This window comes from Nocardia vaccinii NBRC 15922 (genome assembly GCF_001613305.1).
Classification (GTDB): domain Bacteria; phylum Actinomycetota; class Actinomycetes; order Mycobacteriales; family Mycobacteriaceae; genus Nocardia; species Nocardia vaccinii.
Genome location: NZ_BDCC01000061.1, coordinates 57,079 through 114,567, shown reverse-complemented (window position 1 = coordinate 114,567; position 57,489 = coordinate 57,079). Strand labels below are relative to the sequence as shown.

General features: G+C 66.6%; 54 protein-coding genes and 1 pseudogene (1 of these 55 only partly in view). 30 read left to right on the top strand and 25 right to left on the bottom strand.

The window, feature by feature from the left end:
* Positions 1 to 1,211 precede the first annotated feature (1,211 nt).
* From NV1_RS32705 to NV1_RS46080, 3 genes are all read left to right on the top strand, one after another.
* Positions 1,212 to 1,772: a DUF4303 domain-containing protein gene (locus NV1_RS32705; RefSeq protein ID WP_169813463.1), complete on the top strand. Its 561-nt coding sequence runs from the start codon at positions 1,212 to 1,214 to the stop codon at positions 1,770 to 1,772.
* A gap of 151 nt (positions 1,773 to 1,923) precedes the next feature.
* Positions 1,924 to 2,562, top strand: coding sequence for a hypothetical protein (locus NV1_RS32700; protein WP_218027272.1), 639 nt, complete (start codon positions 1,924 to 1,926; stop codon positions 2,560 to 2,562).
* A gap of 99 nt (positions 2,563 to 2,661) precedes the next feature.
* Entirely contained in the window at positions 2,662 to 2,964 is a 303-nt protein-coding gene (locus NV1_RS46080; protein ID WP_245714042.1) for a transposase, read from the top strand.
* Positions 2,965 to 3,049: 85 nt separating this feature from the next.
* On the opposite strand, the gene NV1_RS32690 is transcribed toward NV1_RS46080, so the two are convergent.
* Together NV1_RS32690 and NV1_RS32685 are read right to left on the bottom strand one after the other, a co-directional pair.
* Positions 3,050 to 3,583 carry a dihydrofolate reductase family protein gene (locus tag NV1_RS32690; protein ID WP_067900309.1) on the bottom strand — a complete coding sequence of 178 codons (534 nt, stop codon included), beginning with the start codon at positions 3,581 to 3,583 and terminating at the stop codon, positions 3,050 to 3,052.
* Between the two features lies 1 nt (position 3,584).
* Positions 3,585 to 4,508 carry a helix-turn-helix domain-containing protein gene (locus NV1_RS32685; protein WP_067900306.1) on the bottom strand — a complete coding sequence of 308 codons (924 nt, stop codon included), beginning with the start codon at positions 4,506 to 4,508 and terminating at the stop codon, positions 3,585 to 3,587.
* Between the two features lie 244 nt (positions 4,509 to 4,752).
* Here NV1_RS32685 and NV1_RS32680 point away from each other — a divergent pair, with 244 nt between their 5' ends.
* The 4 genes from NV1_RS32680 to NV1_RS32665 all read left to right on the top strand — a co-directional run bounded on the left by NV1_RS32680 (position 4,753) and on the right by NV1_RS32665 (position 7,891).
* On the top strand, positions 4,753 to 4,968 hold the full coding sequence (locus NV1_RS32680; RefSeq protein WP_067900302.1) for a hypothetical protein: 216 nt from the start codon (positions 4,753 to 4,755) through the stop codon (positions 4,966 to 4,968).
* Positions 4,965 to 5,243, top strand: coding sequence for a hypothetical protein (locus tag NV1_RS32675; RefSeq protein ID WP_067900299.1), 279 nt, complete (start codon positions 4,965 to 4,967; stop codon positions 5,241 to 5,243). The genes NV1_RS32680 and NV1_RS32675 overlap by 4 nt, the downstream gene beginning before the upstream one ends.
* A gap of 905 nt (positions 5,244 to 6,148) precedes the next feature.
* The gene (locus NV1_RS32670) at positions 6,149 to 6,559 is read left to right on the top strand and encodes a nuclear transport factor 2 family protein (protein WP_218027271.1); all 411 of its coding nucleotides are present in this window, start codon (positions 6,149 to 6,151) and stop codon (positions 6,557 to 6,559) included.
* Between the two features lie 618 nt (positions 6,560 to 7,177).
* Positions 7,178 to 7,891: a hypothetical protein gene (locus NV1_RS32665; protein WP_067900297.1), complete on the top strand. Its 714-nt coding sequence runs from the start codon at positions 7,178 to 7,180 to the stop codon at positions 7,889 to 7,891.
* On the opposite strand, the gene NV1_RS44040 is transcribed toward NV1_RS32665, so the two are convergent.
* From NV1_RS44040 to NV1_RS32625, 8 genes are all read right to left on the bottom strand, one after another.
* Positions 7,875 to 8,039: a hypothetical protein gene (locus NV1_RS44040; protein WP_157117514.1), complete on the bottom strand. Its 165-nt coding sequence runs from the start codon at positions 8,037 to 8,039 to the stop codon at positions 7,875 to 7,877. The two genes, NV1_RS32665 and NV1_RS44040, sit on opposite strands and share 17 nt — an antisense overlap.
* 118 nt (positions 8,040 to 8,157) lie before the next feature.
* Positions 8,158 to 10,539: a molybdopterin oxidoreductase family protein gene (locus NV1_RS32660; RefSeq protein WP_373864679.1), complete on the bottom strand. Its 2,382-nt coding sequence runs from the start codon at positions 10,537 to 10,539 to the stop codon at positions 8,158 to 8,160.
* Entirely contained in the window at positions 10,536 to 10,883 is a 348-nt protein-coding gene (locus tag NV1_RS32655; RefSeq protein ID WP_067900294.1) for a hypothetical protein, read from the bottom strand. The genes NV1_RS32660 and NV1_RS32655 overlap by 4 nt, the downstream gene beginning before the upstream one ends.
* 32 nt (positions 10,884 to 10,915) lie before the next feature.
* Positions 10,916 to 11,467, bottom strand: a complete 552-nt coding sequence (locus NV1_RS32650) for an SDR family oxidoreductase (protein ID WP_067900402.1) — start codon at positions 11,465 to 11,467, stop codon at positions 10,916 to 10,918.
* A gap of 380 nt (positions 11,468 to 11,847) precedes the next feature.
* Entirely contained in the window at positions 11,848 to 12,639 is a 792-nt protein-coding gene (locus NV1_RS32645) for an SAM-dependent methyltransferase (RefSeq protein WP_067900291.1), read from the bottom strand.
* Positions 12,640 to 13,052: 413 nt separating this feature from the next.
* The gene (locus NV1_RS32640) at positions 13,053 to 14,801 is read right to left on the bottom strand and encodes an acyl-CoA dehydrogenase family protein (RefSeq protein WP_169813461.1); all 1,749 of its coding nucleotides are present in this window, start codon (positions 14,799 to 14,801) and stop codon (positions 13,053 to 13,055) included.
* Positions 14,802 to 15,133: 332 nt separating this feature from the next.
* Positions 15,134 to 16,438 carry a cytochrome P450 family protein gene (locus NV1_RS32635; RefSeq protein WP_245714041.1) on the bottom strand — a complete coding sequence of 435 codons (1,305 nt, stop codon included), beginning with the start codon at positions 16,436 to 16,438 and terminating at the stop codon, positions 15,134 to 15,136.
* A 1,130-nt stretch (positions 16,439 to 17,568) separates the two neighbouring features.
* On the bottom strand, positions 17,569 to 18,171 hold the full coding sequence (locus tag NV1_RS32625) for a TetR/AcrR family transcriptional regulator (RefSeq protein WP_067900282.1): 603 nt from the start codon (positions 18,169 to 18,171) through the stop codon (positions 17,569 to 17,571).
* A 74-nt stretch (positions 18,172 to 18,245) separates the two neighbouring features.
* On the opposite strand from NV1_RS32625, the gene NV1_RS32620 reads away from it, so the two are divergent.
* A complete protein-coding gene (locus tag NV1_RS32620) occupies positions 18,246 to 19,067 on the top strand; it encodes an SDR family oxidoreductase (protein WP_067900280.1) in 822 nt (273 codons plus the stop codon).
* A gap of 151 nt (positions 19,068 to 19,218) precedes the next feature.
* Here the strand turns inward: NV1_RS32620 and NV1_RS32615 are convergent, their stop codons facing one another.
* The 5 genes from NV1_RS32615 to NV1_RS32595 all read right to left on the bottom strand — a co-directional run bounded on the left by NV1_RS32615 (position 19,219) and on the right by NV1_RS32595 (position 24,407).
* Complete coding sequence (locus NV1_RS32615; RefSeq protein WP_067900277.1) at positions 19,219 to 20,040, bottom strand: mycofactocin-coupled SDR family oxidoreductase; 822 nt, start codon at positions 20,038 to 20,040, stop codon at positions 19,219 to 19,221.
* A gap of 264 nt (positions 20,041 to 20,304) precedes the next feature.
* Complete coding sequence (locus NV1_RS32610) at positions 20,305 to 21,114, bottom strand: LLM class flavin-dependent oxidoreductase (protein ID WP_067900274.1); 810 nt, start codon at positions 21,112 to 21,114, stop codon at positions 20,305 to 20,307.
* A gap of 211 nt (positions 21,115 to 21,325) precedes the next feature.
* Positions 21,326 to 22,168: a carbohydrate ABC transporter permease gene (locus tag NV1_RS32605; RefSeq protein WP_067900270.1), complete on the bottom strand. Its 843-nt coding sequence runs from the start codon at positions 22,166 to 22,168 to the stop codon at positions 21,326 to 21,328.
* Complete coding sequence (locus NV1_RS32600; protein WP_218027270.1) at positions 22,165 to 22,950, bottom strand: carbohydrate ABC transporter permease; 786 nt, start codon at positions 22,948 to 22,950, stop codon at positions 22,165 to 22,167. The genes NV1_RS32605 and NV1_RS32600 overlap by 4 nt, the downstream gene beginning before the upstream one ends.
* Before the next feature lie 125 nt (positions 22,951 to 23,075).
* Positions 23,076 to 24,407 (bottom strand): ABC transporter substrate-binding protein, encoded by a 1,332-nt coding sequence (locus NV1_RS32595; RefSeq protein ID WP_067900264.1) that lies wholly within the window; start codon positions 24,405 to 24,407, stop codon positions 23,076 to 23,078.
* Positions 24,408 to 25,055: 648 nt separating this feature from the next.
* Here NV1_RS32595 and NV1_RS46070 point away from each other — a divergent pair.
* Entirely contained in the window at positions 25,056 to 25,631 is a 576-nt protein-coding gene (locus tag NV1_RS46070; RefSeq protein ID WP_067900393.1) for a sigma-70 family RNA polymerase sigma factor, read from the top strand.
* Positions 25,632 to 25,652: 21 nt separating this feature from the next.
* Here the strand turns inward: NV1_RS46070 and NV1_RS32585 are convergent, their stop codons facing one another.
* Positions 25,653 to 27,326: a CocE/NonD family hydrolase gene (locus NV1_RS32585; RefSeq protein ID WP_084526093.1), complete on the bottom strand. Its 1,674-nt coding sequence runs from the start codon at positions 27,324 to 27,326 to the stop codon at positions 25,653 to 25,655.
* Between the two features lie 201 nt (positions 27,327 to 27,527).
* On the opposite strand from NV1_RS32585, the gene NV1_RS32580 reads away from it, so the two are divergent.
* The gene (locus NV1_RS32580) at positions 27,528 to 28,574 is read left to right on the top strand and encodes an LLM class flavin-dependent oxidoreductase (protein ID WP_067900261.1); all 1,047 of its coding nucleotides are present in this window, start codon (positions 27,528 to 27,530) and stop codon (positions 28,572 to 28,574) included.
* Positions 28,575 to 28,639: 65 nt separating this feature from the next.
* Positions 28,640 to 29,701, top strand: coding sequence for an NAD(P)H-dependent amine dehydrogenase family protein (locus tag NV1_RS32575; RefSeq protein WP_067900387.1), 1,062 nt, complete (start codon positions 28,640 to 28,642; stop codon positions 29,699 to 29,701).
* 43 nt (positions 29,702 to 29,744) lie between these two features.
* On the opposite strand, the gene dinB is transcribed toward NV1_RS32575, so the two are convergent.
* The 3 genes and pseudogenes from dinB to NV1_RS32565 all read right to left on the bottom strand — a co-directional run bounded on the left by dinB (position 29,745) and on the right by NV1_RS32565 (position 32,257).
* Positions 29,745 to 30,986 (bottom strand): DNA polymerase IV, encoded by a 1,242-nt coding sequence (gene dinB / locus NV1_RS32570; RefSeq protein WP_084526110.1) that lies wholly within the window; start codon positions 30,984 to 30,986, stop codon positions 29,745 to 29,747.
* Positions 30,987 to 31,131: 145 nt separating this feature from the next.
* Positions 31,132 to 31,263, bottom strand: a pseudogene (locus NV1_RS47015) (IS110 family transposase); the annotation flags it as partial.
* 85 nt (positions 31,264 to 31,348) lie between these two features.
* Positions 31,349 to 32,257, bottom strand: coding sequence for a LysR family transcriptional regulator (locus NV1_RS32565; RefSeq protein ID WP_067900258.1), 909 nt, complete (start codon positions 32,255 to 32,257; stop codon positions 31,349 to 31,351).
* Between the two features lie 71 nt (positions 32,258 to 32,328).
* On the opposite strand from NV1_RS32565, the gene NV1_RS32560 reads away from it, so the two are divergent.
* The 3 genes from NV1_RS32560 (at position 32,329) to NV1_RS32550 (ending at position 35,820) form a co-directional block, all read left to right on the top strand.
* On the top strand, positions 32,329 to 32,805 hold the full coding sequence (locus NV1_RS32560; RefSeq protein ID WP_067900255.1) for a nuclear transport factor 2 family protein: 477 nt from the start codon (positions 32,329 to 32,331) through the stop codon (positions 32,803 to 32,805).
* Positions 32,806 to 32,940: 135 nt separating this feature from the next.
* On the top strand, positions 32,941 to 34,230 hold the full coding sequence (locus NV1_RS32555; RefSeq protein WP_084526087.1) for an FAD-dependent monooxygenase: 1,290 nt from the start codon (positions 32,941 to 32,943) through the stop codon (positions 34,228 to 34,230).
* Between the two features lie 84 nt (positions 34,231 to 34,314).
* Complete coding sequence (locus NV1_RS32550; RefSeq protein ID WP_084526108.1) at positions 34,315 to 35,820, top strand: DUF1214 domain-containing protein; 1,506 nt, start codon at positions 34,315 to 34,317, stop codon at positions 35,818 to 35,820.
* A 72-nt stretch (positions 35,821 to 35,892) separates the two neighbouring features.
* Here the strand turns inward: NV1_RS32550 and NV1_RS32545 are convergent, their stop codons facing one another.
* Positions 35,893 to 36,753, bottom strand: coding sequence for an AraC family transcriptional regulator (locus NV1_RS32545; RefSeq protein WP_067900250.1), 861 nt, complete (start codon positions 36,751 to 36,753; stop codon positions 35,893 to 35,895).
* 103 nt (positions 36,754 to 36,856) lie between these two features.
* Here NV1_RS32545 and NV1_RS32540 point away from each other — a divergent pair, with 103 nt between their 5' ends.
* Entirely contained in the window at positions 36,857 to 37,627 is a 771-nt protein-coding gene (locus NV1_RS32540) for an alpha/beta fold hydrolase (RefSeq protein ID WP_067900247.1), read from the top strand.
* A gap of 320 nt (positions 37,628 to 37,947) precedes the next feature.
* The gene (locus tag NV1_RS32535) at positions 37,948 to 38,442 is read left to right on the top strand and encodes a peptidylprolyl isomerase (protein ID WP_067900244.1); all 495 of its coding nucleotides are present in this window, start codon (positions 37,948 to 37,950) and stop codon (positions 38,440 to 38,442) included.
* Positions 38,443 to 38,659: 217 nt separating this feature from the next.
* On the opposite strand, the gene NV1_RS32530 is transcribed toward NV1_RS32535, so the two are convergent.
* On the bottom strand, positions 38,660 to 39,544 hold the full coding sequence (locus tag NV1_RS32530) for an SDR family oxidoreductase (RefSeq protein WP_067900380.1): 885 nt from the start codon (positions 39,542 to 39,544) through the stop codon (positions 38,660 to 38,662).
* 84 nt (positions 39,545 to 39,628) lie between these two features.
* Between NV1_RS32530 and NV1_RS32525 the strand changes: the two genes are divergently transcribed.
* Positions 39,629 to 40,369: a TetR/AcrR family transcriptional regulator gene (locus tag NV1_RS32525; protein ID WP_067900241.1), complete on the top strand. Its 741-nt coding sequence runs from the start codon at positions 39,629 to 39,631 to the stop codon at positions 40,367 to 40,369.
* Between the two features lie 55 nt (positions 40,370 to 40,424).
* Positions 40,425 to 40,754 (top strand): hypothetical protein, encoded by a 330-nt coding sequence (locus tag NV1_RS32520; RefSeq protein WP_157117512.1) that lies wholly within the window; start codon positions 40,425 to 40,427, stop codon positions 40,752 to 40,754.
* Between the two features lie 20 nt (positions 40,755 to 40,774).
* Here the strand turns inward: NV1_RS32520 and NV1_RS32515 are convergent, their stop codons facing one another.
* Positions 40,775 to 41,230 carry a MarR family winged helix-turn-helix transcriptional regulator gene (locus tag NV1_RS32515; protein ID WP_067900235.1) on the bottom strand — a complete coding sequence of 152 codons (456 nt, stop codon included), beginning with the start codon at positions 41,228 to 41,230 and terminating at the stop codon, positions 40,775 to 40,777.
* A 187-nt stretch (positions 41,231 to 41,417) separates the two neighbouring features.
* Here NV1_RS32515 and NV1_RS32510 point away from each other — a divergent pair, with 187 nt between their 5' ends.
* The 7 genes from NV1_RS32510 (at position 41,418) to NV1_RS32480 (ending at position 49,489) form a co-directional block, all read left to right on the top strand.
* Complete coding sequence (locus NV1_RS32510; RefSeq protein ID WP_067900233.1) at positions 41,418 to 41,795, top strand: DUF5313 family protein; 378 nt, start codon at positions 41,418 to 41,420, stop codon at positions 41,793 to 41,795.
* Between the two features lie 36 nt (positions 41,796 to 41,831).
* Positions 41,832 to 42,119, top strand: a complete 288-nt coding sequence (locus NV1_RS32505; RefSeq protein ID WP_067900230.1) for a hypothetical protein — start codon at positions 41,832 to 41,834, stop codon at positions 42,117 to 42,119.
* 81 nt (positions 42,120 to 42,200) lie between these two features.
* Positions 42,201 to 43,517: a glycosyltransferase 87 family protein gene (locus tag NV1_RS32500; RefSeq protein ID WP_067900229.1), complete on the top strand. Its 1,317-nt coding sequence runs from the start codon at positions 42,201 to 42,203 to the stop codon at positions 43,515 to 43,517.
* Between the two features lie 112 nt (positions 43,518 to 43,629).
* On the top strand, positions 43,630 to 44,628 hold the full coding sequence (locus NV1_RS32495; protein ID WP_067900225.1) for an LLM class flavin-dependent oxidoreductase: 999 nt from the start codon (positions 43,630 to 43,632) through the stop codon (positions 44,626 to 44,628).
* A 357-nt stretch (positions 44,629 to 44,985) separates the two neighbouring features.
* Positions 44,986 to 48,252, top strand: a complete 3,267-nt coding sequence (locus tag NV1_RS32490) for a tetratricopeptide repeat protein (RefSeq protein ID WP_157117511.1) — start codon at positions 44,986 to 44,988, stop codon at positions 48,250 to 48,252.
* A 223-nt stretch (positions 48,253 to 48,475) separates the two neighbouring features.
* Complete coding sequence (locus NV1_RS32485; protein WP_157117510.1) at positions 48,476 to 48,676, top strand: hypothetical protein; 201 nt, start codon at positions 48,476 to 48,478, stop codon at positions 48,674 to 48,676.
* A 90-nt stretch (positions 48,677 to 48,766) separates the two neighbouring features.
* A complete protein-coding gene (locus NV1_RS32480; protein ID WP_067900214.1) occupies positions 48,767 to 49,489 on the top strand; it encodes a response regulator transcription factor in 723 nt (240 codons plus the stop codon).
* Here NV1_RS32480 and NV1_RS32475 read toward each other — a convergent pair.
* Positions 49,403 to 50,812: a sensor histidine kinase gene (locus tag NV1_RS32475; RefSeq protein ID WP_067900376.1), complete on the bottom strand. Its 1,410-nt coding sequence runs from the start codon at positions 50,810 to 50,812 to the stop codon at positions 49,403 to 49,405. The genes NV1_RS32480 and NV1_RS32475 overlap by 87 nt on opposite strands.
* A 198-nt stretch (positions 50,813 to 51,010) precedes the next feature.
* Between NV1_RS32475 and NV1_RS32470 the strand changes: the two genes are divergently transcribed.
* From NV1_RS32470 to NV1_RS32455, 4 genes are all read left to right on the top strand, one after another.
* On the top strand, positions 51,011 to 55,081 hold the full coding sequence (locus tag NV1_RS32470) for a WXG100-like domain-containing protein (RefSeq protein ID WP_067900212.1): 4,071 nt from the start codon (positions 51,011 to 51,013) through the stop codon (positions 55,079 to 55,081).
* 70 nt (positions 55,082 to 55,151) lie between these two features.
* Entirely contained in the window at positions 55,152 to 55,652 is a 501-nt protein-coding gene (locus tag NV1_RS32465; protein ID WP_169813459.1) for a YbaB/EbfC family nucleoid-associated protein, read from the top strand.
* 10 nt (positions 55,653 to 55,662) lie between these two features.
* Positions 55,663 to 55,968 (top strand): WXG100 family type VII secretion target, encoded by a 306-nt coding sequence (locus tag NV1_RS32460; protein WP_067900206.1) that lies wholly within the window; start codon positions 55,663 to 55,665, stop codon positions 55,966 to 55,968.
* Between the two features lie 34 nt (positions 55,969 to 56,002).
* Positions 56,003 to 56,185 (top strand): hypothetical protein, encoded by a 183-nt coding sequence (locus NV1_RS32455; protein WP_067900203.1) that lies wholly within the window; start codon positions 56,003 to 56,005, stop codon positions 56,183 to 56,185.
* Here NV1_RS32455 and crcB (NV1_RS32450) read toward each other — a convergent pair.
* On the bottom strand, positions 56,147 to 56,509 hold the full coding sequence (crcB, locus tag NV1_RS32450; RefSeq protein ID WP_067900200.1) for a fluoride efflux transporter CrcB: 363 nt from the start codon (positions 56,507 to 56,509) through the stop codon (positions 56,147 to 56,149). The two genes, NV1_RS32455 and crcB (NV1_RS32450), sit on opposite strands and share 39 nt — an antisense overlap.
* A 4-nt stretch (positions 56,510 to 56,513) precedes the next feature.
* Positions 56,514 to 57,005: a fluoride efflux transporter CrcB gene (crcB, locus tag NV1_RS32445; RefSeq protein WP_084526083.1), complete on the bottom strand. Its 492-nt coding sequence runs from the start codon at positions 57,003 to 57,005 to the stop codon at positions 56,514 to 56,516.
* Between the two features lie 304 nt (positions 57,006 to 57,309).
* On the opposite strand from crcB (NV1_RS32445), the gene NV1_RS32440 reads away from it, so the two are divergent.
* Positions 57,310 to 57,489, top strand: partial view of a hypothetical protein gene (locus tag NV1_RS32440; RefSeq protein WP_067900197.1) — the 5' portion only. Its footprint extends 171 nt past the window's final position; 180 of the gene's 351 nt are visible here — the first part of the coding sequence; its start codon is at positions 57,310 to 57,312; the stop codon falls past the right edge of the window.

Below are 57,489 nucleotides of genomic sequence, written 5' to 3'. Positions count from 1 at the left end.
TTAGCTCCACAAAACACCCAGATCAGGACCGATATTACATCGGTCCTGACTTATTTTATTTGTCCCAGCCCCGCGGAAACCCCACGTTTTAAATTTCGTAGGTCGTTCGGTCCGGGTGTGGATACCGGCTGACGTAGGGCCTGGGGCCTGATCCTGGGATTTTGGTGGATTGGCAAGAGTGTTCAGGGCGCCTTCATACCATGCGTGCACGGCCAGCCAGATATACGGATCCGATCGCGCCGGATGGCCCGTCGTGGGGAGCCATGTGACCATTCACCGGCGAGTAACTGAGCGGTGCGGATGGACTCCGTGCCTGAGGCCAAAGTCGCCAGTCGGGCGGCATGGGCCGCTGCATGCGTCTGTATGACGAGGTAGCGCATCACGCTGTCGGTGGTTCGGAGGGGCGGGTTGACCTCAGTCCATCTTCGTGGCGCAGTTTCGAACTGGTCCATGTCAACCCTCGCGTTCGCCATGGGCACTAGGTCGTTATGGGCTTCTTTGTACGCCAAGTAGCTGACGGTGCCTGGTTCGTTCGGCTCAGGTACACCCGCCAATGACCAACTGAATGATCCTGAAGCGCAACGCAAAGTCGAGTCTCTCGCGTCGGTAAGAAGGCTATCCACACCGGACTCGCCGACGCGATCCTCGACTACGTCGCGGGTCCTTGGAAATGCGCGCTGACGACAATCAGCTCGCTCGGCTGGCTACGTTACCCGGCCGCAGGTCGGTGGCGGGCCGGCTGAAGGCGGGAGTGCTCGATCGCGGCAGGTAGTAGCCGTATCCGCAGCCCGCGCAGGCGCCCAGGCCCCTGCAGCAGCGACGGATCCTTGCTGTTGCGCGAGGCGAACCGTTTGTTCTCGGCCAGCCGCTGCGCGACCCGTTCGAAGGTTTCGTCGGTGACGATCGCCGGGACCGGGATCTCGGTCCACTCCGCGCGTCGTCAGCGATATCCGTCGTCCCGCACGGCGGTCTGGGACCGGATTGGGTTCGGGCGCCGCGCATCTCGGACCAGGCTTTCCACTGGCTGTGGATCGGCATCGCGGCCCTCGTGACCGTCGGACACTGACCAGGGCGTGAGTTCTGCGATCGTGGTGTTCCGTTGGCGGATCGGCTTACGGGAACACTGCAGCGCCAGCAGCGGCCGTTCGTACTTTGCACTTGATGACGGCTTCAGGAGTCGGGCCCGTGGCGGGGCGCGGTAGCGTGTGCCGGTGGATTGGAATGCCTTCGAGGCGGCATGGTGCGACAGCGGATGCCACAGCCTGGCTGACCTGGCCGCAGCACATCCGGGCGAGCGGTTGTACGCGGCAGCCTTTCACCTCTTCTACAGCGATGGCAGCCAGATCCTTCCGCCGGCTCTTGCGGCCAACACGGAGGCGGCGGTGCACCAGAACAACGGATATTCGACGCGGTTCGTCCCTCCGGAGTGGCGATGGGACGTTCTCGATGCCGCGGTCGACCCGATGCGGCTGTGGTATCAACGCCTCAGCGAGGAGTTCCTCACGGTCAGCACTGATGCCGCCCGGTACGCAGCGGGGGAAGCGCTCGAGGCGGCACACGACCGCGCCATGACAAGGGTCTGTAAGGCGATGACCGCGACCGCTCGCCGGGGCGGTATCCACGACTCGCTGCCGGCTAATTTCGTTGTCGTCATGCTCGAGGGACAGCGGGGTGAGGAGGAAGCCGGTCTGATCCGCGCAAGTGTCGACCCACGGGTGCTTGCGACCGTCCCCGAACTGGTCGAGCACTTGGGGGATTTCAAGGGGGCGTGACCTCCAGCCAACTCAACGGCTTCCATCTTCAGGAACCGGCGATGGGGAGACGACTATTCATGTTCAGCTTGATGGAGGCGACCACATACTGAATTGAGGGGTATACGCGCGGGAGGTGCAGGACACTTCGTGGGTGATCACAATGCAGCCCGTGCTGGAGATCTATGCGTTTGACGACTTTGCCCTCTGGCCAGTTGCCGAGGTCGAGACATACGGTTTCCTTGCGCTCAGCGGCGAGCTCACACCAACAGAAGTCGGGACCGCAGTGATGCGCATCGCCGGTTGCAACGACATCGATCCCGAGCCCGACGGGCGCCCGCCCCGGCCTGCTGACCCGCTGAGATCCTTCCTGCACGGCCTGCTCACCTTCGACACTCTCTTTGCGGCCGGCGGCCTGCGGGTCACCGACAGCGTCACAGGCATCGTGTTCTTGCCTGGCTGCTGCAACGGCCTGGAGGATTGGCGCGATTGGTATGAGGTTCTCGACGGAAGCGGCCAGGCATCTTTCGGTCACGATCCCGACCCGTGCGCCGAACGCCGTGGTGACATGGTCCGGCTGACCGTCGATGCCGAGCAGAGCGACAGCTCGGTGATCGAACTGTCCGCCGCGCATCTCCGACAGCTACTCGTCGGAGCCGAGCGGGACCTTGTCGACTTCCTTGCCCTGGCGGCCGATTGGGCCTCTCAACACTTGTCCGACCACGCTGCCCCAGTCACCGCCGCCCTAGCGCGCGCCCTGAACTTGCCTTCGCCGACCGAGAACCTCGACGCTCGGGCTGATGCCTCTTGACATGGCGCAGCGGAGCCTTCAGTTACCCACGATAATGAGCTGATATCTGATCACCGTAGTCGCGAGCGGCAATGGTTGACGAGCCTGCGTAAGGGAGATGTGTTCGTGCCGAAGCGCTATCCTGAGGAGTTCCGCCGTAAGGTGCTCGACCTCGTTGCCGCTGGTCGTCCGGTCGCGCAGGTCGCCCAGGATCTCGGTATCAGCGATCAGACGATCTACAACTGGCGTCTGGCTACATCGGTGGATCGCGACGGCGTCGATCGGCGAATCCTGACGGCGCCCCAGACGATTGAGATGTCGCATCGGTGGAATCTGACGTCAGGGTCGCGCTTGACATCCAGCTGGGGTGGTTCGATTCGCCCGCGCAGCGGCATTTCCGGACGTTCGGCCATCGCGTGTTGATTGTTCGTCTCCGGAAGGCGTGCCTGGCACGCAGCCGGTGTGGTCCCATGGTTGGGTCACATTCGCCTCGTTATGGGAGGGGGCGTCAGCGTACGACCGAGTAACGTACGCAGGCGAATTCGCCGTTATGGGCGACTTCCTTGGTCTTCAGTTCGAGACGGCGGGGGAGCAGGGGTGCGCCCGCGCCCAGCGTGACGGGGGCGATGGAGACGATGATTTCGTCCAGCAGGCCCTGATCGGCGAATTGGCCGACCAGCTCGCCGCCGCCCATCAGCCAGAGGTCTTTGCCGTCGGCGGCCGCGGCCATCTCCTTGTGTACGACCTCCACCGGCTTCGAGGTCGATCGGAAGTCGCGGCCGTCGTCGAAGGCCGGGAACTCGCGATGGGTGAACACCCAGGTCGGCATGTTGTAAGGCCAGGGCTCGGTGGAATTCTCATTGATCCATTGATAGGTGCTCGAGCCCATGGCGATCGCGCCTGCGCCAGCCGCGAACCGGTTCAATCCCAGCGGGCCGTCCCAGTCGACCTGCCGAGACAGCAGCCAATCCAGGTTGTGGTCGGGGGTCGCCAGGAAGCCGTCCAGGCTGGTAGCGGTGTGGTAGACGGTCTTGAAGGTCACGTCATCCTCTCTGGTGTAGCCATTCGATGGGATCGCCGTCGTCGATTTCGGTTCCGGCGATGGCTAACTCGGTTCGCAGCCAATGCCGTACGAGATACCTGCGGTGGGTGGAGTAGCTGAGGATGTGGGCGATCACGCTGCCGATGACGAAGCTCTGCGGCGGCTCGCACAGCGCGTCGATCAGGGTGTCGTCCCACCCGCCACGCCGGGTGAGATCGCGGATGGTATCCAGCCACCGAACCGCTACGCGCTCATGGCGTTTCACCAATTTCGGGAGAGCGTCGTCGGCGGCCGTCGGGATGTCCTCGCCGTCGATCGCGGCCAGCCACACCTCCTTCGACTCGATGAGATGGGCGAGCACGATGGCAATGGATTCCTCGGGCCCCCGGAAAGACTCCACCAGCAGGCCCGGAAATCGCACCCGCTGGTACTGCGATTCGTCGAGTTGCGCTGCCATACTGAGGAGTTCGCGGGTGTCGTCGATATCGTGATGGATCAGCAGGGTCGTGGGATCCAGCACGGCCTGTTCTTTCGGCGCACTCGTCACCCACAGCGACATGGGCGGGTGAAAGTGGATGCCATTGCTCGTGGGCAACCACCGTCGGCGCTCGTCCGCGGGAGTCAGGCTCGGCGGATGCCCGAAGGCAGCGCTGAACGCGCGGCTGAAACCCTCGACCGAGTCGTACCCGGCCGCGAACGCGACGTCGGTCACCGACTTACCCGTCGACAGCTCCCACGCCGCCCGCTCCAGCAGCACCCGCCGTTTCAGCGCCACCGGGGGCTCGCCGGTACCGCGCGAGAACTGCCGGGTGAAATGGAACGGCGAAACGAAGGCATCAGCCGCCATCGCACCGAGCGTGATGTTGTTCTCGTCCAGCACCGCGTCGAGCAGTTCGCGTAGTCGATCTCGTCCGGTCTTGGCCACACGACGAGTCTGCCAACGCGGCCCCGAAGCCCGCTTGACCGATCTTGCTCAGCCTCCGACTCCACCTCGGCGTACGGGTTCAGGCCGTACTCACACTGCAAAATGATGCGTTCCGCCAGCGACGGATCAGCAGGGCCAGTTGACCTTCGCCGGCCTCTCACTGGCCGGTTCGGTCAGCGCGGTCAGCGGCAATAGCGGATGTTCCAGGCGAGGCTCGCTATCACTGGCGCGATAGGGTTCTGCAGTGCGACACGCCATCATCGCATTGGTCTTGCCCGACCCCATCAGCGCGGAAGCGGCGGACCGCTGGGATCTGGTGCCGGTGCCGCTGCTATGCGATCTCACGCTGTTGTACGTGACCCACTACTACACCGCATATTGGCAAGCGCAACTAGGGATTTCGAGCTACCTCGAACTCCTTCCGAGGCGCCGGGACTGTTCCCGCGCGAAGGCGTCGTGACGACGATTGCGACCGAGCTGGCGACTCGGCCCGACTCGACATTCGCTGTGGTGCTCACAGACTATTTCGGCGGTATCGGCGAACAGTGGGCAGCGGTGTCGGTCGACGGTGGACCAGTGCGGTCGGTGAACGCCATCAACACGGCGCTGCGTGCGCTGGGCATCAGAGCCACGGCAGGATCGGATGAGTTCGACACGGTCGGCCTGGCGGCCCATCGGTCGACACCCGACTACCTCAACCGATACATCGATCTGTGCGACGAATTCGGTGCTTGACTCTGTACCGTCCGATTCTTGATGCGCGGCAAGCCTGTGCGCGTTGCCCGCCCTGGATCGGCACGGTTGGCCGGTTCGGACAACGCACCATGCGGCTACCGCGCGTTCGAGGTAACTCGTGGTGTGAGGTTGCGTTCGTTTGGTGATGGTTCGCGGGGTGTGGGCGCAGACTCGAGTCTGGCCCCACGGTTTCCCCGCGCTTTCGTCGTCGATGTGGTGTCGGCGTCGGGTGCCTTACCGGGGGTAGGGCTGTTCGCGGAGCCGAAAGACATCGTCGGTCGCATGGCCTTTTCCCTGCTCAGATGTCTGCTCGGGTGTCGCGCACCGTCTTTGGGAGCTGTGGGCTGGGTGGCTGCGCTGCAGTTGGTCGACTTGACGTTCTGACGAGCGGGTCATTGAGGGTCGAGTATTCGTTGTGGTGGTGCGTTCCGGGGTAGTCCGGTGAGGAGACCGTGTAATTCGGTCCTGACGGAAATTCCTCGCTGTGCGGGGCATTTCCGTTGTGGTCGAACGTAATTCGTTGCCCTGTAAACAGGCTGATGTGGCCACTTCCATTGTCGTCGCGGGGGCGATCGTTGGTGTCGCTGCCGAACATTGATGCCTCGCCGGACTGACGAGTCTCATGAACCTCTCTGTGGGGGTCAGGGGTTCGAGCCCCCTCAGCTCCACAAAATAGCAAAGCCGCAGGTCAATAGCCCTGCGGCTTTGTTACATATGAGTAGTTATCCGAACCATTTCCAGTTGGCGGCCAGTCCGGCCGTACCTGTTCACTACTCGCGCCGGCTGCAGCCCGACGGGTGAGCGCTCATGCCGATGAGCGTGCATCCGAGTGTCGACGCCGGTCTCGAATCGCAACGTCGGAATGCCGCCAGCGTGGAGAACCGGCCGCTGTGAGGATCGGAAGAATGACAGTCGATGTGATGACCACTCTGCGGGCCTTCTATGCGGCCGAGGCCGCGTGCCTCACCGAGGGCGCCGAGTTCGAGCGGATGGCCGCGCACTTGGCCCCGGACGTCGTCATGCACCAGGCGTCCAGCCTGCCCTACGGCGGCGAATGGCGTGGGCACGAGGGCTTCCGGAAGTTCATCGCCGCCATGGGCGAGAACTGGGACGGACTGTGGTTCGACGAGCAACAGTTCCTCAGCGACCACGATCGGGTCGTGGTCTGCAGTCGCGGCCGCCTGCGCGCACGACGCACCGGGCGAACGTTGAAAACTTCGCTGCTGCAATGGATCAGCTTTCGAGACGGCTTGATCACCGAGTTTCGCCCGTACTATCACGACACTTCTGCCGTGCTGGCCACACTGACCGAGTGATCGAATCCTAGGTCTGGTCCCGCGACGTCCGCGACGGAGAACTGATTCATCACTCCGACCGCGGATCGACCTACACCGCTATCAGGTTCGCGAATCGGCTGGCCGACAAAGAGATTGCGCAATCCATGGGCTCGGTCGGTGACAGCTACGACAGCGCATTGATGGAGAATTTCTTCTCCACCCTGAAGACCGAGCTGGTCTACCGGCACGCTATTACTCGACCGGCCGGTACATCCGTTCGCCTGGAGCGTGAAGCAGCGCGGCGGGGCGGGGTGCCCATACCAACGGGTACCACGCGTTGTTGGCGGCAGCCTGGGGGCAGCCGGGTCACCGGTCCGTTGGTTCGTCGGGCATTGCCAGGCGGTGGGGCGTTCCCAACGATAAGCTACTTCAAATACGTTACGACGGAACCGCACCAGTGCTGATGACGATCAACAGTCATGTCGATAGGCGCCGGATTCCGGAGCGGGGTACGTGCCCCGATACCGCTCGTCATCTGGAGGTTCGGCACATATGGGTTGGTTCAAGCGCAAGCCCCGATCCGACTCCGCCACGCCGCAGGACCCCCAACTACGTCGCGGTGGTGTCGTCGTCAGTAGCGAACATTCTCCTCGCCGCGTGGTGAGTGTGGAGAAAATACTGATAGTGCACTACGGCAACATCCCCGATCAGGACGAGTTGCAGCGCCTTCTCCAGGCTGTCGGCCTACGAGCTGGTTTCGACCCCACCGACGTACCCGCTGCCGCCGTCGAGGCGGTGGGTGGCCATCGTGCAACCGTCGTGAATGCGTACGCTGCAGCGCTCAGTCTCGAGAACCGTGGGCAGTTGCGGCGCAACGCATTGAAACGAACGGGCGCTTACATAATCGACGCGGGGGTGGAGCAACGGGTCGGAGCCGTGGTCTGGGACTCGGTCGCCTGGAACGAAACCAACGCCTGGGTCCGGGAACTCATCCCGATCCACCTGGAAAGAGCAGAACGCGAGGATCCCGAACTGGCACGGCAACGCAGCTGGATCATGCTGGAGGACGAACCTGCAATGGCGTTCGTCGCCCGTGCCCGTGACGGCGAAGGGCTGCGGTTCGACGACGTGTACATCGCGGTAAGCCAGGTAACCGAGACAGCCCCGCAGCGGATCCGGAAGTTGATGCCCGGCGGGTTCCTGGAGTGGTCATCCGGCGTTCTGAACGGCCTCGGTGCGCCGGTCGGGGAGCTGGACATCGCGCACTGGGTCGTGGCTACCGACCACAGTGGAAACAAAGTCCTCCATCTTGCCTACTTCGCGCGAGGCAGGCATGCCCTGTTACCGACCGACCTCATAGATCTCCCGTAGCAACAGTCATCAGGTAGTCGGATTGGTCGGCGGTTCCTGGTACGTAGGTGATCGCGAAGGACATCCATTCGACGGTGCCGTCGGCGCGTACCAGCAGGCGTTCGAGTCCGATCGTGCCGGATCGGGCGGGGACGAATTCCTCGAACACCAGGTGGTGGATCTTGTTGTTGTCGTCGCGGTGGCGAAATCGTAGACCGATCGTCCGCGCAGGACCTGGGCCGGGACACCGATCATGTCCGAATTGGGCGCGGATACGGGAAGACTCGTCACCGAACTTCGTGCCCTGACCGAGCCTGGCTCACTCGGTGTATGCGTGCGGCCGCGGTTTTGAACAGTGGCTGTTTGGAGGCGGGGTCGATCTCGGTGCGGGTGAGTTCGTTCGCGGCGCGGGTGCGTGCTGCCCCGGGGATGTCGGCGTCGGGCATGTCCCAGTAGCCGTAGTGGAACGGGATGAACACCACGCCGGGCCGGATGTCGGTGAGGCGGGCGCGGGCGCGCAGGGCTCCGCGGGCGGTGCTGACCTCGACCAAGTCGTTGTCGGCGATGCCCGCCGCTTCAGCGTCGGCCGGTGATATCTCTGCCCACACGTCCGGGGCGGCGGCCTGCAGTTGAGGGGTGCGGCCGGTCTTGGTGCGGGTGTGGAAGTGGTAGATCGTGCGGCCGGTGATCAACGCCAGCGGGAATTCGGGGGAGGGGGGCTCTGGTGAGGGCAGGTAGGGTGCGGTCTTGATCATCGCGCGCCCGCCCGGGTTGGTGTCGCGGTAGCGTTGCTGGTCCCACGGCTCGCCGGTGACCAGGTCCTTTCCGTAGCTTTCGCAGTCGTCGGGATGCGCGAAGAACACGCCGTTCGCGTACAGCCGACCTTCGCCGTCGCTGATGCTCGCGCTGGGGCCCGGCCATTGCACTCCGCCGCGGCGCAGCAGGTCGTAGGACAATCCGGTGTAGTCGCAAGGCCGACCGGCGCCGCATTGTTGCCATGCCGCGTAAGCCCCGCGTTCGTCGTCCCAGCTCGGCAACGGATTGCCGTCCCGGTCACGTAGGTCCATGCGGCGGGCGAAGTCGATGAATATCGACAGATCCGATCTGGCCTGGCCGGGCGGGTCGACGGCTTGTTCGGACAGGTGTACGGTGCGGTCGGCGTTGGTGAATGTTCCGGTCTTCTCGCCCCAGGCTGCGGCGGGGAGAACGATATCGGCCAATGCCGCTGTCTCGGTGAGGAAAATGTCCTGCACGACCAGAAAGAGGTTGGGGCCGCTGAGGATTCGTCGGATGCGCGCCAATTCCGGCAGTGACACCGCTGGATTGGTGGCCGAGACCCACAGCATCCCGAGGTCACCGGTTTCCGCCAGTCGAATGATCTGCATGGCGTGTGTGGGTGGCTTTCCATGTGCGAGGAATGCGGGTTCGACGTTCCACAGCCGGGCGAGTTGTTCGATGTGGGTGGGGTTGGCCCAGTTGCGGAATCCGGGCAGATCGCCGTCGGCTCCGCATTCGCGAGTGTTCTGCGCGGTCGGCTGTCCATTCATCTGCAACACACCGCAGCCCGGTTTGCCGAGCATGCCCCGCACGAGGTGAATGTTGTTGACCTGCACCGCGGCGGCGGTGGCTTGGTGGGACTGGTAGAACCCTTGCAACACGGTCGATACCAACCGTCGTGTGGTGCCCAGCAGGCGTGCGGCGCGGTGGATGTCGGCGACCTCGATGTCGCAGATCTGTGCGGCTCGTTCGGCGGGCCATTCGGCGACGGTGGCGGCGAGGTCGTCGAATCCGACAGTGTGCGCGGCAATGTAGTCGCGATCGATCCAGCCGTGCTCGAGCAGTTCGTGCAGCAGCGCGTTCATCAATGCCATGTTCGTGCCCGGGCGCGGCGCCAAGTGCACTGTCGCGCGTTCGGCGACAGCAGTGCGCCGCGGGTCGATGCACAGCAGCGCGGGCGGGTGCGGGCCCGCGAGGCGGTCCAGGATCCGGGCCCACAGCACACTCTGGGTTGCGGCGACGTTGTGTCCGTAGAGGGCGATGACGTCGGCATCGTCGAAGTCGTCGTACGACCCGGGTTGTCCGTCGCAGCCGAACGATTCCTTCAGGCTTTCCGCGGCGGTGGCCGTGCACAGGCGGGTGTTGCCGTCGATGTGGTTGGTGCCGATGCCGCCCCGCGCGAGCGCGGCGAGGGTGTAGTACTCCTCGAGGAACAGTTGTCCGCTGGTGTAGAAGCCGATCGACTCGGGTCCGTGCGTGTCGAGTAATTCCTTGGTGCGCTGCACGATTCGTCTCATGGCGGTGTTCCAGTCGCAGGGCACCAGTTGCCCGTCGACGCGGTGCAGCGGGGTGGTGAGCCGGTCCGGCGATGCGGTGGCCTGCCACCCGAACAGGTCTTTGGGGTCGAGGCGGCCGCGGTTGATCCGGTCGCGGGCGCGTCCGCGGACGCCGACGATGCGGCCCTGTTTCACCGCGATGTCGAACGCGTCGCCGTTGGAGTGCAGGACCGAGGCCGAGGGCACCCACCGTTCCACTTCGTGTGGTGTGATGCCTTGTGCCAGTTGCATATCGACGCGGGCAGGCCATACGTCTCCGCGTCCGTAGGGGGTGCGCGGGCCCCACGGATCGGTGATCCGGGACCGATCGGACTCGGTGATCATCGACGGTTTCATCGGCGCGACCTCCAGGCGTAGGGCGGGTACGCGGCGGTGCGCAGCAGCCGTGCCGGGTGAGCGGCGTTGCGTGCGAGCGCCTGGGTGGTGGACCGGACGGCGTCGGGCGTCTTGTCCAGGTCCTGGTAGTCCGTGGACCCCATGGCCTCTCCGGTCCAGCCCTGATCATCGGACTCGCCGCCTTCGGCATCGAGCCGTTCGAGCGTTCGCTCCGAGAGTGCTGCCAGCACCTGCTCTGCCGGCAATTGGCTGCTCGACGGGGTCGGCGACCGCTTCAGCGTGCACACCGGCGCGAGCGCCTTCACGGGCGCGGAATCAGTTGTGGTGCCGGGATTCTGGGGCATAGGGGATTCCTTCCGGGTCACCGGATTTTGGATCACAGGATCGGCCGGCCGCCGGTGACCGCCACCCGGGCACCGGAGATGTAGCTGCCGTCGTCCGCGGCCAAAAGGACATAGGTGGGGGCGAGTTCGGCGGGCTGACCGGCTCGGCCCAGCGGGGTGTCCGCACCGAAGTGCGCGACCTTCTCCGGCGGCATAGTCGAGGGGATCAGCGGCGTCCAGATCGGCCCCGGCGCGACGCTGTTCACTCGAATTCCCTTGGGCCCCAGCATCTGTGCCAGGCTCGCGGACAGATTCGCGATCGCGGCCTTGGTCGCCGCGTACGGTGCCAGCGTCGGTGAGGGCATATCGGAGTTGACCGAGGAACTGCCGATGATCGACGATCCTGGCGGCATATGTGGCACCGCGCCCTCACGGGCGAAAGCGATCGCCACCGCCCGCCCGATACCACTGTCAGCACCGGTGATCACCGCGGCCTTACCGGCTAGCTTGCCGCTGCCACGGTAACTGTCCTCCCCGCAATCCGGGCGCGGATTCATCCGAGCCTGCACACCGGGCACGCGCTGCTGCTGTTCGGGAAAACCCATCTGTTCGCGCTCCTGTCCACGAGAGGCCGCCACGTCGAACGGCTGATTCACGACCCGAACTACCCAGCGCGACAGCTACCAATCAGGCACCCGCCGATCACCGCTGGAACACCTGTCTCGGGCCCGGCCCGGTGGGGGTGCTGATTGATGATCGATGTGAGCGATGAGACCGATGCCGAGGGCGTGGAGCCTTTTGGCGGAGTCGCGTCCCTGGTCACCACCTCGGTTTCCCGGGATTGTTGTTGTCGCGCATGGGTCGGTGCCGGTGCTCGAGGGTGTCCGGATCGCCGGCGCGGTCGACCGCACCCTCGAACGTCATCACCTCTCGTGCATTGCGCGCCGCGACGCTCGGTGCAGCTTCGAACCCCGCTTGCGGCGGTTCATATTTTGCGGGCGACTCCCGCGTAGAACTGGACCTGGTTGTCCATTCTGTCGGGCGGTGTGATGGCGGGGCGCCATTTGTGGGGGGTGGTGAGGGCGGGTTCTACCCATTCCAGGCCGGTGAAGAAGCGGGCGAATTCTGCTCGGGTGCGGATCTGGCCGGGCATTCCCGATTCGTGGTAGATGCGTTCGACCTCTGCCATTTCCGGGCCGAAATCGGGTGTGGCGTGGGTCATTGCCAGGTATGAGCCGGGGGCGAGGGCCGAGAGGAGATGGTCGACGATCTCGTATGGGGAATGTTCGTCCTCGACGAAATGCATCACGGCGATCAGCGACAGTGCGGTGGGTTGGGTCGGGTCGAGAGTCTCGAGCAGTTCGGGTGCGGTCAGGATCGAATCCGGCTCTCGGACGTCGGCGTGGACGTAGGTGGTGCGGCACTGGGCGGTGCTCGTCATCAGCGCGCGGGCATGGGCGAGGACCAGCGGGTCGTTGTCCACGTAGACCACGCGCGAGGCGGGATCGACCTTCTGCACGGCCTGATGCAGATTCGGTTCGGTGGGAATGCCCGTCCCGATATCAAGGAACTGCCGAATGCCCCGGCCTGCGCAGAATTCCGCGGCCCGCAGCATGAAGCTGCGATTCTGTCGCGCGGTCACCCGCACATGCGGATGCACCTGTTCGGAACGGGCGCCGGCGCGCCGGTCCGCCGCGTAGTTGTCGTGGCCCCCGAGCCAGTAGTCGTAGACCCGCGCGGGATGCGCGAGCTGAGGATTGAGATCCGCAGACTCCACAGTTGGCAACTGTAGCTCGAAAGTCCTTCGTGCACAGCGGAATTTCTGACACGTCGCCATTTCACCAGGGGAAGATCTCGATACGCAGTTCGCGACGGACTTCGCATCAACGTTGTGTCGCAACGGTATTCGGATACATTCTGGGCACATCGCCGTTCGGCCGAGCTGATCGGAATGTTCCGTCTTCCTGCCGAACAAATACCGGCGGTGGTTTGCTTCGCTCCGGTATGGGAATACGAAACGTATCCTCGCCCGCCATCGATGTCGGAAATGGCGAGCCGCGCAGCGCAAAGGTGCCCCGGGCTGTCGGCGGTTCGACCTTCGGCAGATCGAATCCCTCTGGCTCGGGGCACCTTTCGCGGTCACTGTGCGCGCGCCGAAACAACCCGCACGGGGTGTGGATGGTGGCGACGTCAGGCCGCTGCCGAATCCTCCCAGCCGGTGAACTTCCGGTACGCGTCGATGTAGTTCTCCGAGAAGATGGGGGCGAAGGACAGGTCGGGCAGGTCGAACGCATCAATCATGGTGGCGAGGTGGTCCAGTAGTACGGTGCGATGCGTACGGAGTTCCTCCGCGACCCGAGGCATGTGCTCATGATCGATGAACCACGCCGCGTTCGCGTGAATACATTCCAGTGCGTACGCGGCCGCCGCGGACTCCGCCAGGCCACGAGCAGTCGGGTCCGCACCGGCGACGGCCTCGAGATACAGGGCCGTTGCGGCGAGTCGTTGACTTGTCGCGGTAGCCATTTCGACGGCGGCCGATTCAGGGCCGATCGCGCTGCTGGCCGCATCGTACGAGTCGTTCCGCAGGTTTACCGCGATCCGGTGTTCGCGGTGGATCAACATCGCGATGTACCACGGCAGGTCCTCGGGTGTATCCGGAAGTATCAGATGCTCGATGGTCGGGTGCGTTCCGGCCTTGACCTGAAGTATCCGGTTCTCTCCCTCAGCGGTGATGATCGCCTTGACGTTGCCGATCCAGTCGGCGATCAGGTTGCTGCGCAAAGCCCCCTGGGCGCCGGCCCGTTGTTCACAACTGGTCAGTACCTGTAACGCGGTATAGCTGAGCAGGGGTTTGGCGAGCATAGACCACAGCGCGTGGTTGTGTCCTTCTGTATCGGGGGCGGCGCGAAGGTCGCGGATCCGGCGGCCCAGCACGCTTGTCGCATACACAGCGGCCAATGCGGAGACCTGGTCCAGCTGGATGTTGTCACGGTCGGCCATCACCACCCCGTCACCAGGGCGGCGTTGCAGCGAGTAGTTCACTAATCCGGCCAGACCCGCGCGCGCGGACGCGATCGCCGCGTTGGCCAGATCCAGCCGTCCATCGCCGAGGACACTGATCGCACGGTGAAACCGTTGGCGCAGTGGCACTTCGCATTCGAATCGTCCGTCCGGAGTCATTCGTGCCCAGTCGCCGCCGAGCAGCCCGTCGCGTGGCACCCACAATCGTGTCAAGCGGTAGATGCCGTGGTCCATGGGCGCGGAGGACTTGTCCGGGAGAGCTGCGGTATCGACGCCCCTGGCCAGCCCCGCCGATGCACGCAGCTTGCGCAAAGCCCCGGATTTGGGTGCAACCCCCTTCAACAGTTTCACCAGCGCACGTCTGCCGAGACTCGGCCGGGTTCGCAATCGCACCAGGAATGGCAGGACGCCCTGATCGGCTCCGTCGATGAGCAGACGCGCGGTGACAACCGCGGTCTTGGGGACCATCGACGCTGCGTTCGGCATGAACTTCCATGCCGAGGCGGTCGGGGTGGAGAGCCAGAAACCGCCGGTCGCGGGGTCCCACTCCGCGATAGTTTGATGGTCGGCTCCATTGGTACCGCCGAGTTCGGTCAAGCACAGCAGGCCGATCGTCTTGCCAGTGTCCAATTCGGTCAGGCAGTCCTGCTGATACCGAGATCCGTTGCCCAATCGATTGATCGCGCTGGTGGACAGGGAGAAGTTTCCGGTCAGGATGAGCAGCAGACGGGGTGCGGCGACCTGCGCGTTGTCACAGAGTGCCCCGCGCAATTGGTGGTCGGCGGCGATTTCCCTGGTGGTACGGCCGAGCCGGGATATCGCCCTCGGCAGCAGTTCGGGTGCGAGGAGAGCCTCGTCGGAGTGCGTGAGATCGTAGCGGGGAATATCGCCGAGTTCGGCGAGGATATTTTTCACCCTGTGATGAAGCGGCCATTGTTCGCCGAAGATCATATATCGTAGCGCAGCCACTGTCGGTGGCGTGTCGGAGCCGAGACGCGGCTCATGATCGGGAGAGGGTTCATCCGCCGGACTGGCAGGACGTGATATATCTGTAGTTGTCATAAAGTACCCACTCTGGTAAATGGCGATACTCCGAGCCCCGGCCAGTGAGTTATGACACGGCACTTCCTCCGGCGCGAAGTGTCCAACAACCGGGCCCGCATTTCGTGCGAATCCGGTATTCCTGAGATCAAATATTCATCGTCATCTCATGCATTCTCCCGGGTTGTCAAGAGCAGTCTCACTTCTCAACTGGTGTATTGAGAAGCGGTGGGGCGGCTCGTCGGCGTCTGCGGAGGAGTTCTCGGGAATACGACCGGCAATGCTACGAGGCCACGCGCGAATGGACCCGGTCGCCAGACCAGCGATTCGGCCGGCACTGCCAGTTGTATGTCGGGCAGGATATCGAAAAGCCAATCGACGAGCCCCTGCACGATCTGGAGGGATATGTTCTTGGCATCATTGGGGCATTCGTGCGGACCGAATCCGAAACCGGCGTGCCAGCCATCGCTGTGGTAGTCGCCGTTGTTGATCGACGGATCGCTGCTGCACGCGACCAGGCTGACGATCACCGGCTCGTTCGCGGGCAGCCACACGCCATCGATCGCGATGGGTTGACGCGGATAGGTGAGCTGGTAATTGGCGAGCGGCGGGTCGGTGGCGAGTACCTGGTTCAGTGCTGTCTTGGTCAGCGGGCGTTCGTCGATGGGTGTGGTCAGCAGCAGTTTCAGCGTGGTAGCCGCGAGGTCGGCGGGGATCTGAGTGCCAGCCGACAGGCAAGTCACCAGCTGCTGCACGATCTCCATATCGGACAGGCCGCTCTCGTGTGCGATCAGGCGAGAGGTGATGTCGTTGCCGAGATCGGCTCGCCGCAGCGAGATCAGGTCGAGCAGCGCCGATTCCAATTGCACATTTGTCTCGACGGTATCCTGGCCTTCGAAGAGATCTGCGCTGGCCTTGGCAATTCGCGCCATGATTTCCGGTGGCGAGCCGACCATGTGGTTCAGCATTTTGAATGTCAGCGGGGCGACGTAGTGCTGGATCAGGTCGAGCGGCTGCTCCCATGAGGCGCCGTCAGCGCAGAACGAGTTGATGAGTTCGTGGGCCTCGACCTCCAAGCGGTCGAGCATATCGAATTGATTGACCCGCGACAGTGCGTACTGGGTCGCCTCGCGGTATCGTTTGTGTTCCGGGCTGTCGCCATTGCTGCGTAGCGCATTCGACCGCCACTCCACCATCGGCAGAAAGTCCAGCCGTCGATCGGTAGGGAGTTTCAACTGCCACGGACGCGGATCGGCCGCGAAATGCGCGGGGTCGTGTAGGATTCGCCTTGCCGTCTCGTATTTGATCACCAGCGTCGCTGGAATGCCCTCGTCTATCCAGACGGGTATCAGCGGTAGGTCGCCATAGTATTCACGCATGAACCGGTAGTAGCCGTGCGGATTCTGCGCGAATTCTTGGGTGTGCATCGGAACGCGTTCTTCGACAGCGCCAATATCTACCGCCGAGGACGTATCCGGCCGCTGAAATTTGGTAGGCTGTGCGGAATTCACGGTGAAGATGCTCCTTGTATGACCTGACAATGGACGGCGATGGGAACTCCGGTGCGATGCGGGCGAAACACCCCGGACCGGTCGGTTCGATTCGTTGCGGAGTCATGTGCACGCGGTCAGCCCCGGCCGATCTGCGCGACATATCCTGCAACTCCCCTGTTCGACCAACCTTTCGCACGCGAAAGTCGTTCGGCCGCAACGTATCTGGATGCGATCAAACGATCCCATCATAGCCGTCGGCAACACTGCCCGCAGCACGAGTGGGTGGCAACTTCGTGGGGACTGCGAGTGGTGGTTGCCTCCTGCTGATTTCCTGTCCGGCGGTGGATCGTCACCGTTGGGCTACCGGGGTATGCGCTGCCGAGCTTCGGCGCACCGTGGATCACCGCATATTTGCGCAGACGATGCGGGCGATCGGTGGCGCAAGCCTGGACGATCACATGTCGGAAAGCTCGATGCATCACTCACCTTCGCGTGCGCTCCGTGCCCTACCCGGCCGTCGGGTTCGGAGCGGCGAATGTGCGTCCCCCTCGGCTCTCCGGCAATCGCATGGTCACCGGGGTGAGCTCTCGGAACCGCGGTTGCTCGATATGTTCCCGCAGACGGGGCGAGTGGTCTTTTCCGCTCGCCGGTCCGACAACGCACAGGTGATGGCGTGCCGATGTGTCGATCTCGCAGGTGTGCGGCATTGCTGTTGCCGCAGAGTAGCTTTCGATCGATCGAGTCACGAATTGTATTGTGCCACAAATTTTCTTACGACTCACGGCGAACAGTCACATGCGTTCGCCATCGTGCGAATCACCTCGGCCGCCGTCGTTCGCGCGCAGGTCACCGCATGTGCTCGGGCGATTTGCCGGATTCCACCGGACCGGGTATCGGGTGAGCGTGGTTGCGGCGGAGCCGGTTTCCGTGGCGAGCGTTGCCTCGTCGGCCGTCGTCCGGCGGCGGTTCGTCGACGAGTCGCGATTCGACCGATGTCGATCTGCTACCGATCTCCGTCGTAGTGCTCGTGGGGCATATCGAAAGCGGCTGGAATTGCGCTCTGAACCGAGGCGGAAAGTGTGACGACGAACTCGTCGGCCATTCGTGGCGAGCCGGATGTGAATTCCTCGGGCTCCGTGGGCATCTGCTCAGCGGGGGTCCCCGAGATCGTCCGGTGATCTGCGCAGGCCGTTGAGGACGACGTCCAGCAGGCCGTCGAGATGGTCGGGTTCGACCGGCCGGCGGGAGAGGGTGAGGAAGATCAGCGCGCCGATCAGTGCGTCGGCGGCGGCGAGGTGATTCGCATCGGGGCGCAGCTCGGCGTCCGAGGCGAGGCGCTCGCACAGATGTTCCCGCAGCGGTCCGGTGAAATGGGTGTACAGACGAGTCGCGGCGGTGTCGTCCACCGCCGCCGCGCCGGTCAGGGCTCGGGAGAGGGTGTGGCCGACAGGAGAGGCGATCTGCTCGCGGAATGCCAGAAGCCAATCACGCAGCGCCTCGGCGATATCGGACCCGCTGGGCTCGGGCAGGGGCGGGGTCGGGATGAAGCCGTCCAGCACCGCGTCGACCACGACCGCTGCCTTCGACGACCACCAGCGGTAGATCGTCTGTTTGCCGACGCCGGCGCGCCGGGCGATGCCGTCCAGCGACAACCGGTCGTAGCTTTCGGATCGCAGGATGTCGCGGGTCGCCTCGAGAATTGCCCGGCGAGACGCCTCGTTGCGCTTGGGGCCGCGGCGGGGCTGAGTCATGGCCGTCAGCGTACGAGGCGTGTAGTCTGCGCTGAAAGCGAGACGATTCGTATTGTATTTGTTCGAGGAGTGGCATGAGCGAGGTTCTGGCAGTGATCGGGGCCGGCGGTATGGGTGAGGCCATCGCGCGTCGTCTGGGATCGGGGCGGCAGGTGCTGCTGGCCGATGTCGACGCGGCACTTCTCGACCGGGTCGCCGCCACGCTGGACGGCGACGGGTATCAGGTTCGGACCCGGACAGTCGATGTGTCCCAGCGTGATTCGGTCGCATCGTTGGCGGAGCACGCCGCCGGACTCGGCTCGGTGACCGCGCTGGCGCATACGGCCGGGCTGTCTCCGGCGCAGGCGTCGACCGCGGCCATTCTGGCGGTGGACCTGGTCGGTGTGGCGTTGGTGCTCGAGGAGTTCGGGAAGGTCGTCGCGCCGGGCGGGGCGGGAGTGGTGATCGCGAGTATGGCCGGGACATTCTCGGCCGGGCAGTTGCCCGCCGAAGTCGAGGCCGCGTTCGCGACGACTCCCGCGGAGGAACTGCTCGACCTGCCGTTCCTCGCCGGTCCGGGCATGTCGCAACCGGGCATCGCCTACAGCGTCGCGAAACGTGGGAATCAGGTGCGGGTACAGGCCGCGAGCCTGGCCTGGGGGCGGCGAGGGGCGCGGGTCAACAGCATCAGCCCCGGTGTCATCAGCACCGTGATGGGACGTCAGGAGCTCGCGGGTGAATCCGGCGCCGGGATGCGCGCGATGGTCGAGGCGTCGGGAACCGGGCGGTTGGGCACCGCCGGGGATATCGCGGCAGCCGCGGCGTTCCTGCTCGGTCCCGACGCCTCCTTCATCACCGGAATCGACCTCCTCGTCGACGGCGGTGTCGTGGCCGCTACCCGCCACGGTGGCTCGTGATTTGCCGAATCCGTTGTCCGCGTTGCTGAGTCCGTCTCGGTGACAGCGGATCACCTGGTCATCCGGATCGAGTGATCGAATGCGGCGCGGTATGTCGGAATGCTCAACACCTGCCGGCCGGCGAGCGGGAAGTCGACGTGCGGTCTCCCGGTCAGTACTGGGTGGAGCCGAGGTCGACCGCGATCTGCGCGCCGGTGATCAGGCGTGCATCATCGCTGATGAGCCAGGATACCGTCGCGGCGATATCCTCCGGTTCGGCGAAACCCTCCGGCAGGAAAGCTGAATTCATCTGCGTCAGTCGCGGATTCGTCGCGAATACCCGGCGCAGCCCGTTCACCATATCGCCGCCGCCCATCGGTGTGTTGACCGCGCCGGGATGCACGCTGTTGACGCGGACGGAGTGCTTGCCGAATTCGGCGGCCAAAGCGCGCGCCATACCGGTCACCGCATGTTTGCTGGTCGTGTAGTGAACCATGAAGGGCTGCGGCTTGATTCCGGCCGCGGAGCTGATCAGCACGATCGACCCGCCGCGACCGCCGTCGATGATCTGCTGCGCGCCCGCGACGACCGTATTCCACGTGCCGGTGACGTTGATGTCCATGACATCTCGGAAGGACTCCGGGGTGATCTCGTCCCAGGTCTGGGGAATGCAGATGCCCGCATTGGCCACGATGGCGTCGAGCCGGCCGAAGGTTTCCACGCCCTCGTTCACCGCCTTGCGCAGACCGTCCAGATCGCGCGTGTCGGTCTGCGCGGTGACGATGCGTCGGCCGGTCTGTTCGACCAGGCGGGCGGTTTCGGCGAGGTCGTCCGGGGTGGCGGACTCGTACTGCACCCGCGGTGGGAGGGGGCCGGCCAGGTCGACGGCGATGATGTCGGCTCCCTCACTCGCCAGTCGCACCGCGTGCGCACGTCCCTGTCCTCGTGCGGCTCCGGTGATGAAAGCCACCTTACCGTTCAGTCGGCCGGTCACATGTCCTCCTGCCGTTCTCGGATCGCGACCCGAATCGGACCCGCGTGGACCGGACCGCGACCGCGGAATTGCGGATCGGATGGTCCGGACCGGAATGTGGACGGCTATATCGTAAGCGCGACGGTAACGTTCGACAGGTCATCCGGGAGTTCTGGTTGCCCGGGTGAAATCAGTTGGCAGGCTTGCCGAACCAGCGGGAGAGGTGGTCGTTCAGGTCCCGCGGGCGCTCTGCACACCGAAATCGGCTCCGGCGATGGCACGTGGCTAACGTCCGGCGAGTTCGGCGACGACCGGTGCGAACCTGTCGGCGCAGTCGGCGCCGAAGATGAAATAGGAGAAGCCGATCTCCTCCCGTCGCCGCTGGATTTCCTCGGCGGCGGCCGCCGGGTCGTCCGCAAGCGTGGCCAGCGAGTCGACCGCCCGAAGCGCGGCGGGGTCGGTGTCGGGCGGCGCCATGAAGGGGGCGACAGTGTCACCTACGACCGGCACGCCGAGCGCGAGTTCGACGGCGTCGGCGACGCCGCGGAAGTCCAGCGCCAGCCGCGTGACCTCGGCCCGAGGCTCATTCGGCAACTGCGCGAAGGTGACCGTGTCCGCGACCTCGGCCGCCAGCGCCCGGGCTTTCGGGCCGCGCACGGCCATCGCCACCGGCGTGTGACGGTCGGGGCCGTCGAGAACTCTCAGCCTCTCGACGGTCTCACGCACCTGTGCCAGCCGCTCGTTCGGCGGGGCGGCGGGCAGTCCCTTATCGCGCAATTCGTCCTCGATTCCCGGCCTGCCGGTGCCGATGCCCATCTCGAAGCGACCATCGGTGAGCTGCGACAGCGAGTGCGCTTCCCATGCCGTCAACCAGGCGGGGCGAAACGGGGAGGCATAAACCCAGGTGCCCACGCGCAGATCGGTCACGGCCGCGGCGGTGGCCAGCGCCGGACCGGGCGCCGGTTGCAGCTGCGGGAAGTCGGGCATCAGCAGCGTCGAGTAACCGCTGTCGGCGATGCGGCGCACGCGGTCCAGCCACGTGGGCAGGTCGGTTCTGATCGGTGCGACGACCCCGAATCTGAACGATCTCGTCATGCCTGAATTCCTCTCTGGCCGGCGCGACCTGTCACCCCACCGGGGGAGGCCCATGATCATCGCCATCGGTACATCCAGCGATACCGACGACGGACCCACCCGAAATTCATCGGTGCCCGTCAGCGAGACCGAGGCCGGTCAGCTCTGACCCATCGAGCGATCGGACGATCACGGTGTTATCCACCGCAGACGGGACAGCCCGTGGTGGACGTCAGTCCGTCGTTGCCGCCGCAGTCAGTCCCGCGACGATGCGACGTTGCCCGATCAATACCAGAACCACGAGCGGCACGGTCGTGACAACAGATGCGGCGGCGATATCGCCCCACGGAATCGCGTAGATGCCAGTGAAGTTCGCGATCGCGACGGGCACCGTCTGCCGGTCCGGATCGGAGTTCAGCGACAGGGCCAGCAGGAGTTCGTTCCAGGAGGCGATGAATCCGAGCAAGGCGGCGGGCACGATGCCGGGCAACGCGAGCGGGACGATCACCGACCACAGGGTGCGGATCGGGCCCGCGCCGTCGAGCCGCGCGGCCTCGTGAATTTCGCGGGTGATGCCACGCAAGTGGCTCGACAGCACGACGAAAGTCAGCGGCAGCGACAGGCCCGCGTAGACGATGCCCAATCCGAGATAGGAATTGAGCAGGTGCAGTCGCAGCAATTCCTGGTATGCCGGGGTCACGATCGCGACCTGCGGCAACATCGACACCGCGAGCACCAGCGCGACTATCCACCCGCGGCCGCGCAACCACAGCAGAGACACCGCGTACGCCGCTGCGGTCGCCAGTACCACCGCGACCACGGTGGCGAAGGCGTCGACGATCGCGCTGTTGCACACGTACTGGGTGAAGTCCTTGGCGCCGAATACATTTCGGTAGTGCTGCAACGTGGCGCCGGGAAATGGCAGCCAGTGTGGGGTGAACTCGGCGAGATAGCGATCGGGTTCGAGCGAGGTGATCACCTGCCAGGCGAACGGGGCCAGCGACCACAGGACGATCACACCCACCAGCACGACCAATCCGGTTCGGCGGCCGAGAGCGATAGCCGCGCGCCTCATGACCGCCCGTCCCGCCGGACACTCAGAATGACGAAAATGCCGAAGGCGCAGCCGATCCCGATCTCCGCGACGAACGTCGCGGTGGCGACGGCCGAACCGCTGCCGAGGTCGAGACCGGCGAAGAGCAGGTTGTAGGAATAGGTCGACAGCGTCTCGGTGCTGCTGGCTGGTCCGCCGCCCGTTACCGCGTAGGGCAGATCGAATACCCGCACCGCGTCCAGCATCCGCAGCAGCGCCGCTACCAGCAGGCTCGGCAACAACAACGGCAGCACGACGCACCGAAAGCGACCCCACGCCGAAATCCCGTCCAGCCGCGCGACTTCAGTCAGATGCGGCGGGATCGTCTGCAGCCCCGCCAGCAGCAACAGGGCCATGAATGGGGTCGTCTTCCAGATATCGGCGATCATCAGGGTCCGCAGGGCCCAGGTAGTGGAGCCCAGGAATTCCACGGGCCGGGTGGCCAGGTGTGATCGAACCAGCAGGTAATTGATCGCACCGCCCTGATCGAAGAGCCAATTGAACATTCGCCCGGTGACGACCGAGGGTATGGCCCACGGCACCAGTACCATCGCTCGCGCCGCACCACGCCCGGGAAATCGGGCGTTGAGCGTCAGCGCGATACCGAGGCCGGCCAGTGTCTCGACACACGTTGTCACGGTGGCGAATTCGATTGTCTGCCACCAGGACTGCCAAAAGAGGCGATCATGCCACAGCTTGTGGTAGTTGGCCGCTCCGACGAAGTGGTCGGTATTCGACGTCAAAGCGCTATCGCGAAACGACATCCACACGGTGCGGAGAACCGGAAAGAGAGATACGACGAGCACCGTGGCGAGCATCGGAATCACCAGGGCGAACGAACGGAACCAGGATGGCAGCCTTTTCGGAACAACTTGGTATCCGATAATTTTCATCCGATGATCGCCGCTATTCGATCTCGTGCCGCTCGTAGACCGGGCGCGACGTCGCCGCTGGCGAGTGCGGCGGAGACTCCCGCCTGCACCGCCAGGCTGATCTGGGCGTATTTCGGCATCCGAGGCCGGGGCGCACCGGTCATGAAGACTTCGCGCAGCGACACCATGAACGGATTCGCCCGAGCGAGGTCCGGCTCGGCGTAGACCGCGGGTCGGCTGGGTGCGAGGCCGAGTTGCGTCGCACACGTCAATTGCGTTGCCGGGCTGGACATCCAGGTCAGAAAGTCCAGTGCCGCGCTCTTCTTGCTGCTCGCGGCGTTCATGCCGAGCTGGTACCCGCCCAGGCACGCCGTGCTCGATCCGCCGGGGAACGACGGCAGCTTCGTGGCCGCCACCTTCCCGACGACCGCGGATGCGGACGGGTTCTGCACGTCGTTCCAGACGAAGGACCAGTTCCGCAGGAATGCGGTTCGACCGCCGAGGAACGGCAGTTCGCTGGGGACCTCATCCCAGGACAGCACGTCTCGTGAGGTGATCTTGCGGGTAGCGAAGGTATCCACCATGAACTGCACGGCCGTGACCGCGGCGGGATCGTCGATGGTGACTGTCCGGCCATCCGTCCCGAGGATCGAACCGCCGTTGGAACCGATGAACTCCACCAGGTTGCACACCAGCACTTCTTGCTGGCGGCCCTGCCAGTTGAATCCGTTGGTGACTGCCCCGGAGTCCATCAGTCGCCGTGCGGCGGTGGCGAGTTCATCCCAATGCGCCGGGACCGCGAGACCGGCGGCCTCCAGCAGATCCTTGCGGTAATACAACATGCCCGCGTCGAGAAACCAAGGCAGTGCGTGTAGTTCGTTCCGATACGTACACGCGTCGATCGCGCCCGAGAAGTACTGCGCACGTGTGGCGGGAGGGATGGCGTCATCGAGCCGCGCCGACCAGCCGGCGGCGGCGAATTCGGCGATCCACACGATATCCGCGGTGTAGACATCGATATCGCCGTCGCGTTGGGACAGCGAACGCACCAACTGCTGATGTACCTGCGTGCTCTGGTTCGGCGTGGGCAGCTCGCGCAGTTTCACGAACACCCGGGACTGCGCGGCGTTGTATTCGTCGACGATCGCACCGATCGTCTTCTGGGCGAAGAACTTCGCACACGCGAACGTGATCTCGGTTCGTCCGCCCGGTGTTGCCCCGGCGCCGCAGCCCGCCAGCGTGGGGACGGCCGCGGCGGCCATGGCGGCCGCGGTCTTGCCGAATATACGCCTGGACATCTGCGAAGTACCGGCACCGTCCGCCGTATCCATCCCGTACTCCTCGGTCATCCGGTTCAGCTCCGCCTGCGCGACTCGCTCAGGTTAATTACGTGAATCGGATCTGCCCGCCTGCCGTAACCAAGTATGGGAAGCTCGATGCCCTGGGCACCGAACCGGGATCGCCGCGGTTCAGTTGTGTGATACCCGAACTGCGGCAGTTGATCGACCGAGTGCACCTCGCGCATCTGCATGTGGCCGGACGAGGAGAGGCCGAAAGTCCTTTCTCCGAGGGCCGAAGAGCCTCAGCTGGGCGGTAGGTGCTGTCGAGGTGGGTAAATCGTGGGCATACTTGATCGCGGTGGGCGTGTCAACGCTGTGTGAAACATGTTCTGCCGTTCGATCTTCAGCTTCGCCAGGGCTGGTTTCCGGCTTCGGGCCGGGCGCGCCTCGCGGTTCGAGGCGCTGGAAACGTGGGGTTCTGTTGTGGCATACGCGTTGTGCGAACTGCGTGACGGCGGCGATACGGTGACTTCTTCCGCGGTGGGTCCGCCGGCGCTGCCACAGGGAGCCGATGGGCTGTCGGAGGTAGCCGACGTTGCGCCGGAACGGGTTCGGCGGCTCGAGCGGGCGGTGGGATCGCTGCCGGAGGCGGCGGGGGAGCAGTTCGATATCGCGCGAGAGGGGGTTCGACGGTCCGAGGACGCGGGGCAGCCGCAATTGTCGCCCGCCGGGACAGAGTTGGACGTGCTCGTCGGCGTTGCGGCGCAGGGGGATCGGTCGGCTCTGGCTCGGGTGCTGGAGATCGTGCGCCCGCCGGTCGTCCGATATTGCCGGGCGCGGATCGGGTATTCGGAGCGCGGGCAGATTTCCGCGGACGATGTCGCGCAGGAGGTTTGCCTGGCCGTGGTGACGGCCCTGCCGCGTTATCAGGATCAGGGGCGGCCGTTCATGGCCTTCGTCTACGGGATCGCCGCGCACAAGGTGGCCGACGCGCGACGCGGTGCGGCCCGGGACAAGTCGTATGCGACCGACGAGGTTCCCGAGGTCGCCTGTACGGATCAGGGGCCCGAACAGCGAGCTGTCGAGTCCGACGAGACCCGTCGCGTGAACGCGCTGCTCGCAACGCTTCCGGAGAGAACTCGCGAAATTCTGGTGCTGCGTCTGGTGGTCGGCCTCTCGGCGGAGGAAACCGCGGCCGCGGTGGGCAGTACCTCGGGCGCGGTGCGGGTCGCACAGCACCGCGGGCTGGCCAAGCTCAGGGCGCTCGTGCAGGCCGAGGAGACGGCCTGCTGAGCCGTCGCCGTCCACTGACCGTCATCGCGTCCACACCGGCAGCGAGATTCCCGACCCGTCCGGGCCGGAATGTGAGATCTCCTGGTGCGCAACGAGAGTCGAGGAGGCGTCGAATGCGGGCTCGCCGGTGCCCGGATTGCGGGCGTAGCGCGGATGTGCCCCGGAGCTGACCTGGATCCCGACGCGATGTCCGGACCCGAAGCTGTGGAATGCCGGCCACAGCCGAACCTCGACCTCCCGGAAGCCGTCGGAGTCCGGTGCGGGATCGGTGGCGGCGGTGCCGATCGAGCCGATCCGGCGGATGCCGTCGCAGACGGTGATCGCGCGCCCGTCGGGATGCACATCGGTGATACGTACGAAGACATCGTAACTCGGTGCGCTGGAACGGATTCGGATATGCGCGACCGGCTCGCCGGCGATCTCGAGCGGGGTCTCGAGAGGTTCGGAGCGGAAGGCCACGACATCCGCGCGACGCTCGTGCTCGACGTTGTCCCCGGGCCGATTGTCGGACGCGAGGCTCGGCCCGCCCAATGCCGGAGTCGGCCGTTGCGGATCGTAGGTGTAGCACGTCGCGCCGCCCGACGCGGGCTCGGTGGACAGCCCGCCGCCCGCATGCAGCAGCCAGTCCTGCGCGGCGGTGCCCTCCGGCGGCCACACCTCGAACTCGTGCCAGGTCCGCGCACCGGTTTCGAACGCGCGCACCGGGGCGCGCCCGGACTCCTCGCCGGTGAATACCTCGCGGAGAAATCCGACCGTATCCCGGTGTGCCGGAGCGGCTTTGCCGCGCGAGAGATGCCCCCACGGACCGACGGTGAGACGCGGCGGATTCCCCGCCTCGACCAGTTGCCGGTAGTTGCGCAGCTGCCACGGCAGAAAGATGTCGTACCATCCCGTCACCATCAGTACCGGCGCGGTGACATCGGGCACCGACGCGGTGTGCGACTGGGACGTCCAGTATTCGTCGGTGAGCCGCTCGTACCGGACCCAGTCCTGATACCAGTGGATCGGGTGCCCGGTGGCGGCGCTGTCGCCCCGGCTCAGGGGCAGCGCGTCGAATGCCTTGTCCAGCTTGCGATCCGGCAGGGCGATTCCCAGCAGCGCCAGCCCGCCGCGATCCATCAGATCCATCATGCGACTCCAGCCCAGCGCGTTGCGCAGAGCGAAAGCGCCGTTGTCCCAGGTGATTTCGCCGAAATCCGGCATGGTGATCTGCAGCACCAGGGCTTCCGGCGCGTTGTCCGGGTCCTCGCGTCGCATCCGGCCCGCGACCGCCCACTGCGTATAGCCCATATAGCTCTCGCCGAACGTCGCCAGATGTCCGGTGAACCAGGGCTGCCTGCGCACCCATCGGTGCGTGGCCATGCCGTCGCGCTGCTCGTCGGCCTGCGGCGTGAACCGGCCCTGCGAACCCCAAGTGCCACGGCAACTCTGGAAGAACACGGTGAATCCGTCGTAGGCGAGGGCGCGGGCCGCGCCGCCGATGACGCCGCGCCGGCCGTACGGTCCGCGGATGACGATCGTCGGCAGGGACCGGTCCGGATCGGTGGGCCGATACAGGTCGCCGAGCAGCTCCACACCGTCCGCCATCGGCACCCGCAGATCGCGGGTGATATCGATGTCGTGGGCCCCGAGTTCGACGCCTCCGCGCGCCCGCGCATCCACGGCGCGGGTGAGCCGCTGTCGCAGCGTTGTCATTCCTCGCCTCCGCCGCGGTGTGGGGAACGGGTCAGGATGGACATCCTTCGTCGCCTTCGAACCTGAGCTCTCATGCCGCCTCCTCGCGGACCCTGGGCGCGGGCGGGAAATCCCGGGCCGGTCCTCGCGCCTCGAACATCCCCACGAGGCTATCGTCCGAGTCGGTCAACGGGCGATATGAGAGACGACGAAAGGTGTGCCATGGAGATCGCGGTCGGCTTGGATCGAGGCCTCGGATTGTCCTGGGATCAGTATCGTGAGCTGGGCAGACATGCTGCCCGACAGGGATATCGGAGTGTGTGGACCAATGCCTCGATCGGTCGCGAGGCGACGCATATCTGCGCGCAGTGGTCGGCCGCGACCGCGGATCTGGTGCCCGGCGGCATCGGTACCGGCATCTCGGTCGTGCCGATCGGCTACTGGTCGGTGCCCGCGCTGGCCTCCTGCGCGGCGACGGTCGGCGAGATCAGCGGCGGCAGATTCGTGCTCGGGATCGGCTCCGGCGCACTGCACTCGCCGCAATTCCGGCGCTCGGTGGGGTTGCCGGACGATCTGCGGCCGCTCGGCACGATGCGCGAATGGCTGGTGACACTGCGCGCGCTCTTGGCCGGCGAGACGGTCGAGCACGAGGGACGGGCGGTGCAGCTGCACGGTGTCGCGCTCGGGTCGACGCCGCCGAAAGTGCCTGTTGCACTGGGTGCCCTGGGGCCGAAGATGCTCGCGCTGGCCGGTGCGGCCGCCGACGCGGCGGCGCTGAACTGGTGCACCGCGGACCAGGTCGCCGCCAGCCGGGAGATCGTCGCGCAAGGTGCGCGGGCGGCCGGTCGCGATCCGGGCGAGGTATCCATGATCGAGTACATCCGAATCTGCGTGGACGAGGACGAGGATCTCGCCCGCCGCGGCCTGATTCGGGCCCTGATGGGATACGCGCTGGCAGCTCCCAGGGCGAACAAATCGCTCGGCTATCGCGGGCACTTCGGCCGGATGGGCTTCGACGAGGCGCTGACCGAGGTGGAGGAACGTCGCGATCGCGGTGCCTCGCTGGACGAGCTGATCGAGGCCTTCCCGGTGGAACTCGCGCGACAGGTCGGTTATTTCGGGCCTGCCTCGGGCGCGGCCACCGGATTCGCCCGTCTCGCAAAAGGTTTGGATACCGCGATCGTCCGCGTGGTGACCGCTCGGCCGGGTGAGGAAGCCATCACCGCCGTCATGGACGCGTGTCGCCCGTCGGAGATCCCCGCACCCTGAGATTATGATTCTCTAATTCGAGAATAGGCATACCGAATACGGTAATCGCTCTCTAGACTGTGGGCGTGGCTGAGAATGCGCGGTATCGGGTCGTCCAGTGGACGACCGGCAATGTCGGGAAGGCTTCGGTCCGGGCGATCGCCGCGAATCCGACGCTCGAACTGGTCGGCTGCTATGCGTGGTCGCCGGACAAGGCCGGACGCGACGTCGGCGAGTTGTGCGGAATCGACGCGCTCGGCGTCACCGCGACCAACGACGTCGACGCACTGCTGGCGCTGAAACCGGACTGCGTGATCTACAACCCGATGTGGATCGACGTGGACGAACTGGTTCGCATCCTGTCCGCCGGGGTGAACGTCGTCGCGACCGCGTCGTTCATCACCGGCCACAATCAAGGCGGTGGCCGGGACCGGATTCTGGAGGCGTGTCGCCGCGGCGGTGCGACGATGTTCGGTTCCGGCATCAGCCCCGGTTTCGTGAATCTGCTGGCGATCGTCTCGGCGGGCATCTGCGATCGGGTGGACAAGGTGACCGTCAGCGAGGCCGCCGACACCACTTTCTACGATTCGCCCGCCACCGAGCGTCCGGTCGGATTCGGCCAGCCGATCGACAACCCGGATCTGCCCGCGATGACCGCGCAGGGCACCGGGGTCTTCGGCGAGGCGGTGCGAATGATCGCCGACGCACTGGGCGTAGAACTCGACGAGGTGCGTTGCGATCCCGAATATGCCCAGACCACAGCGGATCTCGTGATGGACTCCTGGACGATTCCGGCCGGTTGCGTCGCCGGGGTGTTCGCCAGTTGGAAGGGCATCGCCGGCGGGCGGACGTTGATCGATGTGAACGTCCGATGGCGCAAAGGCCAGACGCTGGAACCGAATTGGACCATCGACGACTTCGGCTGGGTGTTGCAGGTGGACGGTCGCCCGACGGTGAAGAACGTCGTGACTTTCCTGCCGCCGTCCGATTTCCAGGGTGAAACGCTCGCCGATTTCATGGAATTGGGCCACATCATGACCGCCATGCCCGTCATCAACGCGGTCCCCGCCGTCGTCGCTGCCGACCCGGGCATCGTCACGTACAACGATCTGCCGCTCATCCGGGCACAGGGCGTCGTCCCCGCCTGACAGGTTGTGCGGCGCTGCCGGAGTGTCACGACCGTGCGAGGTCTCAGTCTGGCAGCAGCGGTACCGAGAGTCCTTCGCCGCGGTGCAGCAGCGCCGCGCGGGTGACCGTTCCCGCGCCGAAGCGGTCGCGGAGTTGGTCGAGGGTGGTGTCCAGAGTGTTGTCGGGGCGGGGGTCGAAGGGGAGGGTGAGTTGCATGGCGTGGGCGTCGTCGAGGTTGGTCAGGGACAGGCCGATCAGGGTGAGTCCGCGTTCGCGGATCATCGGCATGGCCGCGGTGAGCAGGGTGTGCGCCGCCTGATCGATGACGCGGCCGTGGTCGGTGGCGGCGGGCAGCGAGTGGGACCGGGTCGCCCGGGTGAAATCGTCGAACCGTAAGCGCAGCACCACTGTTCGGCATACCCGATCGGCCGCGCGCAGGCGGTGGCCGAGTCGATCGGCCAGGCCGGACAGGTAGGCCTCGATCTCCTCGGGCGTGCGAGTGCGTCGGCCCAGGGCTCGTTGTGCGCCGATGGAACGGCGCCGGCGGCCGGTGTCGACGCGACGGGGGTCGCGGGCCCACGACAGGGCGTGCAGGTGGCGGCCCGCCGCGGGGCCGAGCAGACCCGACAGGCCCTTCTCGCCGAGTTCGGCGAGCTGTCCGATCCGGGTGATCCCGTGCTCGTGCAGCGTGCGCGCGGTGACTTCGCCTACGCCCCACAGTCTTTCGACCGGCAGCGGATGCAGGAATTCCAGCTCGCCGCCGGGCGGCACCTCCAGCAGGCCATCCGGTTTGCAGACCGCGCTGGCGACCTTGGCGAGGAATTTGGTGCGCGCCACGCCCACCGAGATCGGCAGCCCGACCTCCGAGCGGACGCGCTCGCGCAGAGTGCGGGCGATCTCGACCGGACTCCCGGCAATTCGCAGCAGCCCGCCGACGTCCAGGAACGCCTCATCGATCGAGATCCCCTCCACCTCGGGCGTGGTGTCCCGGAAGATCTCGAACACCGCCCGGCTCGCCCGCGCATACGCCGACATCCGCGGCTGCACCACGATCGCGTGCGGACACAATCGCAACGCCTGGCGCCCGTTCATCGGTGTGCGTATCCCGTGCGCCTTCGCCTCGTAACTGGCCGCCAACACCACCCCGCCGCCCACGATCACAGGCTTCCCGCGCAACCGCGGATCATCCCGCTGCTCGACCGAGGCATAGAACGAATCCAGATCCGCATGCAGGATCGATGCCCGCGCAGCGCCCGGGGACGGCACCCCCGAACGCTCCGAAACATCCGACTGCGACACGAACATATGTTCGCATAGAAGGTTCTCCAACGCGTGGAACTTCCCGGCACGGTTGCTCGGTTTACGCTCCGGGCACATCGAGCCAGACCTCCGATGACTCGAGAAGTCGAGCGGCGGCTTCCTCGGACGGCGGTGTGGTTGGGTTGCCGAGGGCTTTGAGAGGATCGAATGGCTCGCGGGATTGGAGGCAGTGATGGAGCTGCCCGAGCATCCTGTTGAACAGGTGCCGCAGTGCCGCCGCGTGCCGGTCTCCGTGTGCTCGACGGCGTTGGTAGTGCTCGCGAGGCCCGAGCGCGCAGTCCGAGAGGCCACATGTCCATCGCTCGGGTCGTGCGCGCGAATTCGCCTCCCGTGGCTGTGTAAGTCGGTTATCGCAGTCGCCGGCGAACCTGGGTGGCCAGGTCGGCGGCGGCATCGCGCAGTGCCTCGATGAACGGGTCTCTCGGGGTGGCCGGGTCACCGCGGCGATGGATGACGCAGGTCGGGCGGATCGCGGCGGGATGGTCGATACGGACCAGCGCGATGTCCGGCGGCAGCACCGGTACCGCGATTCCGGGCACCACGGTGCTGCCCATACCCGCCATGACCAGCCCGAGTTTGGCGAACCAGTCGCGGGCGACGAAGGCGATCTCCGGTTCCCAGGTGGCGTCGTACCAGGCGCCGAGCAGAGTGCTGTTCAGCTCGGTGCTGCCCGCGATCCAGCGCTCCCGGCGCAGTTGCGCGGTAGTGACGCTGGCCTGTCCCGCGAGGATGTGATCCGGTCCGACCGCGACGAGCAACGGGTCGTCCAGGAGTGAGTCGATCTCGATGTCCGGGGGTGGATTCCGCATCCCGGTCACCACCGCCAGATCCAGCCGTCCCCGCGCGACGGCGGCGGCCAACCGCGGACTGGTGCCCTCGCGCAGCGGTACGCGCGCGAGTCGTGGCGCGGTGGCGGCGATCGCCCTCGGCACCAGTGCGGCCATGGCGGTAGAGAAGGCCCCGACCCGGAGCGTGGCGGGCGGATGCGCGGTCAGTTCGTCGAGCTCCTGCCGCGCGGAACCGAGCCCGCCGAGCACCGTTTCGGCATGGCGCAGCAAGATCCGTCCGGCCTCGGTGGCCTGCACGCCGCGTGCGTGCCGCTCGAACAGTGCCCGGCCCGCCGCCTGCTCCATGAGTGCGATCTGCCGGGATACCGCCGACTGTGTGTAGCCGAGATTCTCGGCGGCGGTGGAGAACGACCCGGACCGAGCTGCCTCCCGGACCACCCGCAACCCGACGACTGTGAACTCACCCATGCGATCTAGTCATATCAGGTATGCAACACTCTCGCTTGTCGCATATCTTCGGTCTCCCTAGCGTCGAAGGTATGAGCGCAGCAGCGAACAGGAAGCTGATCGAGGACATCTTCGAGCAGATGTCTCGAGGTAACACCCGGGCGATGAGCGATGCCATGGCCGACGATTTCCGCTGGATCTTTCCCGGCAACTGGTCATGGTCGGGCATCTGGGAGCCGAAATCGGTGGTGCTGAACGAACTTCTGCGGCCGTTGATGACCCAGTTCGCCGAGTACCGAAGCGCGGCCGACTTCGTTATCGCCGACGACGACCGCGTCGTCGCCCAGGTCCGTGCACACGCCCGCACGATCCGAGGCGAGCCGTACGAGCAGACCTACTGCTTCGTCTTCCGGATCGAGGACGGCCGGCTGACCGAGGTGATCGAGCATTGCGATACCGCGTTGGTCGAGCGGGTGCTCCAACCGCTCCAGCGGGCCGGCGGCTGGATTCCGTGCGGGGACATGCCCGAAACGCACTCCCGTGGGCCGAATTCGGGGGCGATCGGCTGACCGGCACTGGACGATGACGCACGACCGCACCGATGAATTTCGGCCGGACCCGCCGTCGATACCGCTGAACCCACCCGGCAGCGGGGACCTGCGCCGAGACCCTTTCAGCGCGGGAGGAGACACAGGGAGGCAATCATGACCGTCGACGACCCCGCACCGGAGCAGAGGATCCGGCCAGGACAGGAAAGGGGTGCTCCGAGCGGTCCCAGGGTGTTGGTGGCGGGGGCGAGCATCGCGGGACCCGCGCTGGCTCACTGGCTGCGCCGGCGCGGCGCCGAGGTGACCGTGGTGGAGCGGGCGCCCGAGCTGCGTCCGGGTGGGCAGGCGGTGGACGCGCGCGGGGTGACCAAGGAGGTCGTCCGCCGGATGGGACTGGACGCGGCGGTGCGTGCGGCCTGCACCGAGACCGCCGGCGCACACACGGTGGACGTGGACGGGAACGTGCTGGAAACCTTCCGCGCCGACGACGACGGCGGCGACGGGTACATCTCGGAGATCGAGATCCTGCGCGGGGACCTGTCCCGGGTGCTCTACGACGACACCCGCGACGGTGTCGAGTACATCTTCGGTGACCGGATCGCGGAGCTCGTCCAGGACGCCGACGGGGTCGACGTGGTCTTCGCGGGCGGCGATCGGCGGCGTTTCGATCTGGTGGTCGGGGCGGACGGGTTGCATTCGGCGTTGCGAGCCATGGTCTTCGGGCCGCGTGAGCGGTTCGTGCACCATCTCGGGCGCGTGCTGGCCTTCTACAGTGTGCCCAACGAGTTCGGGCTGGATCGCTGGCTGATCGATTACCAGGAGCCGGGGTCCGGGCGTTCCGCCGGTCTGCGGCCGATCCAGGACGCCACCAGGGCGATGGCCATGTTCTCTTTCCCCGCAGGGGATTTCGACGTCGACTACCGCGACGTCGCGGCTCACAAGCGCCTGCTGCGCGAGCGGATGGCCGGCCTGGGCTGGTTGACGCCGGACATCCTGGCGCATCTGGACGACGCCCCCGACTTCTACCTCGACCAGGTCGCCCAGGTGAAGATGGACCGCTGGTCGAGTGGACGGGTGGGGCTGCTCGGGGACGCGGCGTTCAGTTCGTCGCCGTTGTCCGGACAAGGCACCGGGCTGGCGCTGGTCGGGGCGTATCTGCTGGCCGGAGAGCTGGCCGCCGCCGAGTGGGATCCGGAGGCCGGGTTCGCGGCCTACGAGGGGCGGATGCGGTCGTTCGTCGAGGCCAACCAGGAGATCGGCCGGTTGCACGCTCGTAGCCTGGCCGTTCCCGGGCCGGACGCCGAGCCGGGCCCCGATTTCACCGGCGAGTGGTTCGCCGAGCTGATCGAGCGCGCGATCCACGGCGTCGAGCTGCCCGATTACGCCGGAGTGCCGGACTCCGGAGCCTCGGCCGGGCCGCTGATCACCGCGTCGTCCAGCTCGTAGGCGCCGGGACTCGCCGGGGTCCGCTGCCCCGACTCACCGTTTCCGATGGTGATCGCCGGTACATCGCCCGGCTACCGTCGAGGCATGGAAATCCCACGCGAGCAAGGTGGTTCGGCGAGCGGGCAGGCCCGGAGGGTTACTCGCCGGGCCGCGTTGCTCGGTGCGGCGGCGACCGCGGTGCTGGGCGCGGCTGTCGGCGGCGGAGTGGTTGCGGTGTCCCAGCAGGCCGACCGGGCCGAGAGCCCGGCCGGGGCGGGGCAGGGCGCGGGTGAGCGCGCGCTGATGTCCGCGCGGGCAGTGCAGGCGGTCATCTGGGGCATGCCGGCGGTCAACTACGACCGGATGCTGCAGGCGGCGATCCGCGTCGGGGGCGGTGCGAACCGGATCGTGTACTGGTCACGGCTATTGGACTGGCACAACCAATCCCTGACCCCCGACCCGAACGCGGTGTATCTGATGCCGTTCTACGACACCACCGACGGCCCGATGGTGCTCGATATTCCACCCGCCGCCGCTGATTCGTCCATCACCGGGTCCATCGACACGGTCTGGCAGACCCCGCTCGCCGATGTGGGTCCGGCTGGAATCGATAAGGGGCGAGGCGGCCGCTACCTGCTGCTGCCGCCCGGCTACAACCGGCCCGTGCCGGACGGATTCATCGCGTTGCGCTCGGAAACCTACGCCGGATTCGCGTTGTTGCGGTCGAACCCGAAAACCGGCAGCGACACCGACGTCGCGGCCGCGGCCGCGTACGGCAAGCGAGTCGGCCTCTATCCGCTCGCCGCGGCCGCAAAGCCGCCCGCCACACCGTACGACGATGCTTCCGGCCAGGATTTCGACGCCACCATCCCCTACAACCGTGAGTTCTTCACAGCCTTGGACCGGCAGGTGCAGGGCGGGCCGTGGTTGGCACGCGATATGGCGATGGTCGATCAACTCGCCGCCATCGGCATCCGCAGAGGGATCGACTATCAATCCGATTCGCAGACTCTCACACTGCTGGACAACGCGGCCGAGCAGGCGCGGACCTGGATCGAGGACCGGTACGTCAAGTCGTTCACCCCGTCGTACTACGACAACTCACGCTGGGCGGCGCCGGCGGATCCGGACCTGCTCACCGCCATGCAGAACGGATACCCGGACCCCGGCGGCTATCCGGTCGAGGCGCGCGGAGTGATGTACTCGTTCGGCTGTTTCGCCGCCAAAACCCCTGGCAGCGGCCAGTTCTACCTGATGACCATCCACGACGTGGACGGCCGCGACCTCGATGGCGGCAGCAACTACCGTCTCACCGTGCCCGCCGCCGCTCCGGTCGGCCTCTCCTGGTCCGTCACCGCCTACGACCGGGCCACCCACGCCCTCATCCGCGAGGTCGACCGGGCCGGTCGCGCATCCAACACCCCTGGCTTGCGCCCCGATCCCGACGGCTCGGTGGACCTCCACTTCGGGCCCATCTCGCCCGAGGGCCGGAGAAACAACTGGATCCCGACGAAGAGCGGGCAACACTTCGAAGTGATGTTCCGCTGCTCCGGCCCCCGAAAACCGCTCTTGGACAAGACCTGGAAACTCCCCGACCTCATACCCACCTGATCCGATCACCGCAGGGCTGCCGACATCTTCGTCGACCGCGGCACGGGCCGAGACTGTAGCGGCCCGGCGTCGTCACCGCCGGACTTCTCGTGGGGGTTGCTCGGGTGGTGGGAGCTGTTCCGGGTTCGCCCGCTGCCACGCTCCGGGACGTATTCCCACCTCGCGCAGGAAGAACGCGGAGAAGTTCGAGGCGTCGGGGAAGCCCAGCCGTTGTCCGCAGCGGGCAGGGGACAGGCGATCGTGTGCCAGCAATCTCTTGGCTTCGAGAACGAGCCGTTCGCAGAGGTAATCCTTGGCGGTGCGGCCCGTTGCCGCCCGGACGCCACGGGACAGTGTGCGCGGGGAGTAGCCGAGTCTGCGTCCGTAGTGGAGGATGTCGTGATGACCGCGGAAGTCCTCCTCCACGGCGTCGCGGAAGCGGCGAAAGACGAGGTTCCGGATATTATCGGCGCCCGTTGGCGGTGCGAGGCGCAGCAGCAGCGCCGACAGCAGCAGGCCGAGCAGTTCGGGCGTCGGATCGTCCTGTGCGACATCGGCTTCCAGGCGCAGGTGCGCCAGCGCGACGGTGATCAGCTGCCATAACGGGACGTCGATGGACCAGCACGCCGAGGTGCTCGGGTCCATGGCCAGATCGCGGCTCGCGGGCGTGACCGGTGCGGTCGGCACGAACAGGACGAGATCGCCGGAAAGATCCGCTATGTCGTCCCAGCGGTGCACCACACCGGGGCGGATCCATACCGCGGTCCTGGCCGTCAGCGAATGTTCGGAGAAGTCGATCGACACCCGTCCCAGGCCGCGGCGGACCATCGCGAGCACATGGAAATCACCGCGCTGTGTGGCGCCGGTGTCGAGGCGCCGCAGTTGGCGGAACGACATCATCTCCACCGGCACCGCGCGCGGAGGTTGATAGGTGAGCTGTCGAATCGACGTCATCTGTCCATTTTTCACCATGCCGTGTCGGGACGTGATGATGCCGCGCGACGTGTGGTCCGGTTGTCTCGAAGACGGAAGAATCCAGCACCCGCAGGGAGTACACATGACAGTAGTCACCTCGTCCCGTCTACCCGGCTACGACTACGTGGCCGGGAAAGGACCGACCCTGGTATTTCTTCACTATTGGGGAGGCGCCGCGCGCACCTGGCAGCCGGTGATCGCCGGACTGCCCGGACGAAGCACCCTGAGCATCGAGGCTCGCGGCTGGGGACGCTCCAGCCGGCTGCCCGGGCCGTACACGCTTCAGCAACTCGCGCAGGACGTGCGCGACGTCGTCGCCGACGCCGGTGTCCGCGAGTATGTCCTGGTCGGGCATTCCATGGGCGGCAAGGTGGCGCAACTCGTCGCCGCTGCGCGACCGGCGGGCCTGGCCGGGCTCGTCCTCGTCGCCCCGGCGCCGGCCGAGCCCGCCGCCATCACGCCCGAATATCAGCGCATCCTGTCGCACGCCTACGACACCGAGGAGGCCACCGTGGCAGCCCGCGACACGATGCTGACCGCCACACCGCTGCCCGACGAGCTCGCGGCCCGGGTCGTGGCCGACTCCCTCGCGGGCAATCCGGAGGCCCGCGCCGAGTGGCCGCTACGCGGAATCGCCCAGGACATCACCCGCGAGGTCCGCGATATCGAGGTCCCCACCCTCGTCATCGCCGGTGAACACGACCGCGTCGAGCCGATCGAGGTGCTTCGTACGGCCCTGCTGCCCTACCTGGACCACCCCGATCTGCGGGTCATTTCCCGCAGCGGCCACTTGATACCGCTGGAGGCGCCCGGCGAACTCGCCCGCATTCTCAGGGAAACGTCCTTCGGATGACCGGTGCGCGGACAGCGTGCCCACCATGGCGGTCTTGCTCAGCCGCAGACGCGCGGCCATCGTCCTGCACCGGATAGAGGCCGAGTTCGCGGTATGGCGGTGCCGCGTTCGACGGTCTCGTCCGGCGGATGCGAGCCTCGATCCGCTGTTCAGCATCGCGGCATCTGCGCGGTGCCGGCTCGCGGTCGGCCGCCACGCGCCGGAGTCCGATGTCGTCGCTGATCGAATATGCTGTCCGCCAACGTAACTCACCGGGATATCGGGTTCAGAGGTACCGCGGTGGTTCGGTGCGGCGGTGGGCGGTGTTAAGAATAGTGCCCATGAGCGAGAACGTATATTTCCAGATTTCGGCCAATGGTGAGGATCTCGGCCGGGTGGTCTTCCGGCTTTTCGACGACGTGGTGCCGAAGACCGCGCGCAACTTCCGTGAGCTGGCGACGGGGCAGCACGGCTTCGGTTACAAGGGCGCGCCCTTCCACCGCGTCATCCCGGAGTTCATGCTGCAGGGCGGTGACTTCACCAACGGCAACGGCACCGGCGGCAAGAGCATCTACGGCGAGAAGTTCGCCGATGAGAACTTCCAGATCAAGCACGACAAGCCGTTCCTGCTGAGCATGGCGAACGCGGGGCCGGGCACCAACGGGTCGCAGTTCTTCATCACCACGGTCGTCACGCCGTGGCTGGACGGCAAGCACGTCGTCTTCGGCGAGGTCGTCGAGGGTGAGGACGTCGTCAAGGCGGTCGAGGCCCTGGGCAACCGTTCGGGCAGCACTTCGAAGAAGATCGTCATCGAGGACAGCGGCGTCGTCGCCTGATCCACCAGCACCCGGCCCGCGGCAAGGCGTGCATGTGCGCGCCCCCGCGGCCGGTGCGACATACCCCCCGACCGCGCCCGACCGCCTGCCGACTCGTACTCACCCGGACACCTGCCCGGCGGACGGCGAGTGTCTGCGCCGTTCGCCGATGCGGCATCGTGTCCCGGAGTTCGGCCCGGATGCGGCGGACGGGACCACGGCGAGCGGCGATGTCCGTTCAGCCCCGTGCCGATGGTCGAACGTGGGCGGGTAGCTGCTCGCGGAGCATGGCGTCGATGTCGAGGGGGTCGTGGCCGATCAGGTTTTCCAGAGTGGGGTCGACGGTTGCGAATTCGCGTGCGCGGGCGGCGATGAACATGCCGAGCAGCATGTCCGAGATGTCGGCCGGAACTCCGAAGTCGATCAGCTGGTCCCGGAATTCGTTGTCCGGCACAATGATTCGCTCGACGCTGCGGCCCAGAAGAGAGGCGGTATGGGTGGCCAGATCTTCGAATGTCAGTGCGCGCGAGGCAGTCAAGGGCGGGGTGGGGCCGTCGACGGGGGTGTCGTCGGTGAGGATGGCGGCGGCGGCCTCGGCCAGGTCGTCGTGTGCGGTCCAGGCGACCGGGCCATCGGCGGGGACGGCGATGCGGCCGGACTCCGCGACGCGGTCCAGGAATCGCATTGCGCTCGTCAGGTAGAAGCCGTTGCGCAGGGCGGTATACGGCACGCCGCAGGTGCGCAGGATCTCCTCGGTAGCCGCGTGGTCGCGGCAGGGCTCGAAGTGGGAGTGCGGGTTCGCGCCCGCGTGGCTGGTGTAGAGAACGCGCCGCGCACCGGCCGCGACCGCGCCCTCGATTGCGGTGCGATGTCGGCGCACCGCTTCCTCGCCCAGTTCGTCGACCGAGACGACGAGCACCCGGGCCGCGCCCTCGAAGGCATACGGAAGGCTTTCGGGATCGGCGAAATCGGCTGGGCGAACCCGAATTCCGCGATCCGCGAATGCCTGCGCCCGGCGTGGATCACGGGCGGTGACCCCGATCCGCTCGGCGGGCACTCGCGTGAGCAGCCGCTCGACGATGCGGCGGCCGAGTTCTCCGGTGGCTCCGGTCACGATGATCATCACGTGCTCCATGCTTCCGTTGATATCAAAATTAGAGTATCACTGATATTAACGCTGGAATCGGCAAGACGCTATCGTTGATATATGCCGTCACGTCCGCACTCCGAGGCCGCCTCGGTCGAACCCCGTACCGGAACCGCAGGTCACGACCAGCCTCGGCGGCGGGTCGTCGAGGCCGCGATCGAACTGCTCGAACGCGAGGGCCGCGACGCGGTCACCACCCGCGCGGTCGCGGTCGCCGCGGGCATGCAGGCCCCGGCCATCTACCGGCTCTTCGGCGACAAGGACGGATTGCTCGACGCGGTGGCCGAATACGGCTTCGCCGCCTTCCTCGCGGCCAAACATGTGGACCCCGAACCGGCGGACCCGATCGCGGATCTGCGCGACGGATGGGATCTGGCGGTCGAATTCGGCCTGGCCAATCCCGCGCTCTACACACTGATGTACAGCGAGCCGCAGCGGAGCGACTCGGCCGCCTTCCGTGCCGGAATGGAGATTCTGCGCGGACGCGTCGGCCGCCTGGCAGCGGGTGGGTGGTTGCGCGTGAACGAGGAGATCGCGGTCATGGCCATCCATGCCTCGGGGCTCGGGGCGGTGTTCACCTGGCTGTCCCTGCCGCCGGATCGGCGCGATCCGGCGCTGCTGCGGGTGCTGCGCGAATCCATGGTCACCGCCGTGACGAACAGTGAACCGGCAGTTCAGGATTCGACGGTGTCCGGCACTGCGCGCACACTGCGCGCCACACTGCCCGAACGCACCTCGTTGAGCGCGGCCGAACAGCAGCTGCTGACGGAGTGGCTGGATCGCCTGGCCGCGGACGAGTGAGCATCGTAATCGTGTGCTGCTCGGACGTTTTCGGTGCAGCGGAGAGAAGGAAGCCGTGAGGGATCGGGCCGGGAGATGGGAGCCGCTGCGGGTGCTCGTCGCTGCCGCCGATCCGGATGTCCTGGACGTGCGGTGGTCGCCCGCCTCGGAATCCGCCTCGCACAAGGCATTCCAGTACGCGCGGGTGTTCCTGGTCGGTCCGGGGGAGAGCGGCTCGCGCCGGTATCTGGACCTCGTCGACCGGCGCGCGCAGGCATCGGTGCGGCTGCCCGCGGAGCTGATCGCGGGGGAGTACGCGATCGAGATCGATGCCTATGCCGGGGCGAGTTGGGGAGACGGCCGTCTGGACGCTCGCGGGCGTAGCGCGACGTTCACGATCGGCTGAGCAGCCGGGCGAAGGGATCGCTACTGGACCGCGGCCGCGCGCCGGGCGGCGGCGTTGACCCGGCTCAGGACCGCGTGCAACTCCTCGAGGTCCTCGATGCTCACGCCGAGACGTTCCACGACGGCGGGGGGAATCTGCTCCGCGCGGGCGCGCAGCGCACGCCCGGCGGTGGTCAGATCGATGACCAGGGCGCGTTCGTTGCGGGTGTCGCGGCGGCGGGTGATGTATCCGGCGGCTTCGAGGCGCTTGAGCAGCGGGGACAGCGTCGGTGAATCGAGTTGGACCAGTTCGCCGATCTCCTTGACCGAGAGCGGTGACTCACCCCACAAGGCGAGCATGACCAGATACTGCGGATGGGTCAGGCCCATCGGTTCGAGTAAGGGGCGGTAGATGCCCAGAACCGAACGGTTCGCCAGCGCCAGCGCGAAGCAGACCTGGCGATCCAAGCGCAGCGGATCATCGATGCGGGACGTCACAACTCCGCCTCTCCTTCGCCGATCCCATCTACTAACAATTAGTACACGAATCGTAGGTGTGTGGATCGCGTAGTGCAACGAACATCACAGGTGGACGCACTGTTGAAGCGCTCCGGCGCGGATGTACCGACACTTCTTTTGTGTTAATAGTTAGTGCACGAACTTCTCGTACCCGAAGGAGAGGGCGATGAGCGACCGGACGCCGAACCCGCTACAGCGATTGCGCTACGTCTGTGGCGGCACGCTGCCCGAGTCGATGTCCGAGTGGGTGCGCAACGATCTCACCGGTCCGGGGGCATCCCGTCGCTACCTGCTGCGGCTGATGATTCCGCTGTTTCTGGTGCTCAGCCTGTTCCTGCTGGTGCCGGGCCCGCTGTGGATGGGCGGGGCGATGATGGCGCTGATCTTCCTGCCGCTGATGTTCTTCGCCATCGCGCTGACCTACGTCTACCGGCGCTATCGGCTGGCCAAGCACGGCCTGGATCCGGCGCTGGCCGATGCGGCCGCGCGCGACCGGGCCGCGGTCGAACGCGAAGCCTACGAACGCAGCCACGGTCGCGGCTGACCCTCGTTTCGGCCGGTAGGTGAGAAGATTTCCGGCATGAGTGAGAGTCTTCGGTTCGTCTCCACTGCCGGTGAACTCGACGCATTACCGTTGATGTCGGTCATCATGGCCGCCAAACCGGCACGGTCCGTGTTCCAGAAATGGCTCGATCAGCAGGGCGGTCCGCCGACCTGGGTTCGCACCATGAGCAGCGACCGCTACACCTGCGAGGAGTTGAGCGTCGGGCCGTTCCCGCTCTCGGCCCCGCGGCAGTTCCGGTTCGTCGTACTCTACGACCCGTCCGTGGACGGCCATCCCAGTCAATGGGAGCCGCAGCTCGAGTGAGGCGCGTGGCAGCCGGGTGCGCCGGTCGGCGCAGGGCTCGCTACGGTGTTGGGCGCACGGGCGTCCAATGCTGGAGTTGATGTGTCGTTGCCGACGATCGAGATACCGACGATGCCGTCCGCGGTCCATTCCGGGCCGTCGCGTCGCGCGATTGCGATTCCTGTCTGCTTTGCCGTCGCCGCGGCGGGGGTGATCGCGGGCGGGTACTACCTCGAGCTGGTGTTGCGCGCGCCGCGGCTGATGCTGCACCTGACCGATCTCGGGGTGTATCAGATCGCGGGACATCGTGTGTCCCAAGGGATCTCGCTTTACGATACGCCGCTGCTCGGACATACCCGCGGTGTGATGGAGTTCGTCTACACGCCGTTCGCGGCCCTGCTGTTCGTACCGCTGGCCGGGGCGGCCGGCGTGCTGCGATCCTGGGTCGCGGGGCTGGGCAACGCCGCGATGGTCGTCGTGTCGGCATGGGCGGCGTTATCGATGCTGGGGTATCGGCGGGATCTGCGGATGGCGCTGCTGGGCGTGCCGATCGCCGGACTGGCCATGTGGTGTGAGCCGATCCGGCAGACCATGGCGTTCGGTCAGGTCAACATCCTGCTGCTGATGCTCGTGCTGGTGGATATGGCGCTGCCGGATTCGTCGCGCTGGAAAGGCGCGCTGACCGGCGTCGCGGCCGGAATCAAGCTGACGCCCGCGTTCTTCGTGCTGTATCTGCTGGCCACCAAGCGGTATCGGGCGGCGGCGGCATCCATCGGCGGATTCGCCGCTACCGTGCTGGTCGGGGCATTGGTCATGCCGCGCGACTCGCTGACGTTCTGGAGTGGCGCGTTCGCCGATCCCGCGCGGGTGGGCGTGCCGCAGAACGACTCCAACGAGTCGTTGCGCGGACTGCTCGCCCGCACCGTCGGCGTCGCGGGAATTCATCAGCTGCTGTGGCTGATCGCGGCGCTGGCGATCGCCGTGATCAGCCTGGCGCTGGCCCGGCGGCTTGCGCACACGGGGCAGGAACTGGCCGCCGTCGCGCTGTGCGGGCTGACCATGACGACGGTGTCCCCGTACAGCTGGGTGCATCACTGGGTGTTCCTTTTCCCGGCGCTGATCGTGCTGGCCGAACTGGCGATCCGGCGGCCCGGCGTGCGGACCGTGCCGATCGCGGTGATCACGGCGGTGATCGCTTCGGGCGGGGTGTTGCCGCTGTCGGGTGTGCGAGCGAGCAGCGTTTTCGACTATCACGAACATTCGACGCTGTATCACAACGCCTATATCTGGCTCACCCTCGCGTTGCTCGTTGCCGCTGCCGGGTATGTGCGCGGCCGGTCCGGTGACCGGGCATCGCGGGAGTTCGTGTCCGACGACGAGCCGCGCCCGGTCGCCGGCGGGGCACGGTCGCTCGGGTGAATCGAGGAGTCGGCCGCCGGGCTGTCCGGGCGCTCGCGGAATGCGCGGCAGGTTCCGGAACGTTCCATCCGGTGAGTCTCTCCGGTTACCGATCCTCGAAAGGCGGCGACGCATGCCCCTCGCCCTGTCCATCCTCGATCTCGCGTCCATCGCACCCGGTCGGACCGCACGGGACAGTTTCGACAACAGCGTGGCGCTGGCGCGCGCCGCCGAGCGCAGCGGGTATCGGCGGGTCTGGTACGCCGAGCACCACAACATGGGGTCGATCGCGTCGAGTGCGACGAGCGTGCTGATCGGGCATGTCGCGGGGCAGACCGAGAGCATCCGGCTCGGCGCGGGCGGGATCATGCTGCCCAATCACTCACCGCTGGTGATCGCCGAACAGTTCGGCACGTTGGAGACGTTGTATCCGGGGCGGATCGACCTCGGGCTCGGCCGCGCGCCGGGTAGCGATCAGAAAACCATGTTCGCGCTGCGCCGCGACCACTCCTCGGCCGACACCTTTCCGCAGGACGTGCTCGAATTGCAGGGCTATCTGACCGGGGACACCCGCATTCCGGGCGTGCAGGCCGTGCCGCGGGCGGAAGGCGTTGTGCCGCTGTACATCCTGGGCTCCTCGCTGTTCGGTGCGCAGCTGGCCGCACAATTGGGGCTGCCGTACGCGTTCGCCTCCCACTTCGCCCCCGACGCGCTGCACCGCGCGGTCGAGGTCTATCGGGATCACTTCCGGCCCTCCGAACAACTGGCCGAACCGTACGTCATGGCCGGTGTGAACGTCTTCGCCGCCGAAACGTACGAGGATGCGGCGCAGCAGCGGGCGGTCGCCTACCGGGCCCGTGCGCGGATGATGATCCGTCGCGGCGCGGGGGACGTCCCGTTCACCGACGAGGAGATCGATGCGTTCCTCGCCTCGCCCAACGGCCGCCACCTGACCGAGATGACCAAGTACACCGCCGTCGGCCTGCCCGAGGACGTCCTGGCCTACCTGAACGAATTCGCCACCTCCATCGGCGCGGACGAACTCATCCTGGTCCACCACGCCACCGAGATCGCCGACCGCATCCGCTCGGTCGAACTCACCGGCGCCGCAGTCGCCGCGACCGCCCGCTGATCTCGCGCGGCCGTCACCGATCCTGTTGGGGTACATGCTGATTGATGACATCGCAGGCGTGGCGGCTGCGCGGTGACAGCGGAGTCGACGGTCCGGGACCGGACACCGGGATGGATCCGCGAGGCCGCCGGATCTGTCGCGAATGCCGGATTGTCGAGGTACGGATGGGTACCGCCTCACCAGATGTGGTGAGAAGCGGTGTTCACGCGCCGGCGCGGCAGTGTTAACTTGGCCGGGGCGTCGTGGGTCCGGCGCTTCTCGTCGTTCTGTTCGAAGAAGAGGTTTCGGGGGCCGCCGATGTCGATCGGGGAAGCGACCGTTCACGTACCGGCAATCGGTGAGATACCGGACGAGCCAATGGGTTTCGCCGACCGCGAGGTCGTCGGGCGGGTACGCGAGGCGCTCGGGCGGAGCCCGGTCGTGGTGCTGGTCGCTCCGAACGACGATGCGGGAGTCGGGCGTACGCAGGTCGCCGCGGCATGCGCCCGGACGGCGATCGCCATGGGCACGACCGTGGTCGGATGGGTGTCCGCCGCCACCGAATCCGAACTGCTCACCGGACTGCTTGCCGTCGCCGAGGGGCTCGGTGTCGCCGAACCGGGTGATGCGGTGGGGTCCGCGCGCCGATTGGCCACCGCCCTGGCGGCACGGCCGGGTGCGAATCTGCTGATCCTGCATACCGTGAGCGACCCGGAGATGGTGCGCCCCTATCTGCCCGCCGGGTCGTCGGCGCGCGTGATTGTCATCGGAACAACCAGCGCCACAGCGGAATTGGGTGAGCAAGTGCTCATCGAGCCGTTCACCCGCGCGGAGTCGGTGGCCTATCTGCGCCGCCGGGCCCAACTGGACGACGACGCCGGAGCCGATGCGGTGGCCCGGGCCCTGGGCGATCTGCCGCTGGGTCTGGCCGTGGCGGCCAGTGCGATCCGCCTGCGCCGCCGCCATCCATCGCAGCGGCTGGACTATCCCGGATATCTCGAGCTGCTCGGATCCGGCGGGGTCGAGGCCGCGCTGGCGATCGCGGTGGAGAGTGTGCTGCTGGATGACGAGTCCGGTCTGCTGCGGCGTTTGCTCGAGACGGTGGCCGTGCTGCCCGGCCGACGGGCCCCGCTGGCCTCGCTGTACGGGCTGGTCGGCGATGACGACACCGGTCGCGAGGTGGTCGAGATGGCGATCGACGATTGTCTGCGTGGTGCGCTCCTGGTCTATTCGACCGATCGCCGCACGGTGCTCATGCATCCCCGGTTGGCCCGGGTGATCCGGGGACGGCTGGGCGATCGCGGTGCGCTGGACTCGGCGATCCGGACGGTCCGCGCGCTCGCCGGTCCGCACGACTCGGTCGCCCCGGCGGCGACCGATGTCGCCGCGCTGCTGCGCACGCTGACCGAGCGCACGGCCCTGCTGGGTGAACTGCATGCCGACACCGCCGCGGCCCGGGACAATTTGGCCGTCGCGTATCACCTTGCCGGAAACCATGATTCGGCGGTCCGGCTGTATGAGAGCACGCTGGCCCTAGCGGAAAGCCAACCGGGCCAGGAATATTCCGAGGCGCAGCGCATCCGCCGAAACCTCGCTCGTGCCTACCGGAGCGCCGGACGTCATGAGGACGCCGTCGCTCAACTCGAGCGCGTGGTGGCGGATCAGGAACGTCTCGCAGGTCCCGATGACGCCGAAACCCTCACGGCCCGTGAGTTTCTCGCCACAGCCTACCTACAGGCGGGACGGCACGAACCGGCGCTGGCGTTGCTCGAACGCATCGCCGACGACCGGCTGCGCCTGCTCGGTGACGCGGACCCGCTGGCGCTGGAGGCCTGCGGACATCTGGCTCGGGCGCACCACCACGTCGGCGAACGCGACACCGCCCTGCTGCTGCTCGAGGGTCTGTTGGCCGAGTGGGAGAAGGTGCTCGCGCCCGACGATCCGGAACTCGATCTGCACCGCGAGGAAATCGGCCGGATCTACCAGGAGGCCGAACGGTACGAGGAGTCGCTTCCGCTGCTCGAGCAGACCCTGGCGGCTGCCGAACGCACGCTCGACCCCGACCACCGCCGAATCGCCGATGCCTGCACCCTGCTCGCGTACTCGCTGTTCAATCTCGGGCGGCGCGCGGCGGCGGTGCCGCTGTTCGAGCGCGCCCTGCTGGTGAACGAGCGGGTGCGCGGCGCGGACGACCAGGAGACCCGTACGTCCCGAAAACGCCTGGCGCAGGCGTACATCGGCGTCGGCGAGCGTGCCGCCGACGGCATCGCCCTGTTGTCCTCGCTGCTCGAAGACCAGGAAAAACGGTGTGGTCCAGATGATCTCGAGACGGCGAGGCTGCGCTGGGAGTTGGTCCACGCGCACGTGAAGGCCGGTCGCCATGCGGAGGTGATTCCGCTGCTCGAACAACTCCTGGCCACGTACGAACGGTGCCTGACCGATCAGGAGCAGCAGGTCGCCGATGTGTGCCTGGCCCTGGCGCGCAGCTATCGGGCCGTGGAACGGTACCGCGATGCGATTGCGCTGCTCGAACGCGTACTCGCCGAACGGGAGAGCCGCCTGGGCGCCCATCACGCCGAGACCGACGAGGTGCGCATGCTGCTGGGCGTGAGCCTGCACGGAGCGGACCGATGCGCCGATGCGATCCCGGTGCTGATTCGCGTGCTGACCGATCGGGAGAGCCGCCTCGGTTCCGATCACGCCGAGGTCGACACCGCTCGCCTGTTCCTCGGTGACGCGTACGCCAGGACCGATCGGCACGCCGAATCCGTTCCGCTGTTGCAACGCATGTTTTCCCAGCGGGAACGGCGATACGGCACCGACCACGACCAGACCATGGTCGCCGGGGTCATGCTGGCTCGCGCGTACGCCGAGTCGGGGCGCAGCTCCGATGCCCTGTCGCTGAACGAGACACTGGTCGCCCGGCGGGAGCGGACATTGGGCCCCGATCACAAGCTGACGCTCACCACCCGCAACAATCTGGCGGCCGCCTACCAGGCGACCGGACGCCTCCGCGAGGCGTTGACGATGCACGAGAGCATCCTGGCCGCCCGCGAACGCACCCTGGGCCCCGATCACCCCGAGACGCTCATCTCCCGCAACAATCTCGCGGACGCCTACCAATCGGCGGGACAGAAGGATCTGGCGATCATGCTCTTCGAGCAGACGCTGACCGCCCGCGAGCGTGTCCTGGGTTTCGAGCATCCCGACACGGTCAACAGTCGCGGCAATCTCGCCGTCGCCTACTCCGGTGTGCGCCGATACGAGGACGCGATCCTGTTGCACGTGGTCAATGCCGATATCCGCGACCGCTCGCTGGGTCCGGAGCATCCCGATACGCTGACCATCCGGCACTATCTCGGTTTCGCCTACGTCAACGCGCGGCGCTTCGCCGAGGGCATCGACATGATCCTGAAGACTCTGGCGGGACGCGAGCGCGCCTTGGGCCCGGAACATCCGTTCACGCTCAACACCCAGCACAATCTCGGCGTCGCGTACCACCTGTACGGCGACCACGATCAGGCCGTACACATCCTCGAACACACCCTCGCGACCAGAACCCGAATACTGGGTCCCGGCCATCCGCTCACCGAATCCACTCGAAAGTACCTGGACGACAACCTCACTCGCCGCTGGGGTCGGTGACCGGCCACGCCGGAAGCGATATGCCCGTGGCCGAGATCGACGTCGCCCGTCGCGCATCGGAGGTGTGAGCGGCGCACCCGAGGGGAATTTCCCTCAAAGCGCCCCGCCCGGAGGCGCTCGCACGTCAGGATCGACACGGCGTGACGAGCTCGGCCGGGTGAACCGAACCGCGGGCACGGCGGCGCTGTCGCACTGTTGCGAGCCGGGCGTACAGGAGGAACCGATGCGACGACGCATCTCGAAAGCCGATGTGTGGCACCACATCATGTCCGGACTGATCATGCTGGGAGGAACTCTCGGCGCGGCCGAGGTCTACGGCGAATACCTGCGCGAACGGCAACAGGCCGGCCGACCGGAGCCGGAATGGGACTGGTCGATTCCGCACCGGTGGTACGACCAGGCGCGTCACCCCGGCAGCGCCTGACCGCGGCGGCGGTAGCGACGATCGTTTCGGAACACGGCCGAATCGGGGGTGTGCCGCCGGGCACAACGGCCGATGTTGCATGCTGGGGCGATGCGGGTGCTGGTGGTCGAGGACGAACCGCGCTTGGCGCAGACGTTGCGTCGCGGGCTCGAGCTGGAGGGTTTCCTGGTCCAGCTGGCCGCGACCGGCGTCGACGGCCTGTGGTGGGCCACCGAACACGACTTCGACGTCATGGTGCTGGACATCATGCTGCCCGGGTTGAGTGGATACGAGGTGCTGCGCCGGGTGCGCGCACAGGATGTGCGGACCCCGGTGCTGATGCTGACCGCCAAGGACGGTGACTACGACCAGGTCGACGCCCTGGACCTGGGCGCGGACGACTACCTGACCAAACCGTTCTCGTTCGTCGTGCTGATCGCCCGGCTGCGCGCACTGCTGCGGCGGCGCGCGCCTCAGCAGCCCGTGCGGCTGCGGTCGGGCGATCTGGTGCTCGACCCGGCCCGGCGCTCGGTGCATCGCGGCGACACCTCGCTCACACTCACCCCACGGGAATTCGGACTGCTGGAATTCCTGTTGCGGCACAAGGGAAACGTGCTGACCAAGGCCGAAATCCTGCGCAACGTCTGGGATGTGCACTACGACGGTCCGGAAAACGTGGTCGAGGTCTACGTGGGATATCTGCGCAAGAAGATAGATGCGCCCTTCGGCCGCAGCAGTATCGAGACACTACGTGGCGTCGGTTATCGTCTGCTCGATCCCGAGGGGACCGGCAACGGGCAGCTCGAGCACGAAACGGGCTCCACCCCAGGGTGATTCGTCGATCATGACCGTCCCACCGTGTGCGGCAACGATTTCCGATACGATCGCCAGCCCGAGGCCGGACCCGCCGCTGCTGCGGGCCCGGTCGTCGTCCAGGCGCACGAAACGTCCGAATACCCGCTCGCGGTCGGCCGGCGGGATGCCGGGGCCGTCGTCGTCGACGATCATGCGGGCGTGCGCACCGTCGCTCTCCAGCCCGATCGCGACCCGGGCCCGCGCGTGTGCGGCGGCGTTGTCGGCGATATTGCGCAGTGCCCGAGCGAGTCTCGGCCGATCGCCGATCACCCGGACGGGCACGATCGCGGTGCGCACCCACACATCACCGCGCAGCCGTAGCGCGCCCGCCTCGGCATCGGCAAGATCGTCCAGATCCACCTCGCCTGTGCGCAATTCGAGGCCGTGCTCGTCGGCGGCGGCCAGGGTCAGTAGATTCTCCACCAGTTGGCGCATCCGCTCGGTCTCCGGCAGCAGCGCGCCCTCGATGAGATCGCGGTCCAGCGCTTGTGGCCGATCGCGGGCCAATTCCAGGGCCGCGGTGATGGTAGCCAGCGGGCTGCGCAGCTCGTGCGAGGCATCGCCGACGAAGCGTTGCTGGGCCCGATGTCCCGCCTCGACCCGCGCGAGCATCTCGTTCATCGTCTCGGCCAGGCGGGCGATCTCGTCGCGGGCCGCCGGCACCGGCACACGCTGCGACAGGGCCGAGGACCCGATCCGCGCGACCCGCGACCGGATCGCCTCCACCGAGCGCAGCGACCGCCCGACCAGAAGATATGTCGCCGCCGCAGCGGCGAGAACGACCAGTGGCCCGCCCATCGCCAGGAGTGCGGCGACCTCGCCGATGGCATGTTCGACCGATTCGGTGTCCGCCGCCACCAGGATCGTGAAATCCCCGCGCGGAGTGCTCACGGTGCGTGCCGCGACGCGCAGGTCCTCGTCGTAATCGCTGGTCGGCGGCAGTCCGACGGCAGGAGTTCCGGCCGACTGCGGATCGGTCAGGGGAGTGCTCAGCTTATCGGCCGACCGCCAGGCGATCCGGCCGTCCGGGGCGACCACCTGCACCGCCACCACCTGCCCCTCGACGGCGAGCAGCCCGTCCGGGACCTTACGGCCGTCGCTGTGTCCCAGTTCGTCGGCGATCTGGCTGGTCCTGGTGTCGGCGGCGACGTCCAGCTGGTGAATCAGCGAGCGACGCAGCAGCCCGAGCATCGCGCCCGCGGCGATCAGCAGCACCACGCCGACGACCAGCGCGGCAGTCATGGCCGACCGGATCCGCACCCCCCAACGCGAGGGCCGCAGCCAGACCGGGATCCCATTCACCTGCCCATCATGCGATATCACGGCCGCTTCGGCGCGCACGGTTCACCGGTGGTTCGCGGGCGCGTCGCGCGGGCAGTGCGGACGAGGATCGTTCGCCTTGTCGAATTTCCTTGTGCGCCATCGGTTATTCACTGAAGTCCGGTCTCCTGGTAAGCAAGATCCGAGGGCCGGGTGCAGAGCGTGGGGGGAGATGACTCTATGACGCTCGAGATGCCGCCCGAATTGCGCTGGTTGGGCTGGATCGCGGGCACCGCCTGGCCCGACGGCGACGAGGACGCCATGTGGGCCCTGTCGAACGCGTGGAAGGCCGCCGCGCAGGCCCTGTCCGCACTGGAACCGGACGTCGAAACGGCGAAATCCGATACCGAGAAGGCCTACCCCGCCGGCGCGGGCGCGGACAGCATGGGTGCGAAATTCGATGACCTGATCAACGGCGACCATTCGGTCAAGACGCTGGCCGAGATGTTGCAGGAGGTATCCGACTCGACCTTCGATATGGGCACCCAGTTGCAGGCCACCAAGCTCACCATCATCCTGTCGCTGGCCTGGTTGGCGGCCGAGATCATCTGGGCGTGGACGTTCCCGCCGACCGCGCCGGCCGTGGAGGCCGGAGCCATCGCGACCACCCGCTCGGTGCTGAAGATCGTCGAGGACTACGTCCAGAACTTCGTCGAGCGGCTGGCTCAGCGCCTGGGCGCCTCGGCGATGAAGGAGCGCTACTACTTCAAGGAGCTGCTCAGCGGCGGCAAGCTGATCATGCCCAGCGCCAAGGGATTCGGCGTTTACACGGTCAAGATCCTCGAGGGCGCGGCGACCTCGGCGCTGATGGACGGCGCGGTGCAGGTCGGTCAGATCGCGGCGGGTAAGCGGCACAGCTTCGACTGGAAGGAATTCGGCGTCTCGATGGCGGCGTCGGCCGCCGGTTCGATACCCGGTCGGGAGGTCGCGCGTTACATGGGTTTCGGGATGGACAAGTATCTGGGCAGTTCGCTCGCCAAGATGAACATCCCGCTCGGCAAGGGCATCGCCTACCCGGCGGGGGCGGTGTTGCGCGGCGCGAGCATCGGCGCGGTCTCGGGCGCGACCAGCACGCTTTTCGGGAATATGGTCGCCGCGGCCGCCTACGGCCCGGGAGCGTTCGGCTCACCGATGGGCTGGGTCGGCGGTATCTCGCGTGGTGCGATCGTCGGCGCGGCGCGCGGCACGTTCGTCAAGCGGACGGTACCGACCACCGACGATCTGCGGTACTCGGTGTGGATGAAGAACCAGGCGACGAACAAGGTCAAGCGGACCGATCGTCCGAATCCGAACGCGGGCAACACCACGAACGGTGGCAACACCACGACGGGTGGCAACACCACCACCGGTGGCAATACGCGGCCCGGTGGCAACACCACGACGGACGGCAACACGACCACCGGTGGTAATACGACCACGGGTGGCAACACCACGCGGAATACCGGAGCGCAGACCAACACGACCGCCGGTAACACCGGCCAGGTCATCGCGAGGCCGACCAATCACCCTGCACCGCAGACTAATTCGAGAACCAACGGTGGCTCCGACCAGATCGAGATGCAGCCCTTGGGATCGAGTCGTGGCGGCGGCAACGCACAACTTGCTCCGTCGTCGGGGCTGCGGGGGACCGGTGGGACGCAGGACGGTTCGTCGACGGTGATCCGTCCGGTTGCCAACAGTTCGCAGCTGGGCGGGAGTTCGGGCCTGCGCGGTAACGGCGGTCTACAGCGCGGCTTCCCGGTCGACAGCCGGAGTCAGGGGTCCACTCTCGGCGGCGGGCGCGGCAACTCGGACCTGTTCCCCGCGCCCACGTCGAGGCAGAGCGGTCAGTCGCCGCTGACCTCCGGCCTCGGTGGCGGGAGGTCGAACGTGGCTTCCGGTCTGGGTGGTGGGAAATCCGAGATCACGCCTGGCCTGGGTGGCGGGAAATCCGAGTTGACGCCCGGCCTGGGTGGCGGGAAGTCCGAGATCACGCCCGGTCTGGGTGGTGGCAAGACCCAGACCACGCCCGGCCTGGGTGGTGGCAAGTCCGAGTTGACGCCCGGCTCGGGTGGCGGGAAGTCCGGTCTCACCTCGGGAATCGGCGGCGGGAAGTACCGCGGGCCCGCACTCGGCGAGTCGTCGAATCTCCTCGGCGGCCGGTCGACCGCGCGCGGCGGCCTGTTCGGGGACGGGTCCACGAACAACACGGGCATGCGAGGAAGGTCGTTCGGCACGGAGGTCGGGCGCGGCGGCGGCCGGTCCCTGTCCGCACCCCCGCAGCTCCGCGAGGGCAACCCGACGATACGGCCGCCCGCGGAGAGTGAGCAGGGCTCCGTCGGCGGCCGGTCCAACCAGTCGTCCCTCGACGAGTTCCTGCGAATGGTGCCGGACGACGATCTGATTCGTCCCCCTCGCCAGGAGTCGGTCAACTCCGACAGCGAAGAGGGCGGGATGTTCCGGATGGGTCCGGAAGGTGATCTGTTCGGGGGCGGTCGGGAAGTTTCGCCGTCACTGCGCGGTAATCGCGACGACGAGTCGATCGGGTCGGACAACGAGAGTTACGGCTTCCGGCCGAACTTCGATGAGACGCTGTTCCCCGGTGGTGGATCCGCGCCCGCGTCGCTGGGCGGCGGCCGCGACAGCGGGGTGATCGGCCCGGTCGGCAACGACGGGTTCCGCGGTGGCGGATTCCGCGGCGGGTCCGCGCCCGGATCGTTGCGTGGTGGCGACGATCAGGTGTTCCGGCCGAACGAGCAACAGACCCCGGTGCCGCCGCGTGCGGGTATGAGCGGCGAATCGGAGCAAACTCCGAAGAAACCGCCGACCTCCTTCGAGTCCTCGGTGGACGGCGGATTCAAGTCACCCACGCCGTCACGTGGCAATTCCGAGCAGGGCGGTTCGAACCTGCGCGGCGGCCCGGTGTCGCGTCGCGGTTCGGATGACGAATCGGACTTCTACGACTATCTGTCGGATTACCGGAACTCCCGTGGCAGTGCCGACGAGTTCCCGGGATTCTCGGGAAGGCGTGGTGGCTCCGACCAGATCTCCGACTACGAGGTGTTGTTCCGGCCGAACAGCCGAGGCGAGGACGATTTCGAGCTCTACCGCGGCGACGACGGTTCGATCTACTTCGGGCCTGCGGGCCGCAGAGGCGGGTTCGACATCGAGGACATTCCGCATCCCTTCGGCACCGGCGGCGTCGCGCGCGGCGGCGGCGACAACCTGAGCATCCGTTCGGCTCCCGGCGCCCTGGGGGGCGGCAACGAACGCGGCACTCCCCGGCCGTTCCGGGGCGGTGGTTCGGATGATGAGCAGTTCGTTCCGCGGCCGTTCCGTGGTGATGACTCGGATAGCGAGCACTACATTCCGAGACCGTTCCGAGGTGGTGATCACTCGGATGACGAATTCGGTAACCACATGTCCGGTGCGCTCGGCGGGGGGCCGTCGAATCCCGGACGGTTCAGGATGCCGAGTTTCGGAAGTAGCGACGACGAATTCGTCTACCGTCCGGGTCGCTTCGGAATCGACGAGAACGGTGGCGGTTACATCTTCCGGCCGGGCCGCTTCGGAGAAGGGGGCTACGACGACGGTTTCGGCTTCCGGCCGAATTTCCGGACCGGCATGGGCGATGACGATTCGCTCTTCTCGTCGGGAAGTATGCGCGGCCGCTCCAGCGACGACGATTCGCTCTACGCTGCGCCGGCCGACAACAGAGGTGGGGGCGACCGCACGGCGCCGCCGCCTCCGCCGCGGAATCCGAATCGTCCGGTCGGGGCGCCGGTGCCTCCGCCGGTTCCGCCGCGGAATCCGGCTCGTCCGGCTCCGGCCGCCGGCGGGCCCCCGGCGGCTCCGGCCGCGCCGAACCGGGACGACGACTTCCTGGGCAAGTCGACCGATATGAAGGCGAAGACCCGTCCGAAGCGCGAACCCGAGTGGCGAGAGCTGCCGGGGCCGTACGAGGCGCCGACCGCGCCGAGTGCCGACACGTGGCTGGACGGGGCGAGCGGTCCCACCGGCCCTGGTGCGACGGGTCCGGGCGGGGCATCGGGGCCGGGTGCGACGGGTTCGGGCGCGTCGGGCTCCGGAGGCAACCCCTTCGGGGACAACCCGTTCGGCGACAACCCGGGCGGAACGAATCCTGCGGGAAGCAACCCGGCGGGAACCGATCCGAGCGGTACCAACCCGAGCGGAACCAACCCGGCGGGAACCGATCCCGGCGGGAGCGGATCGTCCGGCCCCTCGAATGTGGACGTGGCATTCAAGCTCTAGTGACGATCGAAGATCGTGTCGACGTCGGATCGGATTTCCTTGTGCGACACGTCTTATTCACCGTCGTGCGATGAGCTTGATGGGCAGAGCCTACGGTGGAGGTGTCATGGTCAACGAGCGGTTGGCGGCCAATGTGGCCACGATGCTCGAGGGACTGCAGGACCAGATGCGCGGTATCGCCGACCTGCAGCAGCGGCGTTCCGAGCTGACGGCGACGGCGTCGATCGGCGAGGACCGCGTGCAGGTGACGGTCAATGCCGACGGCATGGTGGTGGAAACCAAGTTCGGCAGCGAGGTCTCGGATCTGAGCTACGAGGAGCTCGCCGAGTACGTGACCGCCGCCGCGCAAGCAGCGATGCAAGGGGTGCGCAATCGCAGCCGCGAACTCATGCAACCGCTGATCGAGCGTAGATCGCGGCTGCCGAAACTCTCCGAAATCATCGAGGGCGCACCGGATCTGGAGGATATCCTGCCGCCCGCGCCGCCCCCTTCGACGGAGCCGCCACACCTGCGCGGCAACTTCGAGGACGACGACGAACAACGGCCGCTGATCGCCGATACGGACCACTGAGGACGCAAAGATGACCAGTGTCGAAATCAATCCCGACCAATTGCGTACTGCCGCAGCGGATTGCGATCGGATCCACGGATCCATCCTGACCGCCTTGAGGAGCCTGCAGTCCACGGTGGACGCCAAACAGGCGCCGTGGGGCAACGATTCGTTCGGCAAGAAGTTCGCCGACGGCGACAAGGGCTACATCGCGGTCAGCAAGAACCTGCTCGAAGGCATCAACGATCTGGCCACCACCTTCGGCACCTTCGCCTCCGGCCAGCGCGAGGCCGCCGACGAGCTGAGCAATGCCGACACGGGGCACGCCAACCACTGACGCGAGGCCGCCACGCCGAGGTTATCGTGGGGTTATGGGTGTCATCGGCGAAATGTTCCCGGGTAGGAAGCTGACCGACGAGGACGGCGAGGCGGGCGACGGCCAGACGCACCGGCCACGTCTCGAATTGGACCTCGACGGCGGCGTGGTGCGGTTGTCCGCCCCCGCGCGGCCGCGCTCAGCCGAGCAGGGCGTGGGCGACGGTGTAGCCGAGTAGCGCCGCGCCGAGGCCGGAGATCACGCTGACCAGCACATTCGTCGTCGCGTAGAAGTACGCGCGCTGTTCCAGCAGCCGCAATGTCTCGAAGCTGAACGTGCTGTATGTGGTCAGCGCACCGCAGAAGCCGGTACCGAGCAGGGCCAGCACCCGGATGTCGGCGGCCGCCCCGGTGAGCGCGCCCAGGATCAGACAGCCGGTCAGATTGACCGTGAGAGTGCCCCACGGAAACGGGCTGTCGTGGCGTGCGCCGATCGCGCGATCGGTGAGGTAGCGAACCGGCGCGCCCAGCATGGCGCCGAGGAAGATCAGGATGGTCGTCACGGGTTCAAGCCTGTCCGTCGTCGGTGTCGGCGCTGTGAATCTGCTTGCGCAACAACACTGTTCGTGTCAGCGTGACAGCCGCCAGGACCGCCAGCATGGCCGCGATCAGGGTTCCGGCCAGATAGCCGAAGGCCACGTACACGGTTCCGGGCTGGAGCAGGCCGCGGGTTTCCACGGCGTAGGTCGAGAAGGTGGTGAAACCCCCCAGGAAACCCACGCCGAGAAAGGGCCGTACCAGCCGATGCCCGGCCCAGACCTCCGTGATCAGCACCATCAGCACGCCGATGGCGAAACAGCCGAGGACATTCGTCAGGAAGGTCCCCCAGGGGAATTGGCCGGGCCGGGTGGGCAACAGCCGGGATACACCGAACCGGGCCTCGGCGCCGAGCCCGCCGCCCACGGCCACGACGATCAGCACCGGTCCGTGCTCACGAAACCAGCCGAGGCGCGCATTCACTTCGGTGGCGACATCGTCGGGAAGACGCACTTCGGGCACGACAGACTCCTACTCGAACATGAAAGCACTGGTCAAGTAGGGACTGTTGGCGGTGCGTGACCGCGGTTGTTCCCGCTGGCGGAAGTGGCGAGCCCCACCGCCACGTCGGTACAGAGTAGCGGGCTCGAATGGCTCGTCAGACGAGTTGTGGTGATCTTCACTCGCGCCGCCCTACTCGGCCTACTCGATGCCCGAGGGGACGTCGGTCGAATCTGAGAGAAAACAAAGGAAAGCCACAGGCTCCGGTCAGGCGCGCGACGCATGCTGGTGCGAGTAGCAGGAACCGGCGAGGGCGAGGTGCGCGATGGTCGAAATCGAGGTCACGGGGACGACGGTTACGGTTCACGTACTCGGCGCACACCGGTTCCTTTCGTTGCGCGAGCAGGTCACCTTCGACCTGTCGAATATCACCGAGGTCGCGCCCGCCGAGGTCGATCTGCGCCCGCCGTGGGTGCGTGCGCCGGGCACCTTCTTCCCGGGCGTC

Bases quoted from the DNA above. Each gene is read 5' to 3' on its own strand.
- NV1_RS32650 (WP_067900402.1), bottom strand. From the start codon at position 11,467: ATGGGTTTTCCCGAACAGCAGCAGCGCGTGCCCGGTGTGCAGGCTCGG.
- NV1_RS32600 (WP_218027270.1), bottom strand. From the start codon at position 22,950: ATGTCGTTTCGCGATAGCGCTTTGACGTCGAATACCGACCACTTCGTC.
- NV1_RS32505 (WP_067900230.1), top strand. From the start codon at position 41,832: ATGAGTGAGAGTCTTCGGTTCGTCTCCACTGCCGGTGAACTCGACGCA.
- NV1_RS32625 (WP_067900282.1), bottom strand. From the start codon at position 18,171: ATGACTCAGCCCCGCCGCGGCCCCAAGCGCAACGAGGCGTCTCGCCGG.
- NV1_RS32545 (WP_067900250.1), bottom strand. From the start codon at position 36,753: ATGACGTCGATTCGACAGCTCACCTATCAACCTCCGCGCGCGGTGCCG.
- NV1_RS32535 (WP_067900244.1), top strand. From the start codon at position 37,948: ATGAGCGAGAACGTATATTTCCAGATTTCGGCCAATGGTGAGGATCTC.
- NV1_RS32560 (WP_067900255.1), top strand. From the start codon at position 32,329: ATGAGCGCAGCAGCGAACAGGAAGCTGATCGAGGACATCTTCGAGCAG.
- NV1_RS32485 (WP_157117510.1), top strand. From the start codon at position 48,476: ATGCGACGACGCATCTCGAAAGCCGATGTGTGGCACCACATCATGTCC.
- NV1_RS32495 (WP_067900225.1), top strand. From the start codon at position 43,630: ATGCCCCTCGCCCTGTCCATCCTCGATCTCGCGTCCATCGCACCCGGT.
- NV1_RS32465 (WP_169813459.1), top strand. From the start codon at position 55,152: ATGAGCTTGATGGGCAGAGCCTACGGTGGAGGTGTCATGGTCAACGAG.
- NV1_RS32620 (WP_067900280.1), top strand. From the start codon at position 18,246: ATGAGCGAGGTTCTGGCAGTGATCGGGGCCGGCGGTATGGGTGAGGCC.
- NV1_RS32585 (WP_084526093.1), bottom strand. From the start codon at position 27,326: ATGACAACGCTGCGACAGCGGCTCACCCGCGCCGTGGATGCGCGGGCG.
- NV1_RS32455 (WP_067900203.1), top strand. From the start codon at position 56,003: ATGGGTGTCATCGGCGAAATGTTCCCGGGTAGGAAGCTGACCGACGAG.
- NV1_RS32530 (WP_067900380.1), bottom strand. From the start codon at position 39,544: ATGATCATCGTGACCGGAGCCACCGGAGAACTCGGCCGCCGCATCGTC.
- NV1_RS32510 (WP_067900233.1), top strand. From the start codon at position 41,418: ATGAGCGACCGGACGCCGAACCCGCTACAGCGATTGCGCTACGTCTGT.
- NV1_RS32660 (WP_373864679.1), bottom strand. From the start codon at position 10,539: ATGAAACCGTCGATGATCACCGAGTCCGATCGGTCCCGGATCACCGAT.
- NV1_RS32480 (WP_067900214.1), top strand. From the start codon at position 48,767: ATGCGGGTGCTGGTGGTCGAGGACGAACCGCGCTTGGCGCAGACGTTG.
- NV1_RS32460 (WP_067900206.1), top strand. From the start codon at position 55,663: ATGACCAGTGTCGAAATCAATCCCGACCAATTGCGTACTGCCGCAGCG.
- NV1_RS32655 (WP_067900294.1), bottom strand. From the start codon at position 10,883: ATGCCCCAGAATCCCGGCACCACAACTGATTCCGCGCCCGTGAAGGCG.
- NV1_RS32565 (WP_067900258.1), bottom strand. From the start codon at position 32,257: ATGGGTGAGTTCACAGTCGTCGGGTTGCGGGTGGTCCGGGAGGCAGCT.
- NV1_RS32550 (WP_084526108.1), top strand. From the start codon at position 34,315: ATGGAAATCCCACGCGAGCAAGGTGGTTCGGCGAGCGGGCAGGCCCGG.
- NV1_RS32525 (WP_067900241.1), top strand. From the start codon at position 39,629: ATGCCGTCACGTCCGCACTCCGAGGCCGCCTCGGTCGAACCCCGTACC.
- NV1_RS32595 (WP_067900264.1), bottom strand. From the start codon at position 24,407: ATGACCGAGGAGTACGGGATGGATACGGCGGACGGTGCCGGTACTTCG.
- NV1_RS32605 (WP_067900270.1), bottom strand. From the start codon at position 22,168: ATGAGGCGCGCGGCTATCGCTCTCGGCCGCCGAACCGGATTGGTCGTG.
- NV1_RS32540 (WP_067900247.1), top strand. From the start codon at position 36,857: ATGACAGTAGTCACCTCGTCCCGTCTACCCGGCTACGACTACGTGGCC.
- dinB (WP_084526110.1), bottom strand. From the start codon at position 30,986: ATGTTCGTGTCGCAGTCGGATGTTTCGGAGCGTTCGGGGGTGCCGTCC.
- NV1_RS32490 (WP_157117511.1), top strand. From the start codon at position 44,986: ATGGGTTTCGCCGACCGCGAGGTCGTCGGGCGGGTACGCGAGGCGCTC.
- NV1_RS32610 (WP_067900274.1), bottom strand. From the start codon at position 21,114: ATGACGAGATCGTTCAGATTCGGGGTCGTCGCACCGATCAGAACCGAC.
- NV1_RS32555 (WP_084526087.1), top strand. From the start codon at position 32,941: ATGACCGTCGACGACCCCGCACCGGAGCAGAGGATCCGGCCAGGACAG.
- NV1_RS32470 (WP_067900212.1), top strand. From the start codon at position 51,011: ATGACGCTCGAGATGCCGCCCGAATTGCGCTGGTTGGGCTGGATCGCG.
- NV1_RS32580 (WP_067900261.1), top strand. From the start codon at position 27,528: ATGGAGATCGCGGTCGGCTTGGATCGAGGCCTCGGATTGTCCTGGGAT.
- NV1_RS32670 (WP_218027271.1), top strand. From the start codon at position 6,149: ATGACAGTCGATGTGATGACCACTCTGCGGGCCTTCTATGCGGCCGAG.